Raw genomic sequence first — 57,435 nt, 5'->3', positions numbered from 1 at the left:
ATGAAGAAGCATTTAAAGCAAGATACTCCGACATTTTAAATAAGTACGACTATATTGTCGGAGACTGGGGATACAGCCAGCTGAGGCTGAAAGGCTTTTTTGACGACCAAAACCAAAAGGCCACATTTGATACAAAAATCAGCACCCTTGATGAATATATTTACGAATATTGTAATTTTGGATGTGCCTATTTTGTTTTAAAACGATTACGAAAATAAGCGATAATAATAGGGGATGTGAGCTTGTGTATTTTGTCGATCGAAACAAAATCGAAAACACGCTGAACTATCTTGAAGATGAACTCCGGCTCTTTAAAGCGCAGGAGGAATGGACTTCTGAAATAGAAAAAAAAGCGCTTGAGCGAATCGGCCATACGCTGATCGAATGTATATTGGATATAGGGAATGATATGATTGACGGCTTTATTATGAGGGACCCTGGCAGCTATGACGACATCATGGATATACTGACGGATGAAAAAGTTGTCGGCCAAACAGAAGGAGACAGCCTGAAACATCTGATCGCCTCCCGCAAGACATTGGTTCAAGACTACCTGAACGTGAACCATGAAGAATTGGAAAAGCTGCTGCAACAGCACGCGGAAACGCTTGAGCATTTTCCGGCCCGGATCCGCGATTATTTAAACAATGAGCTCGGTCCGGTATCTGCATTCAAACCGCATTAAAAAACTGGAGTGACAACATGAAAACATACAAAGGATATTTAATTGACCTAGACGGAACAATGTACAAGGGAACGGAAAAAATCGACGAAGCCTGCGAATTTGTAAAGAAGCTGAAAGAGCGGAATATTCCCTACTTATTCGTAACCAACAATTCCTCGCGTACTCCGAAACAAGTGGCGGACAAGCTTATTTCTTTTGACATCCCGGCAACGGAAGAACAGGTATTTACGACAAGCATGGCTACAGCGAACTTTATCGCTGAACAAAGACCGGGCGCATCCGTCTATGTGATTGGTGAAGAAGGAATCCGCCAAGCCATTGAAGAAAAGGGCTTGGCGTTCGGCGATGAAGACGCCGACTTTGTCGTTGTCGGTATTGACCGCGGTATTACATATGAAAAGCTCGCCGTCGGCTGTCTGGCGATACGGAACGGTGCCAAATTCATTTCGACAAACGGCGATATCGCCATTCCCACTGAAAGAGGGCTTTTGCCTGGTAATGGTTCTTTAACATCTGTATTAACCGTCTCAACGCGTACAGAGCCGATTTTTATCGGCAAGCCCGAACCGATCATCATGGAGCAGGCGATGAAAGTGCTCGGGACGGACATCAGTGAAACGCTGATGGTCGGTGACAACTATGACACAGATATTATGGCCGGGATGAATTCAGGCATGGATACACTTCTTGTGCACACTGGCGTCACCAAAAAAGAACACCTTGAGACCTATCCGGAAAAACCGACATATGTGATCGATTCACTGACAGAATGGATGGATCGCATCTAACAAAAAAACACTTGTTCCAAAAAGGACAAGTGTTTTTTTGGGCCTTTATTCCGCGTCTTTAGCCCGATGAGCCAGTCTGCTGGAGGAGGCTGCTGCGATAGCGCCGACGATATCGTCCAAAAAGGTATGGCATTCGCCGGTTGATTTATCGTTTAAACGGCCCAGCACCCCGGGTTTGATTTTATCGATGTAGCCATAGTTCGTATAACCGATCGAACCGTAGAGGTTGACGATTGAGAAAGAGAGGATTTCATCGACGCCATAAAGGCTTTCATCCGTTTCAATTAAAGTCTGGAGCGGTTCAAGAAGCTTTTTCTGCTCTCCTAATATATCCAATTGAATACCTGTGATTACGGCGTTTTGAACTTCGCGCTTCTTCATGACCCGGCTGACATTTTCTTCGCATTCTTTTTTTGTTAAGTTTGGATGATATTTCTTTTGCAGAATGTAGACAAGGTCTGCAATGTCCGATATCTTGACTCCCCGTTTCTCAAGCCACTCTTTTGCGGCTGTTTCGATTTGATGCATGCTGTTGTTTTCCGGCATCATTTTCACCCAATCTTTTTTACTTAGTGTATACAAACATCCTGAAAAATGTAACGATTTTAGAACTCTTTTTCTTGATGTTCTACTCATAATTGGATTCCTTCGTTATTACGATGTGTAGAAGGTCATTTTTTAGGAACGAAGGTGATATCCATGAAAGATTTGATTAAAGAAAAATTCGGCATTCATATACGTGATCTTTCACAGCATCTTTCTTATCAGAGCTTTCAAACGCCAAACTCCATATTTTTGATCGTTCCGGTTTCCCATTTCAATCAGACTGAACTGACGGAATTTTACGGTATGAGTCAGTATTTGCAAGAACAGCGCGACCCATACGTGTCTACGTTTTTATTTACAAAAGACGGGGACATGACTTTTGAAGAAAACGGAATATCATATGTGCTTCTTCAGGCCGCTCCCCGCTTTACGAACAGGTCTTATCCATTCGGGGCAGAGCTTGCTGAATTTCATCAAAAGGGAAGGGGCTACCCTTATGAAGTAAAAGAAACCTCAAGGATCGGGCAGTGGAAAGAATTATGGGGGAAGCGCCTTGATCAGCTGGAGCAATTCTGGATGCAAAAGTCTCAGTCACCGCAATTGCAGCCCTTTGAAAAACAGTTTATCGAATCGTTTCCATATTATCTCGGTTTAACCGAAAATGCGATTCAGTATTTGGCTGACACAGAATTGGATGATCAGCCGCAAGCGGCCGATTCCGGGACGATTTGCCAGCAGCGCCTCACCTGTGAGACATGGAAGCACGAGCCTTTGATCAAAATTCCTGTTGAATGGGTTTTTGATCATGCTGCACGGGATCTTGCGGAATATACAAGAAGTTTGTTTCGGGAAAACAAAAATGTCAATGACATTGCATCTTTTCTTCAGCAATATGAACAAGTCACACCGCTTTCCTCTTTTTCTAAGCGGCTGCTGTACAGCAGGCTGTTATTTCCGCTTCACTATTTTGATACCGTTGAAGGCTATTATATATCTTCTGAATCAGAACACCATTTTTATGAGAGCAGACTTGATTATTTACTGTCTCAATCTGCGGCGTATGAACGGTTTCTAAAGGGATTTCAGGAGCTGGCCGGCATGCGGGCCGGAGGATATGTCAGCATGCCTTCTGTCAATTGGCTGAAAAGGACACCTTAAGCCCTTAGGTGTCTTAACTTTTGCCGTTTTTTTCGATATGCTTATACTTGAAAGCGACTCACAGAAAGGAACGAGGCAGCTATGGATAAACCGATTGTATATGTGACGAGAACATTACCGGAAGAACAGCTTTCCCCATTAAAAGAAGCGGCTGATATTGAAATGTGGGAAAAGGAAGATGAACCATGTCCGCGGGATGTCCTGCTTGAAAAAGCCAAAACAGCGGATGGACTTTTGACCATGCTCTCAGACCGGATTGATGAGGAACTGCTGAAAGAAGCGCTGCATTTAAAAGTGGTGGCCAATTTGGCAGTCGGCTATGACAATATCGATGTAGAAGCTGCCAACAAACATCGTGTTATTTGCTGCAATACGCCTGATGTGTTGACCGAATCCACAGCAGATTTGACTTTTGCTTTATTAATGGCTGCGGCGCGCAGAATCATCGAAGCCAGCGACTGGATCAAACAAGGCCGATGGACAGGCTGGGGGCCTTATTTTTTAGCAGGCGCCGATATCCATCATAAAACGATCGGCATCGTCGGCATGGGAAGCATCGGACGAGCCGTTGCAAGACGGGCAAAAGGCTTTAGCATGAACGTTTTGTATCATAACCGCAGGCAGAATTCCGAGGCGGAAGAAGAGCTTGGCGCTGTGTGGGTATCGTTTGATGAACTGCTTGAACAATCGGACTTTGTTGTATGCCTGACCCCTTTAACAAAGGAAACGAAACACATGTTTAACCGCTCCGCTTTCAAAAAGATGAAGCACACCGCCTTTTTCATCAATGTCTCAAGAGGACAGGTAGTGGACGAAGGCGATTTGTATGATGCGCTTGTCGAAAAAGAGATTGCCGGCGCGGGGCTGGACGTTTTTGCCGAAGAGCCGATTTCAAAAAAGCATCCGCTAGCCAATCTTCCTCAAGTAACCGCGCTCCCGCATATCGGAAGCGCCAGCAAAGAAACGAGGGAAGCGATGATGAGACTCTGTGCTGAAAACATTGCCCTCGTCCTTGGAGAGAAACAGCCGAAGACTGAGATTTAACGGCTATCTTCCGGCTTTGATAGGGTCGGAAGATTTTCTTACAAAAATATTTCTGAATATATAGAATCTTATTATATCAACAACTAAAGCGTTTTCATTTCTTGCTTCTCAACAATTGTCATCTTGTCAAAAAAAGAATCCCCCATTATAATGTTTGTAACTTAAATGTCTGCGTTGTGTTTACAAATGTCCTTTTAGAAAGGACGATCAGAGGGAAAGGTGGAATTTCAGTGAAGGCGATACGAGTAGGACTTCTAGGTTTAGGAACAGTCGGGAGCGGTGTGGTGAAAATTATTCAGGATCACCAGGATAAATTGACACACCAGGTTGGGTGCCCCGTCACCATTCAAAAAGTACTTGTAAAAGATAAGGACAAGAAGAGGGATGTCGAGCTTCCGAAAGAAGTTTTGACAACCGAAGCTTATGATGTGATAGAAGATCCTGAAGTGGATGTCATTATCGAAGTCATTGGAGGAATTGAACAGACAAGACGTTATTTGCTTGACGCGCTTCATGCAAAAAAACATGTCGTGACCGCGAATAAAGATTTGATCGCACTGTACGGATCTGAGCTTTTAGCGGCAGCGAAAGAAAACGGCTGTGACCTTTACTTTGAAGCGAGTGTGGCCGGCGGAATTCCGATTCTGCGCAGCCTGGAAGACGGCCTTGCTTCAGACCGAATCACAAAGATGATGGGGATCGTCAATGGAACAACCAATTTCATTTTGACGAAAATGAACAAAGAAAGTGCTCCGTATGATGATGTGCTGAAAGAAGCGCAACGGCTCGGTTTTGCCGAAGCAGATCCGACTGCAGATGTGGAAGGCCTTGATGCAGCGAGAAAAATGGCGATTTTGGCACGGCTCGGCTTTTCAATGAATGTCGATCTTGACGATGTCAAAGTAAAAGGAATTTCCCAAGTGTCTGATGAAGACATCAATTTCAGCAAACGGCTCGGCTATATAATGAAGCTGATCGGCATCGCCCAGCGGGATGGACAAAAAGTTGAAGTCAGCGTTCAGCCGACATTGCTTCCGGAGCATCACCCGCTGTCATCCGTCCATAATGAATTTAATGCGGTTTATGTATACGGTGAAGCCGTCGGGGAAACGATGTTCTACGGTCCGGGAGCGGGAAGCATGCCGACTGCCACGGCGGTCGTGTCAGATTTGGTCTCTGTCATGAAGAACATGCGCCTCGGCGTGAACGGCAGCAGCTTTGTCGACCCTCAGTTTGAGAAGAAAATGAAGGCACCGGCTGAAATCTTTGCCCAGCAGTTTTTAAGAATTCATGTAAAAGACCAAGTCGGTTCGTTTTCAAAAATCACCTCGATTTTTTCAGAAAGAGGCGTCAGCTTTGAAAAAATCCTGCAGCTGCCGATTAAAGACCATGATGACTTGGCTGAAATCGTCATCGTCACGCATCACACATCTGAAGAAGATTTCACTGATATTTTGCAAAAGCTGAATGATCTCGAGGTCGTTCAACAGGTGAAAAGCACTTATCGAGTAGAAGGGAACGGTTGGAGCTAATGTGGAGAGGACTTATTCATCAATATAAAGACTATCTTCCGGTAACGGATAAAACACCAGAACTGACGCTGAACGAAGGAAATACGCCGCTGATCCATTTGCAAAACCTATCTACAAAGCTCGGCATTGAGCTTTATGTCAAAACAGAGGGTGTGAATCCGACCGGTTCCTTTAAAGACCGCGGCATGGTCATGGCTGTTGCAAAAGCGAAAGAAGAAGGCAATGACACGATCATGTGCGCCTCGACAGGCAACACATCAGCAGCCGCAGCGGCATATGCGGCGCGCGCTAATATGAAGTGCATCGTGATCATTCCGGACGGCAAAATCGCGTTCGGAAAATTGGCCCAAGCCGTCATGTACGGCGCTGAAATCATTGCGATCGACGGAAACTTTGATGATGCGCTGAAAATGGTTCGCAGCATTTGTGAAAAAGAACCGATCGCATTGGTCAACTCTGTGAATCCTTATCGGATTGAAGGACAGAAAACCGCTTCATTTGAAATTTGCGAACAGCTCGGCGAAGCACCGGATATACTAGCGATTCCTGTCGGGAATGCCGGCAACATTACGGCATACTGGAAAGGGTTTAAAGAATACGGTGAAAAAAATGGCACCGGCCTGCCGGTCATGCGCGGCTTTCAGGCAGAAGGCGCTGCTCCGATTGTGAAAAACAGAGTCATTGAAAATCCGGAAACCGTTGCGACAGCCATTCGAATCGGAAATCCGGCAAGCTGGGATAAAGCGGTCAATGCCGCCAATGAATCGAACGGAAAAATCGATGAAGTGTCAGATGAAGAGATTCTTCACGCTTACCAGCTTCTCGCCCGGGAAGAAGGGGTTTTCGCAGAGCCCGGCTCATGCGCGTCAATCGCAGGAGTGCTGAAACAGCTGAAAACGAAAGAGATTAAGCCTGGAACAAAGGTTGTCGCGGTCTTAACCGGAAACGGCCTGAAAGATCCGAATACAGCCGTTGATGTGTCAAAGATCAAACCTGTGACACTGCCGACGGACGAAGAAAAAATTCTTGAACACTTAAAAGGAGCCGCACGTGTATGACAGAGACAGACATGCTGTTTTCGATTACGGTTCCTGGAAGCACGGCCAATTTGGGACCTGGCTTTGATTCAGTCGGTATGGCGCTTTCACGGTATTTAAGGCTGTCCGTTTTTCCGCATGATGAATGGCGTTTTGAGGCTGAAACAGATGTCGTCGCCGGAATACCCGAAGGAACGGAAAACTTGATCTATCAAGTAGCCAAGCGGACTGCTGCTCATTTCGAAAAAGAGCTGCCCCCGAGCCTTGTGAAAGTGTGGAGCGACATCCCGCTGGCGCGCGGACTCGGCAGCAGCGCCGCCGCGATTGCCGCCGCCATTGAACTGGCAAACGAGCTCGCTGATTTAAAGCTGTCAGACAGTGATAAGCTGCATTTTGCGAGTCTTGAAGAAGGCCATCCTGACAATGCCGGGGCTTCGCTTGCCGGCGGCCTTGTCATCGGGCTTCACGACAAGAATAAAACAGAGATGGTTTCTGTGAAGGATATCGATTTGGATGTGGTCGTCGTGATCCCTTTTTATGAAGTCCTGACAAAAGATGCGCGGGACGTGCTGCCCGACAGCCTTCCCTATCCTAAAGCCGTTGAAGCGAGCGCTGTCAGCAATATGCTCGTGGCCGGGCTCATATCAAAGAACTGGCAGCTTGTCGGACGAATGATGAAAAAAGACCTCTTTCACCAGCCTTATCGGCGGGCGCTCGTCCCTGAACTGGCCAAGGTGGAGCATGAAGCGGGTTTAAATGGCGCTTACGGAACGGCTTTAAGCGGAGCGGGTCCTACGATCCTTTCTTTTATTGAAAAAGGAAAAGGAGAAGCGCTCAAAACCCAGCTTGCCTTAAAGTTTCCGCATTGTGAGGTAGACTGTCTGCATGTACCGAATACAGGCAGTATCATCGAGAGAAAACCAGTGAACAGTGTTTAACAAAAAAAGAGCTTGTGACGGCTCTTTTTTTGTTTGCAGTCAAAACAAGGATTTTTATTTAGGAAGTCGAAATAGAATATAGAATTGAACATGAGGAGGAGAATCGACGTTGAAGCAGCTCATAACAGAATCAGACCTCACCAAGCTTGTATCCATTACAGACCCTCAGTATTCGCCGGACGGCGGGAAAGTGGCTTATGTACAAACAAACGTAAACCAAAAGCAAGACTCCTATGATGCACATATTATGGTTTTTGACTTTGAAAAGAAGGAATCGGCACAGTGGACGTTTGGAAAAGGAAGAAATCAGCATCCGCGCTGGTCGCCAGACGGCAGCATGCTTGCATTTACGTCAAACCGGGATGAAACAACACAAGTTTACGTCATGAATACAGCCGGGGGCGAAGCGAGAAAAGTGACCGATATTCCATACGATGTGTCTCAGCCCGAATGGTCGCCGGACGGCAGGTCTTTGCTTTGTTCAGTCAAGCTGACAAAAGACGAAAGTCCAGCAGATAAAGAAAAAACGAAACTGGAAGAACATGAACCTTTAGAAGTTGATTCTTTAGTATATAAAGCAGACGGACAGGGCTTTAAAAGGGGGAAATATACTCAGCTTATTCTCGTTGACTTGGAAACGGAGGAGATAAAGCAGGTCACAGATCAGGAGCGGGACCATCTCAGCCATGCGTTTTCACCCTGCGGGAAAATGATTGCCTTTTCCGCTAATTTGACAGGAAAAGCGGATGCCCGTGTAAATGACGTCTACCTCATGACGCTTTCGACGGGCGAGACGAAGCGGCTGACAGGGAAAAACGGAATTTTTTCATCATTATCATTTTCCCCTGACGGAAAATATCTTGCTTTTTTAGGAAATGAAAAAGAATTTCAAAATGCCACTCTTGATAAAGCTTGGTTATACGATATCGAAAAAGGTAAAGTGTCATGTTTGACAGAAATGCTTGACGTCCATCTGAGTGATGCGGTCGCAGGAGACAGCCTTGTCGGAGGCGTCCTCCCGAAACCGGCCTGGACAAAGGATGGCAATGGCTTTTATGTGATTGGAACGGATCAGGGCTCAACGGGCATTTATTACATATCAACAGAAGGCCTCGCTTATCCGGTCCGCCTTGAAAAGGAGCATCTGAATGGGTTCAGCCTGCGTCCTGATGAAACGGGGTTCGCCGCTGCCATTGCGCTGCCTGTTTGGCCAAGTGAGCTGTACTATATCCCATTAGGCGAAGAAAAAGCAGACCGGCTCACACATGCCAATCAGGCTTTTACGAAAGAACGGATCATCTCAGAACCGGAAGAGATTCAGTTTGAAACAAAGGACGGTTTGATTGCGCACGGGTGGCTGATCAAGCCCGCACAATATGAAGAAGGAAAAACGTACCCGCTGATTTTAGAAGTGCACGGCGGTCCTCACGCCATGTATGCGAATGCTTATTTTCACGAATTTCAAGTGCTGGCCGCCCATGGCAATACGGTCGTTTACGTCAATCCGAGAGGAAGCCATGGCTATGGACAGGACTTCGTCAACAGAGTACGGGGCGATTACGGAGGCGGAGACTTTGATGATGTCATGGCAGCCGTTGACCACGTGCTTGGGCGATATGATTTTATCGATCAGGAAAGGCTCGGCATCACGGGGGGAAGCTACGGCGGCTTTATGACGAACTGGGCCGTCGGGCATACGAACCGATTTAAGGCCGCGGTGACACAGCGATCGATTTCCAACTGGATCAGTTTTTACGGTGTTAGCGACATCGGCTACTTTTTCACGGAGTGGCAGCTCGGCTTAGATCTCTTTGAAAATCCGGATAAACTATGGGACCGCTCTCCGCTAAAGTATGCGGACCGGGTTGAGACCCCATTGTTAATCCTCCATGGCGAACGGGACGACAGATGTCCGGTTGAACAGGCTGAACAGCTTTTTACCGCGTTGAAAAAAATGGGGAAAGAAGTGAAGCTTGTCAGGTTCCCGCACGCATCCCACGACTTGTCAAGAAACGGGCACCCGACACAGCGGATCAAGCGGCTTGAATATATTGGAGGATGGTTTGACAAATACTTATAAATAAAAAAGGCTGCCATACCGGCAGCCTTTTTGGTGATTAAAATACTTGTTCTACCTCGATCACGCCCGGCACTTCTTCTAAAAGGGCACGTTCAATTCCCGCTTTCAGGGTAATGGTTGAACTTGGGCAGCTTCCGCATGCTCCGAGAAGACGAAGCTTTACGATGCCGTCTTCCACGTCGACAAGCTCACAGTCTCCGCCGTCACGCAGTAAAAATGGACGAAGTTTGTCCAGTACTTCCTGTACTTGTTCTTTCATTTCGACTTCTGTCGTCATTCATATCGCTCCTTTCAAATCATACAACCATTATATTCAGTCGAACAATAAAAAGCTATTGTTTGGTTTCGCATATTCCCACATATTATATCATATTTGCCGTCAAAGACAAAAAACGATTTTCATTTCAGATATGGAGTGCGGAATGAAAATAGACTAAAATAAAAGTAAACAGAAAGGAGCTTACTTAGATGAAAAAAATCGCTGAGCTTTTTGTTTATGGCGCTGAGGTTCTCTGTCCAAGCTGTGTGAATCTTCCTTCAGCAAAAGAAACGTATGAATGGCTCGAAGCGGCTCTTAAACGAAAATATCCGGGTCAGCCTTTCTCGATTACGTACATTGACGTCCATCACCCTCCTGAACATGATCCTAAGAAACAGGAAATCTCGGAAAAGATCCTGAATGACGAATATTTCTATCCGCTCGTTTTGGTCGGTGATCAGGTGGTAGGCGAAGGAAATCCGAAGCTGAAAGACGTGTATAAAGAGATGGAAAAGCAAGGGTATGAGCCTGCTTTATCATAAACAGCAAGGGATCTTGAACACCTTGCTGTTTTTTCATGATTGTTCTTTTGAAAAAAGGACAGACTAACTACCAGTTGATCAAGCTTTGGAGGGATATGCATGGCAAATATTGAAGGGCAGATCATGTCCGGTGATTTTGACGACGAAATGAATGTTTTTTCATTAAAAAAAATCAAACAGTTTCAAACACAAACAAGCCTGAAGGAAAACCAATTACAGGCTTTGCAGCAGTATTTAAAACAGCATGAGCATGATGAGGACGGACAGATCATCACCCTTTATGATCAGATGCTTGTCCCATTGTCACAAGAAGACATTAAAGCTTTGCTCCATGATTTATCAAAGGTTCAGTCTTTATATCATGAATAAGAGACCGAATCGATTCTCCAGCCTCTTTCTCATTCATTCCTCTTATACTCGTTTTCCGGCCCGAATGTCATCCGTCATTCCAGGGTATGGCGCTTTGGAAATGAGTTCTTCCTGATTTATGCCGGCGTTTTCGATAAACGTGATATCGGCGAATTCAGGAACGACGTATTTTGGATATGTCTCATATGTCTCCCGTGATTCTTCCATTAAATCGATATGGTCATTTTGATAGCAAACCGTAATGTCAGGGCGTTCGTGAACCCATTTTGGGAAGAAGATGATGCCGTGCATCCGATTTTCATTCGGCATAAAGTTCAGGGAAACATCAGTGCCTGTCGGTTCAGTCCATGACACTTTATAGACGCCTTCCGTCAGTTTGACGATATTGGCTTCCTGATCGCGAACCCAGCGGCCCCCCACCATTCCGCTGTGAATACGGTAATCGATGGTATGATCATTTTTGATATATATCTCATATTCCCAGCCGTTCTCATACGTATAGATCATATGGCTCCCTACAAAATCTTTTACATCTTGATTCATATGAACTGCTCCTTTTTTTATATTATTGTAAATATGAACATGTTTATATTTACATATATAATTATAGTTTTTCTGTAAATCAAATGTCAAATTAAACACACGACGTTTTGTCAAAAATTAAGCGTAATAAAAGAATATTAGGAAATTATGCTAATATTTAGAAAAATACATTGTCAAAAAATGAGCGATTCTGTAAAATGAAAAACAACCCATAAAAAGGAAAAAGATTGGGAGGAAAGGAATGATAATCGGTTGAAGACAAAAATTGCGTATGAAGAAGTCGCCAAAATGCTGAATCAATGGTATGTCATGATTAAACGCCACAAAATATCCCAAGCGGTCTCCATAAAATATGATATTGAACATCAGCTGCCGTATATGGAAGAAAATCAAGATTTGCTGCTTTATTTTAATCTTTTAGACTACCGCCATAAATTGCTGACAGAAGAATTTGCGGCATCAAACAGGCTGTTCGAAGACATTCAGCATCAAAAAGCTGATATGCAAAGCACCGATGACATGATTGAATATTATTTTTTCTTTTTTGCCGGCATGTACGAATTTCACAAAAAGGACTACACAAATGCCATCAATTATTACAAATTGGCTGAGGACAAGCTCAGGAAAATCCCCGATCAAATTGAAAACGCCGAATTCCATTACAAACTGGCGATCGCCTACTATCAGATCAAGCAAACCTTCTTCTCCTTAAACCATGCAAAAACAGCTTTAAAAACCTTTAAAACACATGATGATTACATCCAAAAAGCGATCAGCAGCGAAATGCTGTTAGGCGCGAATAAACTCGATTTATTTCGTTTTGACGAGGCTGAACAGCATTATAAGCAAGCCCTTAAGGAAGCGGAAGTAATCAAACATCATGTCCTCATCGGCATGGCCCATCACAACTTAGGATTAAGCTATGTCAATCGCGATCTCCTCACCTTGGCTGAAAAGCATTTCAGAGAAGCGCTAGTTTTAAAAGAACATGAAGAATCAGTATACGGCATTCATTCTATGTTTGAATTGACACATGTGCTGTACAAATCGGGTCTTTTTAAAGAAGCGCGGGAATGGTATGAAAAAGGTTTTTCTCGTGCGAAAAAAGCAGGAGAAAGGGAATATTTGTCGAAATTTAAACTCATACATGCTCTGTATGATGAACAAAATCCATTTACAGTTGAACATGCTTTAGAATACCTGAAAACGATCAATCTCTGGACGGATATAGCGGAATTAACATTGGACATTGCGCTTTTCTATAAACAAAATGGTGATACAGACAATGCTGCCGGATATTTTGAAGAGTCTCATCATGCAAGAGACCAAATCCTTAAAAGAACGGAGGAGTTAAAGTGAAAAAACTGATTGCCATTGTATCAACGGCCGTTTTCGCCAGCCTTGTCGTTTTAAGTTTTTCGTCTCAGCCAAACAACAGCGCCCAGCTGGCGGGACGTGCCATTTTTCTTGATCAAGCTTCCGCAAAGCTGATGGCGGGAAGAGCGATCTTTCTCGACAGCTATCCTGTCAAATCGCTTGCAGACAAATCTTCCGCATTAAGCTGACAAGCATGATCGGACAAGTCCCCCCAGGCTCGTCTGCACACCGCCATCCATTTTATAATGGTGCCATGATCGGCGCCTTCTTTTTTTTGAGCTTGAAAAGCCAGATCCATAAGGCCGGCAATACTGATAGGAATGAAGGAGTCAGATAATGATACATATTCAGAAGAATTCAGAGCAGGCGATTATCGTATTGCACGAAATATACGGGATCAACCGGCATATGGAGGATGTTTGCCGCTCGCTTTCCCACCGCGGGTTTGATGTCATTTGCCCGAATTTATTAAATAAAGAAAGACCATTCGATTACCAGGAGGAGAAAGCCGCCTATCTTCATTATATGGAGAACGTCGGTTTTGCCGGCGCTGCCAGCAAAATAAAAACGATGATCTTCCATCTGAAAAATCGATATCAAAAGATCGTGCTGGTCGGGTTCAGCGTGGGAGCGACTATCGCCTGGCTGTGCAGTGAAGAAGAATACATTGATGGGATTGTCGGATATTATGGTTCCCGCATAAGAGACTACCTGGAAATAACACCTGCATGCCCTGTAATGCTGTTTTTTTCGGAAAAAGAACAATCCTTTGACGTTGCCAAATTCATTACAGCTTTGGACGGCAAGAAGAATGTCGAAACGGCCAAATTGAAGGGAGCGCATGGATTTAGCGACCCATATTCTAAAGAATACAACAGCCATTCCTCGCAAATAGCATACGGGAAAATGATGAGCTTTCTAAAGGGGCTGTGAATGAAATTGCGGCCCAAGCCTGATCATCATTGACATATATGAACAATACCGGCGAGCCCAAGGGTTATTCTATTTTTTATATAAGTCAACAGGGCATAAAATGCCTGAAAAGTTGACAAACGCATTGAGAAACCAATTCATATATTGAAAACTATAGCGCTCTCTTTCACTGAGAGCGTTTTTTGCTGCAAATGACAATCGTAAAAGGTCTGCCGAGAAATAGAGTTAGAACAAAACCTGTTAGTAAACTGCGAAACACTAAAAGCTCATCTGACGTGATGAGCTTTTAGTGTTAAAAGGTATGAATAAGAGTAAAAACACGATTTGTAAGGAAAAGCATATCCCTATCCATTATGATGCTTATACATCCAAAGCAGTCCCGATTTCAACAGGCGCGGCACCCTGCCGATCAGCGGACGTTCAGCGACTAATCCGAAGCCGGCTTTTTTGCCGAGGGACCCGAGTACGCCTTTCAGCTTGAATTTCGGCATCGATTCCGGAAGAGGCTCTCCTCTCCAGCGACATTCAAGAATCTGGACAATCTGCTCCGCCTGTGCTTCTGCAAGCTGTGCGCTTGGAGCGTGCGGAAGGCTTGCACAGTCTCCGACGACATAGACGTGTTCGTTTCCGGGCAAATTGTGGTGCGGTGTTAAGACGACTCGTCCTTGTGCATCTTTTTCGACATTAAGCTCGCGGACGATTTGACTCGGCTGAATCCCCGCAGTCCAGACAATGGCATCGGCTGGAATCGGGTCATCATGGTTGTAGACGATGCCTTCTTCCACTTTCGTAATATTCGCGCGGTTAATGATGCTGACGCCGTGCTCTTCAAACCAGCTTTGAACATATTTGCTCAGCCGCTCAGGGAAGCTTGATAAAATCAATTCCCCGCGGTCGAAAAGAATAATGTTCAAGTCTTTTCTGCTTTCTCTTAATTCGCTCGCAAGTTCAACGCCGCTCAGTCCTGCCCCGACTATCGCAACGGTTGCTTCCGCATTTAAGTTGTTGAGCGCCTGATAGGTATGGCGGGATTGGTCGATCGTCTGAATGCTGTACGTGTAGTCAGGCGCTCCAGGAACATTATGATATTTGTCCTCACAGCCAAGCCCGATCACAGCATCATCATAGGGAATCGGCTCTCTGTCATGAAACAGCACTTTTTTTTGCTCCAGATCAATACGAGAAATATTGCCGTATTCAGTCTTTAATTTAGGGTGATCCGGGAAGGATACTCTAATATGATGATCGGAAATCGTTCCGGCAGCAAGTGCATAATACTCCGTTTTTAAACAATGGTAAGGGTTTCTATCAATTAAAGTGATCATCACATCATCAGGCAGCTGATTTGGCAGCAAACGATGTATAACGCGCATATTTCCATAACCGCCGCCGAGCAAGACTAAATTTCTCATTGCTAATTCCCCTTTTCCCCTCAGATTAAGAAACTAGAAACTTATTTTTTTTACAATGCAAAAATAAAAAACTATGTAAATACCCTCTAGAATTATATCTAATTTGATGTAAAATCACAATATTTCTCGGAAAAATAACCTACACATACATCACAGCGAGATAATTAGTAAAACCCTTTAAGGCATTAATATGTTACAAAAGCTTTATCAGGCAATTTCATGTTTTGACTAATCAAAGGACATTAGGGTACGATAAGAAGGCGATGTGAGGTGAAAGAAAGTGTTTCCAATTGTTGAATTTTGCGTCAGCAATCTTGCCCAAGGTTCTCAGAAGGCAAAAGAAATACTAGAGAAAGACCCGAATTTAGACGTTGTCGAATACGGCTGTCTGAGTTATTGCGGGCAATGTATGCAGACATTATTTGCCCTTGTGAACGGTGAAATGGTTTCAGGGAATAATCCGGCTGAGTTAGTCGAAAATATATATGAGTTCATTGAAGAAAATGAAATGATTTAAACGGGGTCATGAAGGGTGGTCTCGTTTTTTTTATGAGCATAAGCCTTTGGTTGTAAGGGTTTCCATAAAAAGATAAAAAATTCGTAAAAATTTTTGTGGACAGGCAAATGATTAATTGTTATCTTAATAAAAGTTTAAAAAATAAGAAGAGGTGTGGTCATGAACATATTATGGGGACTTCTTGGTATTCTTGCGATTTTCGCGATTGCGTTCTTGCTTTCTGAGCATAAAAGCAAAATTAATATAAGAACGATTGTCATCGGTTTGGCGATCCAGCTCCTGTTCGGCTTTATCGTTCTCAAATGGGAGATGGGACGGGAGGCGTTTCTTTCGTTTACGCAAGCTGTTCAACATCTCGTCAATTATGCGAATGAAGGGATCAGCTTTCTCTTTGGCCCTCTTTTACAGGTAGGCGACAGCGCTGCCTTTGCTTTAAGTGTTTTACCCGTCATCATCTTCTTTTCATCATTGATTGCCGTTCTTTACCACCTAAGAATCATGCAGGTCATCATCCGTTTTATCGGCGGAGGATTGTCAAAGCTTCTCGGAACAAGCAAAACGGAATCTCTTTCTGCTGCTGCAAATATTTTTGTCGGCCAAACAGAGGCTCCTCTTGTCATTAAGCCGTTTATTGCCAACTTGACTAAATCCGAGCTGTTTACCGTTATGACCGGAGGATTGGCTTCAGTGGCCGGTTCTGTTTTATTCGGCTACGCCCTTCTCGGAGTTCCTCTTGAATATTTGCTTGCGGCAAGCTTTATGGCTGCACCGGCAGGTTTGATCATGGCAAAAATGCTTATTCCGGAAACAGAGAAATCGAAAGCGTCATCAGAAGATATTCAAATGGCTGAAGACGAAGATGCTGCAAATGTAATCGATGCGGCGGCAAAAGGGGCTTCAACAGGTCTGAACCTTGCTTTGAATGTCGGCGCGATGCTGCTTGCATTTGTTGCTTTGATTGCCGTTTTAAACGGTGTTCTCGGCGGAATCGGGGGCTGGTTTGGCTTTAAAGGCCTGTCTCTCGAATTCATACTCGGATATGTATTTGCACCGCTTGCCTTTGTCATCGGTGTGCCTTGGGATGAGGCTGTCCAGGCTGGAAGCTTTATCGGCCAAAAGCTTGTCTTAAACGAATTTGTTGCTTATTCCAACTTTGCTCCGATTTTCGAGCAGCTTTCTGCTAAAACCGCTACAATTATCAGCTTTGCGCTGTGCGGTTTCGCCAACTTGTCTTCCGTTGCCATTTTGCTTGGAGGATTGGGAGGAATGGCGCCGAGCCGCCGTTCTGATATTGCCCGTCTCGGACTGAAAGCCGTTGCTGCCGGATCATTGGCCAACCTTTTAAGTGCGGCGATTGCCGGTATGTTTATCGGGTAAGCATGATAAAAGCTCCCTGCATATATGTGCAGGGAGCTTTTATGTATGAAAAACGGGGGATAATCATATTGTGTCCATCCGTTCCAGCTTTTATACTAAAAGAAATAAAAATGTTGGAGGCCGCTATGAAGTTTTTTCGTTTTACTAAAATGCACGGTTTAGGAAACAGTTATATATATGTCAATCAATTTGAAGAGAACCTTCCGGAAGAATTGTTATCGCAATTGGCTGTCAAAGTGTCTTCAGTTTATACGGGAATCGGTTCTGACGGAATGATTCTCATCTGTCCTTCTGATCAAGCGCCGGTCAAAATGCGGATTTTCAACAGCGATGGATCTGAAGGCAAAAACTGTGGAAACGGCTTGCGCTGTGTTGCGAAATACGCTTATGAACATAAACTGGTAAAAGAAAAATCCTTTTTCATTGAAACATTGTCAGGCTTGGTGAAAGCGGAAGTTGAAGTGGAGGACGGGAAAGTCGTTTCGGCCACAGTCGACATGGGCGAGCCGCGGCTCCTTAAATCGGATATGCCAATGTTCGGGGAGCAGCACTCACAAACGATCAATGAACAAATGAATTTTGGCGGCCATGAACTGAAAGGCACTGCTGTATCTATGGGAAACCCTCATATCATCTTTTATTTAGACGATATTGAAGAAGCCCCGCTGACAACATTGGGGCCGCTCATCGAAAAAGACGAGAGGTTTCCGGAGGGCGTCAATGTCGAATTTGTTGAGGTGGAAAATGCGAAGGAACTGCATTTCCGCGTATGGGAAAGAGGTTCAGGGATTACTCAGGCGTGCGGAACAGGCGCCTGTGCTGCTGCGGTTTCCTCTATTCTGAACGGCTTTGCCGAAAGAGAGACCGACATTACCGTTCATCTTGCCGGAGGCGATTTGATCATCAACTGGAAAAACGACGGCCGCGTGATGATGACAGGCCCGGCTGAAATGGTATGTGAAGGCGTATTTTTTATTTGAAGACGGTCTGTTTGAGAAATACCGGATTCACATTTATAATAAAGGTAGACATGACAACTAGAGGAGGTGCTTTGTCATGAGCGAAAAAACAGTCACGCTTACAGAAGCGGCTGCCCTTCATATTAAAGAGATGATGAAGGAGCATGAAGAAGAAAATGCTTTCTTAAGAATCGGTGTAAAAGGCGGCGGGTGCAGCGGCCTTTCATATGGCATGGGGTTTGAGCACGAAAAAAATGAAGATGACAGCGAGTTTGTTCAGCATGGAATCACAGTGCTTGTCGATAATGAAAGCATTGCTATCATGAACGGAACGGTCATTGATTTCAAACAATCGATGATGGGCGGCGGCTTCACCATCGAAAATCCAAACGCCATCGCGTCATGCGGCTGCGGCTCTTCATTCCGCACGGCAGCAAATGCCGGCAAGCCTGAAGAGTGCTGACATACGAAACCCGGTATGAATGAACCCGTTATGATGGAAAAACGATTAATAAACGCCTTTCTTAGCGATGATTCATCGTTTGAGAAAGGCGTTTTTATTACTCGTTAAATTGGCTGGCGGGAAACTGAGACATGCGGGTCATTTCAACGAGCACATTGTGGAAAGCGGTTTTTCGAAATCCATAGGGAAGTCCGGAAATGGTTTCTATCCGCAATGACATTCTATTGGTGAAATGTTTGTCATAAAACCCGAATAGATAAGAAAAAGCAGCCGCCCCGCTCAGGGTTCGAGCAAGGCTTTTGCGATTGGATGTTTTAAAAAGAGGTGTTTCTATTTTTGGTTAAATATGCGGTGAAGATTGCTCGTATTGTTGGTGATTGAGGTTAGATAGCGGCTTCCGCTCTCCATTTCCTGATTGCAGAGAGGGCATAAAGGACGTTCACTGCTTGTAAAGTTTTTTCTCATCCATCCGTTGCAGTCCTCTGCTGTACATTCCCACGTATTGATATCTTCTTTTGGCAGGGGTTCCTGATTTCGATTGTTGTAGTAAGACATAACGTCACTTCCTAACAAGGGTTTTTTTAGCATTCATTTAAGAATATTTTGTGAATCTTAAGACATTCTATTCGTTTATTTGTTATTCTATACTGGACAAGTTCTTTTAGGAACGAAAGCCCAGAAAGGAAAAGGGATCCAAACATGGAAGAAAACATAAACTGCAGAAATTGTAATGAGCTTATTCCATACCGCTCTAAAGTATGCGAGGCATGCGGGTGTGAAAAGCCGCTGCCAAAAGCGCAAAAAATCAAAGACCGCATCGTTTTGACCGCTGCAGGTATGGTTGCCGTTTTGACGATTGTGCTGATTCTGGGAACCATTTTCTCATATATGAATATCATTTAACAAAAAGGAGCCGCTTGCAAGGCTCCTTTGTTTTATTTATTTTCAAACATGCTCGTCGAATGCAGCGGCTGAACGCGGGCTTTAGGATCCATATAAGCTTTGGCGTTGTTTACCGCGGTCGGAGCTTCTCCAAATCCGCTTGCAATCAGCTTTACTTTTCCTTCATATGTGCAGATGTCGCCAGCGGCATAGAATCCTTCAATATTTGTTTCCATCGTCGATTTGACGACGATCGAATTTTTCTCAATGTCAAGCCCCCAGTTTTTGATCGGGCCGAGAGATGAAACAAATCCGAAGTTGACAATGACATCATCGACATCAATGACTTCTTTTCTTTCTCCCTTGACTTCTTCAATGACAATCTGTTCAATTTGATTTTCTCCGATCAGCTCAGTCGGTACAAATGGCGTTAACACGTTCACTTTAGAGTTTCGCAGGTTTTCGACGCTGTGTTCATGAGCGCGGAATTTATCGCGGCGGTGAATGATCGATACCTCTTTCGCGATCGGCTCAAGCATAAGCGCCCAGTCTACGGCAGAGTCTCCGCCTCCCAATACGGCGACGCGCTTGCCGGCGAATTTATTCATATCATCGATAAAGTAATGGAGGTTCGCATTTTCATATTGAGCCGCTGATTCCAGCTCAAGCTTTCTCGGCTGGAACGCTCCGTTTCCGGCTGTAATAATGATTGTTTTTGAGTAGTGAATTTCTTTGTTTGTCACAAGCTTAAATATACCGTCCGCTTGCTTTTCAACGCTTTCGACAGCTTGCTCAAGACAAACCGTCTGATCAAATTTCGCCATTTGGTCTTTTAAATTATCGACAAGCTCCTGAGCGCGGATTTTAGGGAAGCCGGCGACATCATATATATATTTTTCCGGATATAAAGCGGACAGCTGGCCGCCGAGCTGCGGCAGGCTTTCGATTATTTTGACGCTCGCTTGCCGCATACCGCCGTAAAACGCGGTAAACAAGCCGACAGGGCCGCCTCCGATAATTGTAATGTCATATACTTTTGAGTCTTCACGCATGAAAATAATGCCCCCTAAATGAAAATTGTTCTTAACTATATCATATCACATAAAATAAATACGAGCGCGTCTGTTTTTTCAAGGGATCTTGGTGAGGAGACTCCGCTGTTCCTAAAAGCATGTCGCCAGCGGCATATTCAATCTTGAAAAACCAAATGTGAATCGCTATGATGTAGTTGTGAACAATTTGTTAATTATTTATGAATATTATGCGTCAGTCTGCTGAAAAAACGGTTCGTTTTTCAGGGCTCTAAAGTGAAGGATTTCACAAACTTTTTTTCATAAAAAGCCGGCAACAGGTTGACAATAACCAAAAAGGCTATTTTCAAACCGGCTTAGAGTAAAATACAGAAAAGGTGGATGTGATTCCGTTGAATAAGCCAAAAGTAGTAGTGTTAGGTGCAGGTTATGGTGGATTAATGACCGTGACGAGACTTGTCAAAAAAATCGGTATCAATGAAGCAGATATTACGCTTGTCAATAAGCACAACTATCATTATGAGACAACCTGGATGCATGAGGCAAGCGCAGGTACACTTCATCATGACAGATGCCGCTACCCAATTAAAGATGTCATCAACACGTCCCGCGTCCGTTTTGTTCAGGATACGGTGAAGAACATCAATAAAGAAGAAAAAAAGGTCGTCCTGGGAACCGGTGAGATTGCATACGACTACCTCGTCGTCGCATTGGGAGCTGTCCCTGAGACCTTCGGAATTTCCGGACTGAAAGAATACGCATTCTCCATTTCAAACATTGATTCCTCCCGTCAGCTTCGCGAGCATATGGAATATCAATTTGCGACATACAATACAGAAGCCGAAAAACGTCCTGAGCGTCTGACGATTGTTGTCGGAGGAGCGGGTTTTACAGGAATAGAATTTTTGGGTGAACTGGCTAACCGCATACCGGAATTGTGCAGGGAATATGATATTGACCGCCAGCAGGTCCGCTTAATTTGTGTGGAAGCTGCGCCGTCTGTACTGCCTGGCTTCGATCCGGAGCTTGTCGATTATGCTGTCAACTATCTGGAAGGAAAAGGCGTCGAATTCAAAATCGGCACTGCCGTAAAAGAATGCACACCTGACGGCATCTTCGTCGGAAAAGACGACCAGACTGAAGAAATTAAAGCAGGTACGGTTGTGTGGGCAGCCGGTGTCCGCGGAAATCCGGTGATCGAGGAATCAGGCTTTGAAAACATGCGCGGCCGTGTCAAAGTGAAACCTGATCTTCGGGTTGATAGCTTTGATGACATTTTCGTCATCGGCGACTGCTCGCTCGTCATCAACGAGGAAATCGACCGTCCATATCCGCCGACAGCGCAGATTTCAATGCAGCAGGGCGAAACTTGCGCGACAAATATCGCCGCATTGATCCACGGCAAAGAAACAGAAACATTCAAATTTGATAATAAAGGCTCTGTCGCATCGCTTGGCGAACACGATGCGATCGGTGTGGCTTTGGGCAAAAAAATGACCGGAACATCCGCGTCCATGATGAAAAAAATCATCGACAACCGTTCGCTCTACCTGATTGGCGGACCAGGCCTTGTGCTTAAAAAAGGAAAATTTAAATTTTTCTAAGATCACCAGCTAAAAAAGAGCTTGCAGCGGGTGCTGCAGGCTTTTTTATTTCATCCCTAAAACTTTAAAAACAAAAGAAAAAGGAAGAAATCCTCTTCTTTAAGCGCTTACATCAAATAATCCGTCATATTTTCTGACTTTATCATTGACAATCTTCATGGTAATATTGTCAGAAAATTAAGAAAAAGGTGTGTATCTGATGAAGACTTCTTCGATCCATCGCTCTGAATCATCCTGTACATTTTGTTCAGGAAAAGGCTATTTTCAGCTGCTGCTCGGCGGTTCGGAAACGTGCAGCAACTGTCAGGGAACCGGAAAAGACCGCTAAAGCCGGCTTTCCAATGATTGACTCAAGTTCCTTCTCCAATGTACACTAAAAGGGGTTACTTGGGGGTGGAAGGCTTTGATAAGTTTACCAGTTGTGATCATATCGGTTGTCTTGTTTTTCGTGCTGTTTTTCGGGATCGGCTTTTTGCTGAACATGCTGCTCAGGATGTCCTGGATTATGGCTGTCATTTATCCGATTGTATGCCTTTTCATTGTGAATAAAGAAAAATGGATTCGCTATGTAGAGGCTCCGGGAGAGGCCTTTTCAGGGCTTTTTGACAGAGTGGCTTCTTTAGCTGCAGCGGATATCTTTATTTTAGCAAGCGGAATGGCCGGGGCCCTTCTGTCCGGAATCACGATCAAAGCATTGCGAAAAAGAGGATACCAAATGTTTTAAACCTTCTTTTTGTTGAAGAAGGTTTTTTTGCGCTTTGAATTTTTTCACTTTTCTTGAAATTTTTCCGCTATTTGAATATTTCTTTTCCCTCTTGGAAACAATTAGATGGTGAGAGGAGTGGGAAGAATTGAGAAAAGTGATGACAATGTTCAGGCGTTTTTTGATGACCGTTTTGTTTGTCCTGGCTTTTATGACAACGTTCTTTGCCGTTTCAGGCGTAGAAGCGCGGGACATATCAAACTGGGCAAAAGAGCAGGACTTGTCCTTCAAACAGTTAAGACTGACTTTTAAATCACTTCCGAAAGAAAAAGCGGAAAAGACATCGCTGTCTGCCGCAAAGCAAATCAAAAACAAACCGAAAAAGCTTGAGGACGCATTTGATTGGAGTAAATATCCGAAACAAAAAGTCACCGCAACAGGGTATACTGCTGGGGCTGAATCGACTGGAAAACAGCCTCATCATCCGGAGTACGGGCTTACATATTCAGGAGTCAAAGTGAAAAGAGATTTATATTCGACCGTTGCAGCGGATCCGTCCGTCTTTCCGATCGGAACGATTTTGTTCATTCCCGACTACGGCTACGGCGTAGTCGCTGATACAGGATCTGCCATTAAAGGAAACCGGCTTGACTTATACTATGAAACGGTTGAAGACGTCTATAATGAATGGGGAAAGAAAACTCTTGACGTTTATGTCATTAAAAAAGGGGACGGCTCCGTTACGGAAGAAGACCTCTCAAAGCTGAATGAAAACAAATCGATGCAGGTATTCAGACAAAAGTATAAAATGGCGAAAGAATAAGCAAAAAAACGTTTAAGACCTGAAACGGCTTAAACGTTTTTTATGTTTACATGAATAGATAGTGAAGGAACAAAGTCAAGATGATTCCCGTCAGCCCTCCGAAAAAGACTTCGATCGGCTGATGGCCTAACAGCTCTTTTAACTTTTTTTGCTTTTCTTCCTGATGCACTTTTGGAAAATCCTTTGCCTCATTGACGAAGCGGTTAAAGTCCCGGACAAGCCGATTGAGCACCGTTGCCTGTTCTCCGGCGTGTCTTCTGACGCCGGTTGCATCAAACATCGTGATGACCGCAAATATCGAGGAGACCGCAAACAAAGACGAATCCATCCCATGATCAAGGGCCACACCCGTAGAAAGCGCCGTGACGGCCGCTGAATGAGAGCTCGGCATTCCTCCCGTGCTTGTCACCAGCCGCCAATCCCATTTTTTTGAGACGATAAAGTAAATGGGCACTTTGACGAACTGAGCGAAAAAAATAGCGGCAAAGCTTGCCAGTAAGGGAAAGTTTGTGAGGATTTCCATTTTCAGAACATCCTTTCTATAGAGAAAATAGAGATGAATTCAGAAAATCACACAGTTATTTGTTAGAATATATCATATGAAACCTTATACGGAAAAAATGTTTTTCCTATTATAACATTGTTGCCTCAATTTTACTCACTTTGCTGATAAGGAGCTGTGAACTTGATGTTTTATGCCTTTAAAGACTTTGATCAAAAAGAAACGCTGCTGATCGGATTATTTAAAAAAAGCCAATTGTATGGAAAAGCGGAAGAAATCGACCGCCTCTTGAACGGTCAGCTCTTACAGCTTTTAAAAGACGGGGATGTGTCTTCCAAAAAAGCGAAAGTGTCTAAAATATTTACCCCGTCACTCCCGGGTGTCAAACGGCTGTATGTCGTCGGATTGGGACGGGAGGCGGAATTCACGTTTGAGGACGCGAAGCAGTGCTTTTCTGAAGCTGTCCAAACGATTTACAAAGACAGAAAACAGGAGATGGCGGTTTTGCTTGACAGTTTCGTGTCTGATCAAGTCTCTGCAAACGATGCTGCACATGCATTGGCGGAATCCTGCATGCTGTCATGCTATGAAGTGCAGGATTACAAGCACAGACCTAATGAACCCGATCATTCCCTGAAAAATGTCTATGCTCTGACAGACCATGACCTTAAGGAAGTTCAGGCCAGCCTGCATGTCGGACAGGTGTATGGCCATGCGACGAATTCGGCGAGAACCCTCGTCAACATGCCGGGCAACATGCTCACGGCGGCCGATCTTGCCTCATATGCGGCTGAACTTGCGGCTAAATACGAATTCGAATGCGAAATCCTTGAAAAAGATGAAATGGAAGAGCTCGGCATGGGCGGACTGCTGGCGGTCAACCAAGGGTCTGAAGAACCGCCGAAAATGATCGTTTTAAAGTATCAAGGGAGAGAAACATGGGATGATGTCATCGGTTTGGTCGGCAAAGGAATCACTTTTGATACCGGGGGCTATTCTCTCAAACCGAAAGACGGGATTGTCGGCATGAAGTCGGATATGGGAGGAGCCGCAAGTGTTTTAGGGGCAATGGAAGCGATTGGGGAATTGCGCCCCGAGCAAAATGTGCTTGCTGTCATCCCGTCTACAGACAATATGATTTCAGGCAGCGCCATGAAGCCTGATGATGTGATTGTTTCGCTCAGCGGCAAAACGATTGAAATTTTGAATACGGATGCTGAAGGAAGGCTCGCATTAGCCGATGGCCTGACTTATGCGAAACACTACGGAGCTTCTGTATTGATTGATGTTGCCACATTGACCGGGGGTGTGATCGTCGCTCTTGGTACGGAAACAACGGGGGCCATGACCAATCATGATCCGCTTTATCAGCATGTCCGGCAGGCGGCCGAAGAAGCGGGCGAAGCGATTTGGCAGCTGCCGATTACAGAAAAGGATAAGAAGAGAGTAAAAAACAGCCAAATGGCTGACTTAAACAATTCCCCCGGAAGAGAAGGCCACGCTATCATGGCCGGAACTTTTCTCGGGGAATTCGCAGAGCAGACACCATGGGTGCATCTTGATATAGCCGGCACGGCCACGATAAATAAACATACGTGCTTCGGGCCAAAAGGCGGAACAGGCGTGATGGTGAGAACGCTTGTCACATTTGTTGAGCGGTTTACGGGCAATCTGTAATCTTGAATCCCCTTCATGTTTATGAAGGGGATTTTTTATAGAAAAGTTTTCAAAATTTAAAAGCTTCATTGACGCAATCACAAATCATGTGGTACTATACGTTCATTACTTTAATTATCTACTACATTAGCAAACTAAAGTGTTTTCTCGGAGGTTTAAAATATGAATGCAGTTGTGATTGCTGTTATTGTGATGCTTATATTAAGCCTGCTGCGGGTCAATGTTGTCATTGCCCTGATTGCAGGTGCTCTAGCCGGCGGTCTGACCGGCGGGCTCGGCCTTGGTCAGACGGTCAGTGTTTTTACAGAAGGGCTTGGAGGAAATGCGACGGTAGCCGTCAGCTACGCGCTTCTCGGCGCATTTGCAGTCTCCTTGACGAAAACGGGCCTTCCGGATGCCATGGTCGAAGCTGCTGTAAAGCTGATCGGCAAAGAAGGGGACACGCGGCGTAAAACACTTTCGAAAGTGTTGATCGTCCTTGTCATTTTAATCATTTCGTGTATGTCGCAAAATGTCGTACCTGTTCATATCGCATTTATACCAGTTTTAATCCCGCCATTATTGAAAATTTTAAATGAGCTGCAAGTGGATCGCCGGGTGATTGCGTGTGCGATGACATTCGGATTAACGGCTCCTTATATTTTGCTTCCGGTCGGGTTCGGCCAGATTTTTCAGGGGATTTTAAAAGATAATATGAAAGACGCGGGGCTTTCCGTTACCTTGGCAGATATTCCGCTTGCAATGATCATTCCGATCGCGGGAATGGTTGTCGGTCTTGCGGCAGCGGCTTTTGTATATCGAAAACCGCGCACATACGAAATGAAAGAAATCGCCGGACAAAAGCCGGCGGCTTATACGAAAAAAAGCCTTGCTATCGCCGTGGCGGCCATCGCTGTCTCATTAAGTGTGCAGCTTTATTTATCACAGAGCTTAGACGTTGACGGCATGATATTCGGCGCGCTCAGCGGATTGGCGGTATTATTCTTAAGCGGCGCTATGAAAAGAGGCGAAGCTGACGAACTGATCACGAGCGGAATGAACATGATGGCGTTTATCGGCTTTGTCATGCTTGCCGCTGCAGGCTTTGCCAATGTCCTTGAAAAAACGGGCGATGTGCAGTCCCTTGTTGAAGCTTCAACAGGCTTGATCAGCAACAATCAGGTTGTCGGCGCCTTGCTGATGCTGATCGTCGGGCTGCTTATTACAATGGGAATCGGTTCATCATTTGCGACAATTCCGATTATCGCAACCATATTTGTACCGCTGTGCTTGCAGCTCGGTTTCAGCCCGATGGCGACAATCGCCATTATCGGAACGGCAGCTGCTTTGGGAGATGCCGGTTCACCGGCGAGCGACAGCACACTTGGACCAACGTCAGGCTTAAATGCAGATGGACAGCATCACCATATTTGGGATACTTGTGTCCCGACCTTCATTTTTTACAATATTCCGCTGATTTTGTTCGGTTGGATCGCTGCGATTATTCTTTAAAAAAAATTCCCCGTTTGCAGGGGAATTTTTTTTTTTATTTGCTAAAATGAAAACAGAACCTGTTGGGGTTAAAAAGTGGTATGTCTTCTGAATCCGCCCGCTTTCTGAACCGCTCTATAAACCTTTGAAGCCAGTGCGGCCAGCAGGACGGAGAAGGCCAGGTCTTTGATGAAAAACCAGGTCATCATCCCCCATGCGTGAGGATAAGCTATAGGCGTGTCAAGCCAAGTTCGAAAAGCGAGATACATATAGTTGACGCCGATTACATAGATGATCAACGTACCGATAAATGAAGCTGTGAAAAAATGGCCTGTACCCGGTTCGGATTTTCTGTCAGTAATCGAGCCCGCAGCATATGCTGCGGGGATATAGGACAAAATAAAACCGCCGCTTCCCTTTAAAAAAGCGGCAGCACCGCCGGAAAAAGAAGCGAAAACAGGAGCGCCTATCAAGCCGACTAAAGCATAAACGATCATGGACAGCGCACCTAATCTGCGTCCGAGCAGAAGGCCGGCGAGCAAGCAGAAAAACGGCTGCATCGTCAGCGGAATCCCGCCGATTTGCAGAAAAGGGGCAAACGAAGTGATATTCGCGCCGATCCCCATCAGGGCGGCAAACATTCCGACAAGCGCCATATCGCTGGCGCGAAGCTTTTGTTTTTTCATTTTGTTTGTTCCTCCTCATGATTCACAACTTTATCGTAAAAGATGATGAAATAGTTTGTCAACTTGTATTTTATATCAGTTAACAAAAAGGGGTGCTTTCATGTTTTTTGGAAAAGCTAGACAGCATCAGCAGTCTGACAGAGTGCCTCCAAACCAGAATGTCACAACATCGTTTCCAGTCCTCCATACAGGCCATGTTCCCGATTATGAAGATTTATCAAAATGGAATCTGCAAATCTACGGTTTGCTCGAACAGCCGCTCCTATTGACGTTCGATGAATTGTGCGAGATGCCGCAAAGCGAAGTGTCCAATGACATCCATTGTGTGACAGGATGGTCAAAACTCGATAATGTATGGAAAGGCATCAAGACGCAGGAAATAGCCAAAAGGACAAAGCCGCTTGAGGAGGCCCGATTTGTCATTTTGCATGCAGAGGAAGGCTGGATGGCGAATGTGCCGCTGGAGGACTTTTTAATGGATTCCTCTTTGCTGGCCCACTCCCACAACGGTGTTCCGCTCACCCCTGAACACGGCTTTCCGCTCAGGGCCGTCATGCCGCACCTTTACTTTTGGAAAAGCGCCAAATGGCTGAGAGGCATCCAGTTTACAAAGGAAAACCACCCGGGCTTTTGGGAGAAAAACGGCTACCATATGCGGGGGAATCCTTGGAAGGAAGAAAGGTACAGTTTTGATTAATCCGTCATGATCGGAGGGAACGTGATGTTTTTTATACAGCTCATCATATTTTTCATGCTGGCTGCATGCTTTTTGCTTCTGTTTGCAGCATTTAAAAAAAGCGCTTTTGCCGTTTTTTTAACGGTTATGCTGGCTGCGCTTACAGCTGCACTGGTTTTGTCCGGAGACTTTTCAGACCGGGTCTTGTGGCTGCTGCTTTTGTTTGGGGTGATCCCTGTTTTGGGAACGGCCCGGAGGATTCGGAATGGGCGGGGAGCTGAATAGGATTGTTTGAATTTCGCAATAAAAAAGTGGAATCGTCAGTCTATGAAGAGAATAGTTCAAAAAAAGCTGTTTGAATTATGTTTTGGTGAAGGATTTGCAGTTGTGTATTTTCCTATTCTGTGGATTTGGAGCATTGATCTGCTTGAGTGGACAAAGCCTTATTTAATGTCAATTCCTTCTTTATTTGCATTTGCTTTGTTGGAATTTTTATTGCTGCAGGGCAGTCTGTATTGGTACCTCAAATATAAACGGGTAAAGCAAAACAGCTGCTCTGATCTAAGTCCGCAGATCATCCGCCTTTTTCTTTTATTAAAAAGGCTCAACTTGATGTTGGTGGGGGCAGGATTCCTTATTTTCACTATCAAATACAAAATAAATCACTAGATTTAATGCTTTATATTTTTCTCTATGTTTTTGCTGTAATTGAATATATCAACTGCTATCATATTAGGCTTTCTTATCTAAGCATTGAGGAGATAAAACTGCTAATGCGTCAAAGAGGGCCAAGATCTTCACTGCTGGCAAAAGAGTTAAGAAGAAGTCGTGGAATCATCCAGGATTCTTCGTGTTGATAGTAATTAGAAAATAAATGTTGAATATCCATATAAATGAATTAAAAAGCCGGAGACCGATAATGCAAGTCTCTGGCTTTTTTATGTTAAGCTTCCGTCGCAGACGACGAGTTTTCAATTGCCAGTTCCGCCGGAACGTAATCATAATTTAAATCTCTGGCCACCGCTTCATAGGTAATATGTCCGTTTGCCGCATTAACCCCGGCTTTGAGGGCCGCGTTTTCAAGAATCGCTTTAGCTGCACCCTTGTTTGCAATCTCAAGCGCATAAGGAACCGTTACATTCGTCAGTGCGATGGTAGAAGTCCGCGGAACCGCGCCAGGCATGTTGGCGACGGCGTAATGGACAATTCCGTGTTTTTCGTAGGTCGGGTTGTCATGGGTTGTGATGTGGTCGACCGTTTCAACAATTCCGCCTTGGTCAATCGCTACATCAACGATCACGGAGCCTGGTTTCATTTGCTTTACCATTTCCTCCGTCACTAAAGTCGGAGCTTTTGCCCCTGGAATCAGCACCGCGCAGATGAGAAGGTCGGCTTCAGCTACAGCGTCGGCAATGTTGACCGGGTTTGACATCAGTGTTTTGATTTGATGGCCGAATTGATCATCAAGCTGGCGCAGCCGGTCTGCGTTGAGATCAATCATGGTCACGTCCCCTCCAAGGCCGGCTGCAATTTTAGCCGCGTTTGTACCGACAACACCTCCGCCGATGATGGTAACCTTTCCGCGTGCAACGCCGGGAACGCCGGCTAATAAAATGCCTTTTCCTCCTTTTGGCTTTTCAAGAAATTGGGCGCCGATTTGAGCGGCCATTCTTCCGGCCACTTCTGACATCGGCGTCAGCAAAGGAAGAGAGCGGCCGGCGCTCACCGTTTCATATGCGATGGCCATGACGCCTTTTTGTTTTAATGCTTCTGCTAAAGAAGGCTCGGCAGCCAAATGCAGATAGGTGAACAAGATCAGCCCTTCTCTAAAATAAGAATATTCTTCAGGAAGAGGCTCTTTTACTTTCATGACCATATCGGCAGCATCCCAGACGGCCTTCGCCTGTTCGGCAATTTCCGCTCCCGCCGATACGTAATCCTCATTTTCAAAACCGCTTCCTGCACCTGCATTTGCTTCCATGATCACGCGGTGTCCGGCGTTAATCAGCTGTGCCGCAGCACCAGGAGTTAAAGCTACCCTGTTTTCATTGTTCTTTATTTCTTTCGGAACCCCGATAATCATCGCATCGATCCTCCTTTTTCTGTAAAACGGCTGTTCTTTTAGTTTATACTGATTTTTTAGAATTTTCTTTGTTTGGATGAGAAAATAAAAAAACATGCATTTGTGGAATTTCACAAATGCATGTTGCGCAGCTTGATTTCAAGGTAAATCGTAAACTTTTCATTAATGTTTTTCAAATCGATTTCAGCGATTTTGCTAATGCGCTTCAGCCTGTAGTTTAACGTATTGACGTGAATGTTCAGCTTTTTGGCGGCGGTGTTGACATTGCTGTCGCATTCGATAAATTGTTCAAGCGTCTCGACAAGATTTGAGTGATGTTCTTGATCATAAGCTTCAAGCTGCATCAGAGAATAGTTGGGATAGTTTGCTTGCTTTCTTTTTTCGGCAAGCACATCGAGATATTGATAAATGCCAAGTTCTGAAAAGCTGACGAGATGTTTGGTCTCATCCGCAAACCGCTCTTTCACTTTCAAGGCGGAGAGCGCTTCCTGATAGGACTGGTGCACACGGGTGATCAAGGCGTACATTCCGCCGATCGAAATGGTGCTGTCGTTCAGCTTATAGCGTTCTTCCAGCTGCTTTTGTATACTTCCGGCAAACTGTTTCAAATCGTTGAACGGCTGCCCGTTTTGCCCTGTTTTTGGAGAAGCGAGGATGATCAGCTCATTATAATCGATCGTGGTCAGAAGAATTTGCATCTGCTGAGTCGTTTCCAGCAAATAATTGAGCTGTTTTTCGGTTTTTTCCTCGATTTCATTTTTCAGGCGGATGATTAAGACAGAATAAGATGACGGTACACCGATTCCAAGCTGATGAAAGCCTTCAGCGATTTCCTGTTCTTCTGAAATATGGCCGGTGAGCAGCTTCCAGAAAAACTCCTGGCTGCGCTGTTCGTTTTTTCGTTTGCGGACTTGATAGGGCAAAAGCTTATTCTTAACAGAATCTGCGGCAAGCCTTAAGAGGTGCAGCTCTTCTTCCGACAGCTTTTTTTGGCTTTCAAGAGCCCAAATAAATCCGATCACTTCGCTGTTTTTCCAGATGGAGATCGCCACCCGGCTGCTCAGTCCGACTTCATCGATTTGTTCCACCCTGATCGGTTCGCCTGTTTTCATCAAGGCGGGGATTGTCCCGTCTTTCCAGAGCTTGTTGATCACCTTTTCCGGGACGCGCCGGCCGATGATCGTCGATGTCCTCGCCGGATCTGTATAATCGCTGTGCGTGCTGTAAGCGAGGAGGCGATGGTTGACATCCTCTATCGTAATCGGACAGTCCAGCACCTCGCTGATATGATCTGCCACATCTTCTAATCGGTCATATTGATATTTAAAAGGATTCATTCGATTATTCATAAAAAACCCCTACTTTTATGTTTGCATGAAAAAATTTTGACATATACCCATCTTACTTTTATTATGAATATAGTTGTTTGTTAAAATCAACAAAAAAGTTGATTATGATTTATTATTTTTCATAAATGTTCTACGGTGTTACAACAAATTTAATTATTTTGAGATAAGAGGAGTAGGGAAGATTGTTTATATTAGAGAAAATAAACGGCATTTTATGGGGAGTCCCGGGCATCGTTCTGCTTGTAGGGACCGGTATATTTTTGACGGTGATCCTGCGGGGGCTTCAATTTAAACGATTGATATATGCATTCAAGCTTGCTTTCGGGAAAGAAAAAGAATCAGCCGGGGCGGACGGCGATGTCAGCAACTTTAAAGCGCTGATGACGACGCTGGCCGGAACGATCGGAAACGGAAATATCGCCGGCGTGGCCACGGCGATTACGGTCGGTGGCCCGGGAGCTTTGTTTTGGATGTGGCTTGTCGGTCTTTTAGGGATGGCTACCAAATACAGTGAAGCTTTGCTGGCTATCAAATACCGGGTCAAAAATGAACGCGGCGAGTATTCGGGAGGACCGATGTACTACGTTGAGAAAGGCCTGGGGAAGAAGTGGAAGCCGCTCGCAGTCTTATTTGCGGTTTCAGGTGTGCTCGCTTCTTTTGGCATCGGTGACTCCGTTCAGTCCAATACGATTGCTGAAGTGGTTACACACACCTTCGGGATTCACGACTGGGTGATCGGCCTTGTGCTGGCGGTATTAACGGCGGCGATCATTTTCGGAGGCTTTCAGCGCGTCAGTACGGTTGCGAGCATCTTTGTGCCGATCATGGCGATTCTTTATATCAGCGGTTCTTTGATCATCATTTTTCTTCATTATGATCAAATTATTCCAGCGTTTCAGCTGATTTTTCATCATGCCTTCAACCCGGTATCAGCAGCAGGAGGTTTTACAGGAGTGATCGTTTCTGAGGCGATCAGAAACGGTATGTCAAAAGGGATCTTTTCAAACGAAGCCGGTTTGGGAACGGCGGCTTTAATCGCCGGAAATGCCAAAACGGATCATCCCGTCAAGGCGGCATTGGTCGCTATGACAGGGACGTTCATCGTGACTTTGATCGTTTGTACGATGACAGGGCTTGTCCTGATCATTACGGGCTTCTGGGATCCTTCAGGCGGCTTGCTTTCAGGTGTTGCCCATGACACATCCCTTGATGCAGGGGCGCTGACAAATGCCGCATTTGCTTCTTCACTAGGAATAACGGGTAAGTATATTGTGACGTTTTCAGTGATCTTTTTCGGCTTTTCAACAATTGTCGGCTGGTATGTTTATGGAGAAAAATGTCTTGAATACTTGGTTGGCTTAAAATGGGTGCCGGTTTACCGGATTGTTTATGTATTCGCCGCTTATTACGGTGCAGTCGCAAGCCTGAGTACGGTATGGGCTTTTGCCGACATGGCGAACGCTTTAATGATGATTCCGAACTTAGTGGCCCTTGTTTTATTATGGAAGGTGATCCGTGCGGAAACCGACGATTACTTTTTACATCACTACAATCGGCAAAAACCTGCTACATTAAAAGCCGGCTGATGAAAAAAAGCCTGTCTCCTTTGCTTGGAGGCAGGCTTTTTTTGGCTGCAGCTTCCTGAGTTCCTTCATTATAGTGCGATCCATCCTTTTCCCTATGGATTGTCAGGCAGGCCGTTTATTTGCTGGGTATTCCACCCGTAGTCATATATAACCATTCCTTTTGATTCAGTCCGAAAAATCAATATAAATTGAGAATTTATTACTAGATTTCTAGAATTTTAGCTGGATGGAAATAGAGGAATGATAAACCTTTAGACTCATTTTGTAAAATAACAACAGATTTGTTTGACTGTGCCTCAATCTTGTTTTTATAATTAAAACGTTCAAAAAAAATAAGTTATTTAGCCCATATCTAGGGCGAATAGCGCAGGAGGTATAAGGAATATGTCAGGAATCATTCGTGTTACGCCGGCAGAACTGCGGCAAATGGCTGACAGATATCAAAAAGAAAGCGGAGATGTAACTGAACAGGTTAACCAGCGTCTTGATCAAATGATCAATCAGCTTCAAGATATGTGGGAAGGTGAATCAAGCCGTGCATTCGCAGAGCAATATCAAGAGCTAAGACCTTCTTTTATTAAAATGGCTGAACTTCTAAGCGACGTTTCTAAACAGCTTCATCAGACTGCTAACACTCTTGAAAGCACTGACCAAGACATCGCTAGCCAAATCCGCGGCTAATTTACAGATTAGAAGAAAGAGAGAAGCGCCTAATCCAAAAGAAGATGACGGCGCTTTTTCTATTGAGAGGTGATGAACTGGTGTATGTTGACATTACCATCGATTTAAAACATTATGACGGCAGCGCTTTTGATCTGAGACTGTCAGATTACCATTCCGTTAAAAAGGTAATCGACATCGCCTGGCAGGCCAAAAGCATCCATGTCCCGCCCAGAGAGGGATACTGGATTAGGGTCGCAAACAAAGATGCCGTTTTTTCAGGCGAATACACGTTAGCACAATGCGGTATTACGACGGGAGACCGACTGGAAATATTATGAAAGGATCTGGATGAATGGCAGAGAAAAAGAAAACGTATCTGGAAAATCAATTAGAGGCCGTCATGACGAAAGAAGAAGATACCTATATATTTCGCTTTCAGAGAGAAAAAATCAATCTTGTGAACGGCTTGGAAGCAAACGTCATTAAAGAAGTCGATCCTTCCTTTACAAAAGAAACCGTCATGACCGATGATGAAGTCCAAATTTCAATTCAGCCTCCTGCTGAATATAAAGCATTTCGTTATTTGAAGTCTAAAAATAAAAAAAGCAAATGGCTTTTCGCCTACCAGCTCGTCAAGGCTGTTGAAGAGCATGCTGTCAACAGGCTGCACCTGATCGTAGCGCCTGAAAACATTGTCTTTGACAAAGGGTTAACCCCTGAATTTTTACATTATGGAGTGAAAGAAAGCATTCCGCCATATGAAAACGATGAAGAAAGACTCTTTAAAGAAGTAAAAGCAGCAGCGGCGCTCGCTGTTGACGGAGAATTTACCTTTGAAGAGTATTTAAAATACAGTGAAACAATAAAGTTCTCAGATGAAGCGAAAGACATCGTCTCAAGCAAGTCGTACGGCGATTTAAAAGCCGTCATTCAAAAAAGACTTGATGAACTGGATGCTGAAGAAAAAACGCTTGTCCATCTTCCGAAGAAGAAGTGGAAGATTCAAAGATACATAGGATTAGGTCTTATTTTATGCTTAATACCGGCTGTTCTATTTTCTTTTTATTCACTATTTTTTGCACAGCCCAAACAGGAAGCCTTTGTCGAAAGCAACCGCTACTTTTTAAATAAACAGTACAGCAAAGTCATCAGTACGCTCGATAAATATGATGCCGGCGACATGCCCGAGTCTGTTCAATATCAGCTCGCATATTCATATGTTGCCGTTGACAACGTGCTGAAGGAAGCGGACGGACAGGAAACAGCGTTGAACACGCTCACTCTCCAAGCCGATCCGAAGTACTTTAAATATTTTATTCATATCGGACGGGGCGAAAACAAGGAAGCCTTAGACACGGCCCGACTGCTGGAGGACAATACGTGGATTGGCTACGCCATCGTTAAATATATGGAAGAAATCAAAGGCAATGACCAATTATCAAGTGAAGATCGAGAGAAACAGCTTGAACCGCTGAATAAAGAATATGAAGAAATCAAAAGAATGACAGAACAACAGGAAAGTGATCAGCAGGAAAATGCTGAAGAAACCCAGCAGGCAAGCACAGACGAGCAGGATGCCGAAAAGGCTAAACAGGAAGAAAAAGCAAAACAAGAACAGGCGGCAAAGGAAAATAAAGAAAAGGAAGACAAAAAGAAAAAAGATGATAAATAAAAGCGAAAAAACCTGTTGTTGGCAGGAGGCGGAAAAATGAGTCTTTTATGGATTTTTTATCAAGAAAACTATCAAAAAGTAAAACTGGATGATCACATCAGCCGCACCCTGACAATCGGACCTGATCTGAAGGATTCCGTCACCATCAGCCATTTTCCGTTTGAAAAGGGTCCGGTGGCTTTAGAAAAACAAAAGGAGTCCGTTCTTTACAGCGTATATCGGGAGGGGGAACCTGCTTCTTCTCTGGCGCTCGGCGAAAACACGACCGTAAAAGACGGCGCAGAAGAACTGACGCTCTTTTTAACGGAGGAATCCGAAAGCTCTCCTATCTACTATTTAGGGGATAGAAAAGAGATCGCTGTTTCTTCCCTTGATCAGGAAGCAGATATTTATTTCCCTGAAATGGATTCATTTTTTGTAGACGGCGGCACCTTCTCCTTCATCCGTCTTGAAGGCAAATGGAATGTGATTCCGAGCGGCGCGCTCGTTTATATGAACGGAGAAAAAATATCCGCTCCCGCCGCTGTACAAAACGGGGATGAAATTTTATTCGGTTTGAATACTTTCCGAATCATTGAAGGCGACCTTTTAGAAGTAAATGGACAGGGAACGTTTGACACCAATTTGGAAAAAATGCTCAAACCTTCCTCTGAAACAAAAAATAAATATCCGCAATATCGCAGGCCGCCTAGGATGATCTATGACTTGCCGGATGAGAAAGTATCCTTCAGCTTTCCTGCGCAGGAAAGCGACGGCGACAACAGAGGCTTATGGCTGATGATTCTGCCTCCGCTTGTCATGCTGCTTGTCATGGGAATCGTGGCGATCATTCAGCCGCGGGGGATCTTTATCATCGTTTCTTTGGCGATGTTTGTGATGACGCTGATTACATCGACTGTGCAGTACTTCCGTGACAAAAATCAGCGTAAAAAACGGGAGGAAAAAAGAGAGCGTGTCTATACGCTGTACCTCGAAAATAAAAAGAAGGAACTTCATGAACTTGCAGAAAGGCAGAAATTCGTCCTGGAGTTCCACTTTCCGACATTTGAAAGAATGAAGTATTTGACGAAAGAAATCAGCGGCCGAATTTGGGAAAAATCAATTGAAAGCGCCGATTTCTTGCAGATTCGTCTCGGTACGGGAACGGTCGCTTCCTCCTATCAAATCAACCTGAACGGCGGAGATCTGGCAAACCGTGATACAGACCATCTGCTTGAACAGACACAAAAGATGGAAGAAGTCTACAGGGAGCTGAGAAGCGCGCCCGTTACCGTCAATCTTGCCGAAGGGCCGATGGGGGTCGTCGGGAAAGAATCCGTCGTCAAAAATGAGATACATCAGCTTGTCGGACAGCTTGCATTTTTCCACAGTTATCATGATTTACGCTTTGTCTTTATTTTTGACGAGGCCGAGTACAAAGACTGGGAATGGATGAAGTGGCTGCCGCACTTTCAGCTGCCGCATACATATGCGAAAGGGTTTATTTACAATGAACAGACGAGAGACCAGCTTCTTTCAAGCATATATGAGATTTTAAGAGAACGGGATTTAGATGAAAACAGAGACAAAACCCGGTTCAGACCGCATTTTGTCTTTATTATCACCAATCAGCAGCTGATCGCTGAACACGTCATTCTTGAATATTTGGAAGGCAAGCAGAAAAACCTCGGAGTGTCGACGATCGTTGCGGCAGAGACGAAAGAAAGCCTGTCCGAAAACATTCATACCCTTGTTCGTTATATTACTGAACAGGAAGGCGACATTCTGATCAAGCAAAAGAAAGCCGTCCAGATCCCGTTTCAATTGGACCACCATAACAGGGAAGATAATGAATTCTTTTCCCGTACATTAAGAACGCTTGACCACCAGATGGGCATGACGAACTCAATCCCTGACACGGTCTCGTTCCTTGAACTGTTCCATGCGAAAGAAGTCGAGGACATTGGAATCGCACAAAAGTGGCTGACAAGTGAATCGGCTAAATCGCTGGCAGTGCCGATCGGATACAAAGGAAAAGATGACATCGTTTATTTGAATTTGCATGAAAAAGCGCACGGTCCCCACGGATTGCTTGCAGGGACGACCGGATCGGGAAAAAGTGAATTTTTACAGACTTATATTTTGTCTTTGGCCGTTCACTTCCATCCGCACGAAGTCGCTTTTCTGCTGATTGACTATAAGGGGGGCGGAATGGCTCAGCCGTTCCGGAATATTCCTCATTTGCTCGGAACGATTACAAACATTGAAGGCAGCAAAAACTTCAGTACGCGCGCATTGGCGTCCATCAAAAGCGAGCTGAAGAAAAGGCAGCGCCTTTTTGATCAGTACAATGTCAATCACATCAACGACTATACAAAGCTTTACAAACAGAAAAAAGCGAAAACGGCGATGCCGCATCTGTTCTTAATTTCTGATGAGTTTGCCGAACTGAAAAGCGAAGAACCGGAATTTATCCGCGAGCTTGTCAGTGCGGCAAGGATCGGCCGGAGCCTCGGGGTGCATTTGATCTTGGCGACGCAAAAGCCCGGCGGCATCATCGATGACCAGATTTGGAGCAACTCCAGATTTAAAGTGGCCTTGAAGGTGCAGGACGCCAATGACAGTAAAGAAATCCTCAAAAACGGGGATGCGGCCACCATCACAGTAACAGGCCGCGGCTATTTACAGGTCGGCAACAACGAGGTGTACGAACTGTTCCAGTCTGCTTGGAGCGGGGCTCCTTATGCCGAGGACGCCTACGGAACAGAGGATGAAGTAGCGATTGTAACAGATACCGGATTAATTCCTTTATCAGATGTTGATGCAGACCATGCCGCGAAAAAAGAGGTTCAGACGGAAATTGCGGCTGTCGTGGAGCAAATTGAGCAGATTCAAACGAATTTGGAAATCGAAAAGCTCCCAAGCCCTTGGCTGCCTCCGCTTGATGAGCGCATCCCCAAAGCGCTTTATCCGTCAGAGGAAGCCGATACATTTCATTTCGCCTTTATTGATGAGCCTGAAAAGCAAAGTCAGGAACCAATCAGCTACCGCATGATGGATGACGGAAATATCGGCATTGTCGGATCATCCGGCTATGGAAAGTCGCTGACCGCCACTACCTTCCTGATGAGCTTTGCGTCCAAATACACACCTGAGGAACTGCATTGCTACATCTTTGATTTTGGCAACGGAACGCTGCTTCCGCTTTCGAGACTCCCGCATACAGCAGATTACTTCTTGATGGATCAGACGAGAAAAATCGAGAAGTTTATGGTGCGCATCAAAGAAGAAATCGAGCACCGGAAAAATTTGTTCCGTGCGAAGGAAATCAGTCATATTAAGATGTACAACGCGCTAAACGAAGAAAAGCTTCCGTTCATTTTCATCACGGTTGACAACTTTGACATTATCAAAGATGAAATGCATGAGCTTGAGGCTGAATTTATTCAGTTTGCACGTGACGGCCAGTCTCTGGGGATTTATTTGATCCTGACGGCGACAAGGGTCAACGCGATCAGGCAGTCGCTCTTGAACAATCTGAAAACAAGGGTCGTTCATTATTTAATGGATCAGTCTGAAGCCTATTCGATTATCGGAAGGCCGGAATTCAGCCTTGAGCCGATTCCGGGGCGCGTCATTATCAATAAAGAAAATCAGTACTTTGCACAAATGTTTATGCCTGTTGAAGCAAGCAGCGATATCGAGATGTTTGAAAAGATCAAAGCCGAAATCCAGGACATCGCAAACCGCTTCCAAGGTATGAGAAAACCGGCGCCGGTGCCGATGCTGCCGATCGAGCTTTCAGTGATGCAATTGAAGAGGGATTATCCGCTGCAGCCTGAAAGAGGCCTTATTCCGATGGGGCTTGATGAAGAGTCTGTCGAACCTGTTTACTTCAACCTTGAGAAAAACAAGCACTGTCTCATCATGGGTCAGACTCAGCGCGGCAAAACAAATGTCATCAAGATCATGCTCGAGCATCTGCTTGATCATGATACAAAAAAAATCGCTTTGTTTGATTCGATCGATCGCGGCCTGTCTCAATACGCGACAGAGGATCAGATCAGCTACCTTGAAACAAAGGATGACATTCTCCTTTGGCTGTCTGAAACCGAAGAAATATGCCGGACGAGGGAAGCCATGTATTTAGAGGCCGTCAAACAAGGTGAAATCGGCAACCTTGACTTTTCGCCAATGGTCTTTATCGTCGACGGAATTTCACGATTCCAGCAGGCGATTGACCCATCGATCCAAGATAAAATGGCGATGTTTATGAAGTCTTATGCTCATTTAGGTTTCCATTTTATACCTGCCGGAAATCACAGTGAGTTTACAAAGGGATATGATTCATTAACAAGCGAGGTCAAACAAGTCAGACATGCCATGCTGCTGATGAAAAAGTCCGAGCAGAACCTGATCCAGCTCCCATATGAACGGCAGGAGCCGGAAATTCAGCCGGGCTTTGGCTATATCGTTGAAAACGGTAAGGAAAGGAAAATTCAAATTCCTTTATGTTCTGTAGAAAGGAAGAAAACGAAATGACGGCACAACAAAAAAGCTCGCTGAAAATAATCAGCGCCATGGTCATCATCATTTTGCTGCCGGTCTTGTTTTTTCATTTCATCGGCGAGAACCCGACGAAAAAGGTATCGAATGCCACCAGGGAAATCGCCGTTGTAAATGAGGATATGGGGTTTGAGAAAAATGGCGAAGATGAGACCGGCGATGAAAAAGTCTTTTTCGGCCGCGATGTCGCGGCAATCTTGGCTGACCGTCCTGACTATGAATGGACGGTCGTAGGCCGCAGTGCAGCTGAAAGCGGACTTGCCGAAAGGAAGTACGATGCGATTGTGTACATTCCTTCGGATTTCTCAAAAAATATTTTAAGCTACAATGAAGACCGCCCGCAAAAAGCGGTCTTGGAATTCAGCATTCAGGACCGGCTTGACGCCGTCAACAAAGAAAAAGTCCAGCGCGAACTGCAACAAGCGCAAAAAACGATGAGCAAACAAATGTCTTCCCTGTATTGGGATTTCGTCAAACAGGAAGTCAAAAATGTCAGAACAGAATTTGACAACATCGTAGACAAAGAATCAGAGTTCCAAAACGCCATGTACAATTTCTATAAACCGAGCTCCAACAACCTAGCGGGTGAGGTCAATAGACAAAAAGAGATGATCGATACGCTCAAAGAGTCGATCAATGAAACGCAGAGCACGTCAAAAGACCGAAACGCGAGCGTTGAAGAAACAAAAAAACAGTTGGACGGCTTTGTTGAAAACGTCGATCAATATAAAAAATACCAGCAGGAACAGTCCGAACTGCTTCAGGCGGCACAAGCCGACAATGAAAAGCAAATCCAGGCAGGCCTGCAATCGATCGATGAAAAGCAGGACAGCGCCGCCAGCCGCTTCAGCGAAAGAATGAGCGGCATGACCACAGCGTTTGGCACCCTGCAGACCCAGTTCGGCTTGGCTGCGAGTTCGAATAAGGATTTGAGAACCTTCCGTGAAAATCAGGTCCCTGATCAAAAGTTTGCGATTGGTAATATTCAAAATCAGCTGATTGATGAGTATCAAGCGAAAACAAGAGTTTATAACTTAGATCAGATTCAGCCTGTAATGATTGATGCGCGTTCTAGGTTAACCCAACCGGAAGATTCTCCAGGCAGCACCGATCCTGATGAAGATGAGGATAACAGTGATGATGAAGACAAAAATGGTGATGAGGAACAGCCGAAGGATCTAGAGATCGATCTTAAAGAACAGCAGGATGAATTAAAAAGCGTCGCGGCTGAACTGAAAGAATTATCGGATGGTCTTAAAGAATCTCCGGATAACGGAAACGCCAACCCGGGAGATGATGATCCTGCATCTGGCGAACCAGATCAAAATCAGGATCAAGACTCAAATCAAGACCAAGAGCCAAACCAAGAGCCAAACCAAGAGCCAAACCAAGAACCGAATCAAGAACCGAATCAAGACCAAAACCAAGGTTCAGAGCAAACTGAAGATCAGAATCAGCCAACTGCCGAAACAACGGAAAATGGGCAGGAGGAGGACAGCCAAACTTCGGATGATCAAACAAATGATCCGGGAACAGGTGACGATGGACAAACACAAGAACCTGGTGGCGAAACACCGACCGAGCAGCCGGATGATGTGGCTAAATTAAAAGAACAGTTAAACAATGCTGCCGCCCGGGTTGAAAAGGTCGAAGAAGATCTTCGCACAAAACAGGAAACGCACAACGAAGAGCTTAAAAAACAGCTTGAGAACCTTGATGATGAAATAAAAAACTTGAATAACAACATAGACGATTTAAATAAAAACATAGATGGTCTGAACGATGATATTACAGATCTTAAAAATCAACAAACGGAAGATTTCGATACAATCCATACTCGCATTAAAAATATGGAGAAAAACATATTGAACTTTCTTCCGCAAGGTGAACGAAAAGATAAATTGAGCAAGGCTTTTGAATCTACTGTTAACACGAGAAATGTAAATGATCTGCTTAATTACCATAACTACCTATCAGTTTATGAAGCAACGCTTTTCGGCTCATTAAATCCAGGATATTCAGTCAAAGAGAGCGCCATCGCCAGTCAAAAAGACCAGGTTGATACAGTCCTCAGAATCAGCGAAGACGAAAACACGAAATGGGAAAACTTAAAAAACAACATGCTGGCGACAAGTGAAGATATCGAAGCATACACGTCTGGCATGGCTGATTTTGTTGACAGCTATGGCGCATTCATAGATGAAAAGCAAACTGAAATTCTTGATGAGCTGGGCACAATTTCCGAAAGGGCGAATGCGGTCACTGATCAGCTCAGCAATCCTGTAGGCGCCGGAACGCCGGTGTTAGAGGGAGATGCCACAGATGGAAGCATGGTCATCAGCATGCAGGATACGCTTGGAAGTGACATTCTGAACCTTTCCGATATGCTCGGTTCATTGTCAGACCATCAGTCCGGCGTCATCGAGTATACGAACAACATTCAGGAAAGTGTAAATGACGTTCAGAAAAAAGCTGATACATTGAATTCAAACTGGGGCAAAAACGTCAATTCTACAAAGCTCGTCCGCGGAGATGTGTACGGTATTCTTGGAAATGCTTTTGGAGGAAACGACAGATATGTGTACGATTATCTGGCCAATCCGGTGAAAATCAGCGGGGATGTACCTGAGTCCAAAGCACAAAACGTACCACCGGTCGTCATTCTCGTGATTGTCATGATTTCAAGCTTATTAATCGGATATTTCAGCCATTATTATCAAAATGCTCCGCTGCTTGTCAGAGGCGCACTGTTTGGAATACTGAATATCATTGTCGGTCTCATGATCAGTCTGTTCGGCTTGAACATCTACTCTCTTGCAGATGACCAGGCAGTGATGTGGTCAGCCTTTACGATTATGCTGCTTGTCGCAAGTTCAGCGATCATCAGAACGGCATTTATGCTTGGATCGATCGCCGGAGGCGCTGTAACAGCTGCCATGATTTTGTTCTATGTGGCGCCGCTGCTCGACTTGGCCATGCCGAATTTCAGTTTTGAAAATCCGGTATCTGCCGTGTATGTGTCGATTCAGTATGGAACTGGAAGCCAGTTTGCACTCGGAATCGGAGCATTAATATTAATCACGATCATCGCAGCTGCTGTTCCTTTTATTGTGGATTTTGCAAAATCAAGAACAGAAGAAAGCGAGAATGACCATGATGCGTAATGCGAAATGGGGAAAGAAGGGGATCATGGCAGTCATGCTCTCCTTCTTTCTTTTCACTCCGCTTGTGAAAGCGGAGGAGACGGATGAGGTGGATGTGAAGCCAAACGAATATCAAAAACAGGATGTAAAAGTCAACGCGGACTACTTTCAGGATGGCGCCGAAAACAAAGAAGACATTTCAATCCCTGAGGAATTAAAAAACTTTTCATTTAAAGAAAAGAAAAAAACGGATCCGAAAGAGGAACTGAAAGAAATATTGGCGCTTAAGTCGGATGAAAGAAATACGGTGGCGACAAAGCTGAAAGAGCTCAACCTGTCATTTGCAGTTGAACCTTCACAACATGGACAGGAAGAAGACGACAATCCCGGCAAGCAGTCGATCTTCCTGCCGATCTTGTATGGCGTGCTGATTCTTCTCGGCATCGCGGGCCTGTTCTTTTTGATTCCGAGAGTCAGCGGCCAGCAGAAAAAATAGGCGTTCTTAAAATTGAAAAATCCAAGATTCTACAAATTGCTGTCGGCGTGGATAGCTCTTGCATTGTCGATCATGTGGCTGCTCTTTCTGGTGATGTCAAATGGGGTGTTTCTGTTGGAAGCCATCCTCTATTTCTTTGTGATTCTCGGTACATTGGGTTTTATTTTGCTGTTTTTCCCGTCGATGGCTGAGGATTTCGATCAGGCAATAGAAGCTTTTTTTTATACCGGTTTCGGTATAATGGCGTCGTTTCTGGCACTTGTCATCATTGTCATTGCTTTGATTTGCATTTCAAAAAAACATGGCGGCTGGCGGTTAAAAGGTCTGCTTATTGTTGGGGCTGTGCTTCAGCTCATCGTGTGGGACTTGTTCAGTTTCCTGACAGCTGCTTTATATCTGCTCGCAGCCTTTCTTCCCGGGGAAAACACGGAAGCCCTTGAGAAGCGGGCCGATGAATCAGTACAATAATGGATAAGGAGGGAATCAATATGCATCTATCCATTGTCACGGGGGCGTCAAAAGGCCTTGGTGCAGCGATCGTCAAAGGGCTTTTAGAGAAAGGCCATATTGTGCACGCTTTATCGAGAAGCAAGTCTGATATATCTCATGACCGGCTGACTCAGCATGCGGCTGATCTCTCACAGCCGGCCGAAACAGAAAAGTGGTTTCAGCAATTTGCCGATTCCATCAAAATCGCCGACTTTGCCTCCATCACCTTGTTCAACAACGCGGGAATGGTAACACCGATCAAACGCGCGGGTGAAGCTGAGCGGGAAGAGCTGAGAAAACACTATGACTTGAATTTGCTGGCGCCGGTTATCCTCAGCCAGCTGTTTACAAAATGGCTGGCGCCATATAAGGACAAAAAAACGATCGTTAACATTTCGTCGGGTGCGGCTAAAAATCCTTATAAAGGATGGAGCGCCTACTGCAGCTCAAAAGCGGGGCTTGATATGTTCACGAAAACTTTCGGCTATGAGCAGGAAGATGAGGAATATCCTGTGCGGATGATTTCGTTTTCCCCTGGGGTCATGGATACCGGCATGCAGGCTGTTATTCGCTCATCCTCGAAAAAAGATTTTCACGAAATTGAACGATTCAAAAACTATCAAACAGAAGGAAAGCTGAGAAGCGCGCCTTTCGTTGCAGGTGTGCTGCTTGATCTGCTTGAGACCCAGTTTGAAAACGGCAGAGTGTACGATATCAAAGAATTTTTGTGAGACATAAAAAAACAAGCACAAGGTTTAATCGTGCTTGTTTTTTCCTTTTAAAAGCTTGTTCACCGCCCATCTTTGATGTATGTGAAATAAGGCTGCTATCGTCTGCTGCTGGCCCATCTTTCATCACATATATAAAAATAGCCTTAACTCAGATTATACTGATGTTCATTATTTTTGAGCACATCCGACAACACACCCATCTCCGTTTCAATCCTCATTTCTTCAAGAGCTTCCCGTTTGAGACACTTTTCATGTATTTTCAATTCCCCCGCCTGGAAAAAAATACTTCCCTTTGATTGATCATCACAATGTAGTGTTTCCCTCCTTTTTGATTTCAAATGTGATCATCGACCATCACCTCAGATCCACATCGTATCAAATATCTGGATTTCGATGACAGGCTGTTTTACCGCCGGTCTGGGTGAAAAGCGAAATGATGAAAAATGATGTGTCAGATCAATTGAGATTTACGCGAAAATGTGTTAGGATGCTAAAAATATATAAAGGAGGGGTTTACATGAGAAACGTAACATTAATGGATGTATTCACCCATCCAATCGCACAAAAGTATTTAACACGTTCAGGCGTAGCCCATGCCGTAGCGTGTGCTTACCACGGATACAGCTTGGCGGTAAAAGCGGGAATCAATCCCGATATTGCAACGAAAGCGGCGTTGCTTCATGATATCGGCCACTATGAATGGTACACGGATGGGGAATGGGATTATGAAAAATACAAGCAAAATGATATTCATGCCATAAAAGGGGCGGAGCGCGCCCACAAGCTTCTGATTCGTCTTGGCGAGGACCCTAAAGCCGCAAAAGAAATCGCTTTGGCCATTCTGCTTCATACCGATTCATATCTGCCGGAAGGCGATTTGGATAAAAACAAGCTGCAGCGGATTGTCAAGAAAGCCGATGAACTTGATGAAGAGCCTGGCGGAAATCACCATTACCGCAAAATTGACCACAAACTCGCACTTGAAAAAATCAAACAGCTTGATCATATGGTTGATCATGCTTCGTTACCCATGAAACGAACGGTTTAATCTGACAAAGGGTTATACTCAAACTTTTTCCCTTTGTCATTTACATAAATGGAACGAATGATCGTTCTGTTAAATGGCGCGTTATCTGCTGTTTTTCCGGTGAGGTCGATCGTCACCGAATACATGCCTGCTTTTTGGAATGAAAGGCTGTTTTGCAGCGAATGGATGGATGCCCGTTTTATTTCTTTTTTCTCAACCTGCTTCCCGTCTTGATAACGGATTGACCGAACGGCCGCTTTTACCTTTGAAAGGCCTGACGTCTGGGCGTTAACTGCTTTTTCGATTTGCTGCTCGTGAGGGGAGTCAAACGTGACCACGAATAAAAATGCTTCTTTTTGTTTGACGGAAGATGAGATATTCCACTTGCCGGAAGCCGGATTCTTTACGACAGCGGAATGAACGTAGCCCCCTTCAAAAACGTCTCCTGTCGTTGACAGAGAAAAATCCTTGACCACTTTGCCGTGAGGATCTGTCAGCTTGATATTTCCCGAGGAATGATTGCTCAGCCAGTGAATGGTGATTTCTTTTACCCCTTTTTCGACTGCAAACTCTTCTTCTTTCTGCCCCTCATTGACCCCGCCTCTTATAAAAGGATAAGACCTATTTTCTTTTTTCAGTAATGTCGCTTCTGCATTTTGATCAATTTCCAATATAGACTGAAATACGGGAAAAGTTACGTTTCCTTTGATGATGGTGAAATGATCCCATCTGCCGGGATCGAGATTTGTAGCGTATGGAAGTCTGGCATTTTTTTCAGTGACGGCTCCGTCATTTTTGCCAAACATGTTTAAATAGACGCCTCCGAAAAACAAAACGCTCCCAAATCCTCCGATTTTATTGCCGGCAAGGGTAAAATAGCGGGTTTTCTGCCTGTTCGGATGGCTGTCGGTCAGTTCGCGGAATGATTTCATGTATCCCGTCTGCAAAGAATAAACAGCATCATTTTTCTGTCCTAAAATACCCGCAAGCCATCCGGCCCAGCTGCTGTATGCGAGGTCGGCCAGCTGTGAACCGTGGTGGGGGGTTCCTAGTGTAATGACGTGTTCGACATAACGGTATGCCTGATGATGGATAAGTGCAGATTGACTGTCAATCCCGCCTTTGCTGTAGGATATGAGAATGGCCTTGCGGCCGAAATGTTCATAAATCTCGCGCAGTTTGGCTGCCAGCAGTGCTCCGTTGTCATGCATGTTTTTATCGGGATGGAGGTCGATAAAAGCTGTTTCATAACCGCTTTTCCAGGCCTGTTCTGACATATCATTTTTATCAAACCATGCATTTGAAGAGCCGTTTAAGCCATGGACGAAAACAAGCGGCGGTTTTGCCTGATCAGGATGTTCGACAGGATCACCCGTAAACCAATACCCCGGATTGCCGCCCCCGCCTTTAAAACCCCCCGCGTTTGATCCCATAGGAAACAATAACAACAGAACAAGCACAGTCAGCGCCATTTTTTTCATAAGTATTCACCCCATGTTTTTTTGTTGCAAGCGTTTTCATAATATTTCCTTGAGGTGAATTTTATACCAGACGTCTGAAAAAAATTTAGAAAATCTTCATAAACAGGAGGAATATTTTGATGGAAGATCGGTAATCCGGCCTTCCAAAGGTCGAAGCATTTTATGCGTGCTGTTCTTTAAGGTGTGTTTGAAAGAACGTTTATGCAACCTCAAGCGTATGAGCTTGTGTAAAACCGATATGGCCGGTGTCGGCTGTTTGATACATAACGGCATCATGTCCCTTATTTTGCAGGGCGCGGTATATATATGGCACGACATCGTCTTGGTCCCCATCCATGATCAATATCGGAGGTGCTTCTCCATGGACGTCATGAATCGGACTTCAGCTCTTTATGTTTTTAAATCGCTCCGCCAATCAGCTTTGATTCCGGTGAATCATCGTCAAAAAGGACGGGTGTTGGCTCATGGAAAGCAGATCTGCGGTCCAAACTAATCGGCAACGGTCTGAACGCTGCTTGATATATTCCTGTAAGTGCTGTCTCCGCCAAACGCTTCGATTGACAATTTCGGGCCTGGTCAATCATTTTTTCAGCATGTGATAAGTGAAACTCTTTTCCGATTTGTCCGTAGATGTAATGAAAACAGTTGACAGACGAGAGTGCGAATAGTACTTTTTAGAGTAATGAACATACTGGGAGGAAACAAAGCTTGTTTAAATCAAAAACCCATTTTTGGACGCTGCAGATTTTATTGGTCCTTCTCATTATTTTTGTTTCGACAAAAGTGTCTTTTCTTTTTGAGCCGATTATCATATTCGCCTCGACTTTATTTACCCCGATTTTGATCGCGGGAATTTTGTTTTTTATTTTTAATCCAATCGTCCGGTTTCTCGAAAAAAAGCTGCCGCGAACACTGTCCATTCTGCTGATTTACTTAGCGTTTTTGGCGTTGATCGGGTTTGTTTTATCTTCTGTCGGACCGGTATTTACAAAACAGGTCAGCGACTTATTCAGCAGTATCCCTGATTATGTGAAGCAGATTCAGATTTTTATTAAGCAATTGTCCAATTCGCAGTGGTTCACTTGGATGATGAATCAGGATTTTGTGTCGGTATCAAAAATCGAAAACTCGATCGGCGAGTTCCTGACAAGCCTCCCTGAGAATATTACGGGAAGCTTGTCATCAGTGTTTGGCGTCGTCACCAATATCGCGCTGACTGCCGTTACGGTTCCATTCATCCTCTTCTACATGCTGAAAGACGGACACCGTTTTCCGAATTTGGCTGTGAAAATTCTCCCTGCCAGTTACAAAAACGAAGGGCTGAAGATTTTTAAAGACCTGTATGAAACGCTTGCAGCTTATATTCAAGGACAGCTGATCGTCTGTCTGTTTGTCGGGACGGCGTGTTTTATCGGCTTTTGGATCGCCGGTGTGAAATATGCGCTGATTCTCGGGCTGATTATCGCCGTGACGAACATTATTCCTTATGTCGGTCCGTTCCTCGGCGCGACTCCGGCCGTCATCATCGCTTTTCTCGACTCGCCGACAAAAGCCTTTATTGCGCTGATCATCGTTGTCGCCGTTCAGCAGACCGATGGAAATCTGCTGTCACCGCTTATTATCGGCAAGCGTCTGAACACGCATCCGCTGACGATTATTCTTTTATTGATCGGCGCCGGCAGCTTCGGAGGCATTCTCGGCATGATTCTTGCCGTTCCGGCCTATGCTTTGTTGAAAGCTTTTACGCTGAATATTATCCGGCTCGTCCGTTTACGGCAGCGGTATAAAAAAGAAGCGGCCAAGGAAGTGTGAATTTGTTTTTCTGAACGTTTTCTCCGCTCCCACATATCATGCAAATAAAATGGTAGGCGGAGGTGTGGAGATGCCAGCAATCGTTGGTCCGGTTTTTATTAGGGAAGTCGTTGATGACAGTGCTGCCTTTTTTGGAGATGTATTTGCCATTTCCCCAAAGTGCACGGATGCTACAGGAGGAGGGGCAGGCGCTTTTCTAACAGGCGACTTCGGACTTGTTCAAAACGGCAAAAACAAAACAAACTTCACAGATGCGGATGTGTTTGACGGGAATCAACTCTTTAACCTCTGACAGCCTCTTTCTAAAGAGGCTGTTTGTTTTTTATAGTATAATGGGAAAAAAGATGGATAAGGCAGGTGATCACATATGAAAATAAGGAAAGCCAACATTATGAATGGAGATCAAATGATCACTGATGTTTACCTTCATGAAAATAAAAGGCAGTTTCATACCCTTGTGGCTGTGCCGCAACTGGAATGGAGCATGCTGATCTCCTATGAAGAAGAAAAATCAGCGCTCATCAAAAAGCTGGATGCATCATTGGCAAATATGGCGGAAAAACAGGCCGCAGCTGAGCTTTCCCAAAAGATCGTGCAATGGGTGACCGAAATGTAGTCTGGCTTATGCTTGTTCACTTCATGGGCATACTGTATAAAAAAACGCAGCTGCAGGGCTGCAGCAACAAAGATAAAACTGGAGGGTCTGAATGTGAGCGACCAATCAATGGATCAATATTTACAGCAGGGGATGTACGGACCACGCGAAACAAAACCGGATGAGCGCCGTCTGTTTTTGGGCTCGTTAAGAGAAAGGGTGATTATCGCCCTGACAAAGGGACAAGTGCTGCGACCTCTAGTCTACAGTGAAGTCATCAAGGCGGTCGAATCGCATCCAAATGCCAAGCTGCTGTTAAACGGCGAGATCGAATACTCCCGTTATTCGGCCTACATCAAGGAGGCAAACAAGCGCGGAGTGTCTTTTTCCATCGTATCAGATCAGCAGACTGATACACCGCTTGGACTGGTTCTTGTAGCGAATGATGCGCTTGAGAAGGAATCGATTTATATTCAGGATGATATTTTTAAACGATCAGCATTGAAAAAAGGATGACACTGAAGCCCTGCATCCGGCTGTCTTCATGAAGAAGGCCGGATGCAGCTTTTGTTTTTTTCTGAAAAAGAACAAAGCCGCTCGCGGCGCGGCTTGCCAAGCATTTTCGGTTGATTCGGCCATTCACTTGTCTGTTTAGATGAGTTATAATGTTATCTATCATACAAAAGGCAGGGAGGGCGGCAATGCAAAAAGCTCTTATTTGTATAGACTACACGAACGATTTTGTTGCATCCGACGGCAGGCTGACGTGCGGCGAACCCGGCAGGAAAATTGAAGATGCCGTCGTGCAGCTTGCGGAAACGTTTATTAAAAATAAAGACTATGTTGTATTTGCAGTCGATGCGCATGATATCGACGATTCGTATCATCCGGAGACGCGATTGTTTCCCCCCCATAATGTGAAAGGTACATCAGGAAAAGCTTTATACGGAAAGCTCGAAACGCTTTATCAAGAACACGAACATAACAGCCATGTCTATTACATGGAAAAAACGAGGTACTCCGCTTTTGCCGGGACAAACCTTGAGTTGAAGCTTCGTGAAAGGGGTATTAAAGAGCTGCACTTGATTGGCGTTTGTACGGATATATGTGTGCTTCATACGGCAGTAGATGCTTATAATAAAGGGTTTGATCTTGTCATTCATCAAAATGCAGTGGCTAGTTTTAACCCGGACGGACACGACTGGGCTCTGTCTCATTTTGCAAACACCCTGGGAGCCTCAGTGTCAGATTGAGGAAGGAGAAATGAAGGTTGGAACACCGGTTTACAGACGACAGTTTATCACTACACACAGACCTATATCAGATTAACATGGCGGAAACCTATTGGCGCGATGGCATTGACCAAAATAAAGCCGTATTTGAGCTGTTTTTCAGAAAGCTCCCTTTTGACAGCGGATTTGCCGTTTTTGCCGGTTTGGAAAAAGCGATTGAATATTTGCGTGATTTCAGGTTTACTGAAAGCGATTTAACTTATTTAAAAGAAGAGCTTGGATTTAAAGATGATTTCCTCGCCTTTTTAAAAGATATGACATTTACAGGTTCGCTATATTCCATGCAGGAAGGCGAAATCGTGTTCGGAAATGAACCGATCATGCGAATCGAAGCTCCATTGGCTGAAGCGCAGCTGATAGAGACGGCTCTGCTCAACATTGTGAATTACCAAACATTAATCGCTACGAAAGCCGCAAGAATCAAAAGTGTGGTTGGAGATGAAACAGCGCTTGAATTCGGAACAAGGCGGGCGCATGAAATGGATGCCGCCATGTGGGGAGCCAGAGCGGCGATCATCGGCGGTTTTGACGCGACGAGCAATGTCCGTGCAGGCAAGCGCTTTGACATCCCAGTGTCAGGCACGCACGCCCATGCGCTGGTACAGGCATACCGTGATGAATACACGGCATTTAAAAAATATGCGGAAACCCATAAAAAATGTGTCTTTTTAGTCGATACATATGATACGGTCCGTTCAGGCATTCCCAATGCGATTAAAGTAGCCAAGGAATTCGCAGATCAAATTGAATTTTCAGGAATCCGCCTTGACAGCGGCGACCTTGCTTATTTGTCCAAGAAAGCCAGAGCCATGCTGGATGACGCGGGTTTTAAGGATACAAAAGTGGTCGCATCGAGTGATCTTGATGAGTATACGATTATGAACCTGAAAGCCCAAGGTGCGAAAATTGATGTCTGGGGCGTCGGGACTAAGCTGATTACCGCTTATGACCAGCCGGCGCTCGGAGCGGTTTACAAACTCGTTTCCATTGAAGAAAACGGAAAGATGACCGATACGATTAAAATTTCTTCAAATCCGGAAAAAGTGACAACCCCTGGCCTGAAAAAGGTGTACAGAATCATCAATCAGCTGAATCACCATTCAGAAGGAGATTATATCGCCTTAGACTACGAAAAGGTGAACGAGCAGGAGCGGCTGAAAATGTTTCATCCCGTTCATACATTTATCAGCAAATTTGTGACGAATTTCGATGCCAAAGATCTTCACAAATCGATCTTTGAAAAAGGCGAGCTCGTTTATGAAAATCCGTGCATTCAGGATATTAAGCTGTATGTCCAAGAAAACCTTAGTCTGCTTTGGGAAGAGTATAAACGGATCAGCAAGCCTGAAGAATACCCGGTCGATTTAAGCGAAGCATGCTGGAATAACAAAATGCAGCAGATTCATGAAGCAAAAATGAAGGCGAAAAAAGGTCTGGATCAAGGCTGACTCTGTAAACGATAGTTTTTAACATAACTGGGGATTGAAACAGATAATTTCTTCGGGGATTATCTGTTTTTCAATATAAAGTTTAATAAATGAGTGAAATTTCACATGACCGGCGGGATTCGCTCATTTATTTGCTATACTTAAGAACAAAGGCACCTCAGTCGCTAGGGGGAAGAGGAATGAGGGTATTTGTTGCCAGACAGCCAATATTTAATAAAAATGAACAAGTTGTCGCATATGAGCTTTTATACAGAGAAAGTGAAAAGAACTTCTTCTCTGGAATCGACGGAGACCAGGCGACAACAGAATTAATGATTAACAGCTTTTTAAATATAGGAATCGATAAATTAACAGAGGGCAAAAAATATTACGTCAATTTTACAGAGGGCCTTTTGGCATCAGGTTTGCCTACTTATTTTGATTCTGACCGGCTCGTTGTCGAAATTCTTGAAGATGTGCCGATCACCGCTGAATTGATACAAAGGTGCAGGGAATTGAAAAGGCTCGGCTATACGATTGCTCTTGATGATTTTTGTTTAAAACACCGGGCCAATCAAGACTTGCTTCATCAGCTTTTGGAATCCATCGATATTTTGAAGATCGATTTTTTCCAAACGACGCAGAAGGAAAGGCAGAGTATTTTGCGTTCATGCCGGGCTCACCGTTTGAAGTTTCTGGCTGAAAAAGTGGAGACGAGGAAAGAGTATGAACAGGCGGCCGCAGACGGATTTCATCTGTTTCAAGGCTATTTCTTCAGCGAACCGATCGTGATCCACGGCCGCGATATTACATATCATTTTCATGCCTATTATGAGCTGCTTCACGAGCTGAGCGAGGATCAGCCCGATATTCAAAATGTCACGAATATTATTGAACGGGATTTGTCGCTTTCTTACCAGCTGCTGAGGCTGCTGAACTCTCCCGCCAACCGGCCGCTACAAAAAATCAAAAGCATCCGCCAGGCGATCGTGCTGCTCGGGTTTAAAGAAATCAGAAGGTGGGTCTTCATTCTTTCTTTTAAAGATTTAACAAAGAAGCAAAACTCAAGCAAAAACGAAGTGGTGAAAATATCGCTGATCCGCGCGAAGCTTTGTGAATTGCTGGCGAAAAAAACAAACCGCTCCCAGCCGTCTTCCTATATGCTGACAGGAATGTTTTCATTTATTGATACGCTGCTGCACAAAGAACTGAAAGAGGTCATCAGTGAACTGCCGCTGACAGAAGAAGTGGGCCAGGCCTTGCTCGGCAAAGAGAACGACTATCTATACATTTTAAGGCTTGCGAAATCGATCGAACGAAATGAATGGGAAGACACAGCTGAATCGGAAGGCTTGACAAAAGAGGAAGCATATCAATGCTACCTTGAAGCCATAGAATGGTGTCATAAGCTTTTATAAACAAAAATTCCGGCTTTTCTCCGAGGAGATGCCGGAATTTTCTATGTCTCAAGACCAGCGCAGCATCAGAAATATCCTGCTGTGTGGATTGATGAGGATAATGCGGATGCCGTCAGGATTAAAGGATGCATCGAGCTGGCTGCGGACACCGGTTTGTCTTAATAATGTCATCACGGTATCCTTTTGGGAGCTTTGAGCGGCCATCATGATTTTGCGCGCCAAATCCCGGGAGGAAGAGAGCCGGTTTAAGATCAGCTGGCCGTCGGCCAAGAGGCTGTTGGCTTCTTTAGCCGAACGGAGAAACGCGTTCGTTTCGATCTCAGGATAAACTTGCCGGTATTGCAAACAATGGTACGGATGAATCCAAAAGCAGCATGGAGAAAACAAATTGAACACCTCTTTTTTGATTTTACGGGTCAAATTGCGGTTTTTGCGGTGTGAGGCGAAGGAATGGTTTTTTTTAGCTGCAATCGGTTTGTCGGTGTCTTGCGTTATTTTTCGGTGCTGAACCCGTGATTGCGTTCCGGAAAATCTTAAGTTTTTCTATTCGCTGTAAGCTGTTACTTTAGTTCTATGATCATAAAACGAACTGATTCCACCTCCAATCATTTTACACAAAGGGTTTTGAAGGAACTTAAAATTTGAAAATCAATAAAACAATCAAAAATTTTATGTTTCATTAGGATTTGAGTACTACTTCACAATCATGTAAAATAGGTTTTATGGTCTATTGAATATTTGCGGTGTAACGCATGAATATAGGTGCAACTTTTCGGTGAAAAAGAGACCAATTCGCTTTAAACTTGTATTAACAGATCAAATACCTATGACTCGTTCACTATACACAAATTGATTGATCTTCCAAAAGGAGTGTGGAATCGGTGAAAAAGCAACAAATTGAAGAATTAAAACAATTGCTTTGGCGGCTTGAAAATGAAATTAGAGAAACAAAGGACTCCTTACGCAAGATTAACAAAAGTATCGATCAATACGATAAATACACATATTTAAAAACCTCTTAAAAAGACTTGTTTGAGACAAGTCTTTTTTTTGTTGTCTTAAATCCAAAAAAAGGATAAATTATTATATGATTGTTAAATAAAAAATTTGCTCTGTCATTCATGAATTTGATTTAGTAAAATATTAAGAAAGGAGGGAGCACCATCTCTAAGCTTTTTTGTCTAGATCGTCATAAAATCAAGCAAAAAATGAATCATTTTATAGACGTTGAAGTTCAAAGCGGTGACTTAAATCAAACGCTGCGCTCTTTTCTAGATGCAAAGGACCATTTGCATTTCAGCGAGCTTGCTTTTTACCATTACTATAGTTTCGGCGGCACAGACACAAAGGCGGCGGAAATCCTTGGAGCCGGGATTGAGCTGCTGATCCTTTCTTTTGACATCTTCGATGATTTAGAGGACGAAGACAGCCTTGACGAGCCTTGGATGAAAATGAACCGCTCAGTCGCTCTGAATGCGGCTACGGCTCTATATACCCTGAGCATCAAAGTGATCAGTTCTGTTTCAAATGAGCCTTTGTTTTTACATAAGCTGATGGAATATACGCTTCAATCGATGCAGGGACAGCATGATGATCTGAGCAATCGGCCTGCAACTGAAGAAGAGTGCCTTGACATGATCAAACGCAAATCAGGCTCGCTGACGGCGCTCCCATGCGTTTTGGGAACGATGCTCGCCACGGGTGAATTCAATCCGGCGGTCGAAAGCTACGCCTGCCAGCTGGGAATTGCGTCACAAATCGAAAATGATTATAAAGCCCTTTTTTATGATTCAAAAAGCGATATTGCCAAAAAGAAGCGAACACTCGCATACTTGTATTTGACAAGAAAATTTAATCAAGCATCAATTGATTTGTTAAATATATTTGAAAATGAGGATAAAATTGCCGATATAGAAATAAAATGTTATAAAGAGAAATTAAAAGAAGCAGGCGTCACCCAGTATATGTATGTCATGAACCAGCTTGCTATTCAGAAATTTAAAAAGGGAGTTGCGGAGCTGGAATTGGGGGAAATGGAGAAGAGACGTTTAGTTGCTTCAATTTTAAATGAGTTTTAAAAGGAGAATATGATGCAGGAAATCGTTAGTTTTTTGGTTCAGCATCCAGAAGTATTAGAACAGGTTATTGCTGGGAAAGCGAGTCTTATAGGGATCGATCAAGATCAAGTTCTAAGTTTGATTGATGGTTTCAAAAAATTAGAAGCGTTTGGGAAAGGGCCGACTTATTGGATATATGAACGTTAAATTAGGAAGGTTTTTATGAAATTTTCATTAAAATTAGTAACTGGTCTACTTATATTATTCAGCCTTATTTATAGTTTTTATGTCACTTATCTGTTTTTTAATAATTTGTTTGTTGGTACTGAATTAAAATATAATTCTAATCAACAATTAGAAGTTACAGAAGTAACAAAAGACTCACCTGCCGACTATTCGGGGTTAAAAAAAGGTGACATTATCTATCGAATAAATGACGAGAAAATAACCGATAAGAATAGACCTGATGAGAATGAAGCTCTTTTTCATGTATATTCTTTAACGATTTTAAGAGACAGTAAATATATAGATATCATGACAAAAGATTACTTTATAAGCTATGATATCTTATTTGTTTACTTAATCCCAATGATTTTTTATTTGCTATGCTTGTTATGTATTTATATGATTTTAAAAGCAAAAAAAGCAAACAAATCAAAAAGCCTGTCATCATCATTTTTATTGACTGTTTTTTTATTGGATATTTCAATCGCATACATGAGTGCTGGCGGAGTATTAAGAGGTGATTTGTTAAGCAGATATATCAATTTGCTAACATTTATTTCAGTTCCAATATGCTATTTGCATTTTATATATCAATATTTCGAAGAAACTGGAAAGAGATTTTTTAGTAGTAAAGTGTTTATATTATATCTCTTACCAATAATCAATATAGTAATAGAATTGTTCAAGGAGCATTTGGAACTTATAAGAGATTCATTAGCAATGATCAATCT

At 44.2% G+C, this 57,435-nt stretch carries 62 protein-coding genes and 1 pseudogene (1 of these 63 only partly in view); 50 read left to right on the top strand and 13 right to left on the bottom strand.

Annotated features, from left to right (window positions below; genetic code table 11):
* The 3 genes in view from BTA30_RS14795 to BTA30_RS14785 are tightly spaced (at most 26 nt apart) and all read left to right on the top strand, a layout consistent with a single transcriptional unit that may run on beyond the window.
* Positions 1 to 218 carry the 3' portion of a YutD family protein gene (locus tag BTA30_RS14795; protein WP_076762079.1) on the top strand. The gene continues 58 nt to the left of window position 1, outside the view, so 218 of the gene's 276 nt are visible here — the last part of the coding sequence; its start codon lies off the left edge, out of view; the stop codon is at positions 216 to 218.
* Positions 219 to 244: 26 nt separating this feature from the next.
* Positions 245 to 685, top strand: coding sequence for a DUF86 domain-containing protein (locus BTA30_RS14790; RefSeq protein WP_076762078.1), 441 nt, complete (start codon positions 245 to 247; stop codon positions 683 to 685).
* A 17-nt stretch (positions 686 to 702) separates the two neighbouring features.
* Positions 703 to 1,473: a TIGR01457 family HAD-type hydrolase gene (locus BTA30_RS14785; protein WP_076762077.1), complete on the top strand. Its 771-nt coding sequence runs from the start codon at positions 703 to 705 to the stop codon at positions 1,471 to 1,473.
* 45 nt (positions 1,474 to 1,518) lie between these two features.
* Here the strand turns inward: BTA30_RS14785 and BTA30_RS14780 are convergent, their stop codons facing one another.
* Positions 1,519 to 2,019 (bottom strand): phosphatidylglycerophosphatase A family protein, encoded by a 501-nt coding sequence (locus tag BTA30_RS14780; RefSeq protein ID WP_076762085.1) that lies wholly within the window; start codon positions 2,017 to 2,019, stop codon positions 1,519 to 1,521.
* A 153-nt stretch (positions 2,020 to 2,172) separates the two neighbouring features.
* On the opposite strand from BTA30_RS14780, the gene yutH reads away from it, so the two are divergent.
* The 6 genes from yutH to BTA30_RS14750 all read left to right on the top strand — a co-directional run bounded on the left by yutH (position 2,173) and on the right by BTA30_RS14750 (position 9,808).
* The gene (gene yutH / locus BTA30_RS14775) at positions 2,173 to 3,177 is read left to right on the top strand and encodes a spore coat putative kinase YutH (RefSeq protein WP_076762076.1); all 1,005 of its coding nucleotides are present in this window, start codon (positions 2,173 to 2,175) and stop codon (positions 3,175 to 3,177) included.
* 81 nt (positions 3,178 to 3,258) lie between these two features.
* A complete protein-coding gene (locus BTA30_RS14770) occupies positions 3,259 to 4,221 on the top strand; it encodes a 2-hydroxyacid dehydrogenase (protein WP_076762075.1) in 963 nt (320 codons plus the stop codon).
* Between the two features lie 230 nt (positions 4,222 to 4,451).
* Positions 4,452 to 5,753: a homoserine dehydrogenase gene (locus BTA30_RS14765; protein WP_076762074.1), complete on the top strand. Its 1,302-nt coding sequence runs from the start codon at positions 4,452 to 4,454 to the stop codon at positions 5,751 to 5,753.
* Positions 5,753 to 6,811: a threonine synthase gene (gene thrC / locus BTA30_RS14760; protein ID WP_076762084.1), complete on the top strand. Its 1,059-nt coding sequence runs from the start codon at positions 5,753 to 5,755 to the stop codon at positions 6,809 to 6,811. The genes BTA30_RS14765 and thrC overlap by 1 nt, the downstream gene beginning before the upstream one ends.
* Positions 6,808 to 7,728: a homoserine kinase gene (gene thrB / locus BTA30_RS14755; RefSeq protein ID WP_076762073.1), complete on the top strand. Its 921-nt coding sequence runs from the start codon at positions 6,808 to 6,810 to the stop codon at positions 7,726 to 7,728. The genes thrC and thrB overlap by 4 nt, the downstream gene beginning before the upstream one ends.
* A 109-nt stretch (positions 7,729 to 7,837) precedes the next feature.
* A complete protein-coding gene (locus BTA30_RS14750) occupies positions 7,838 to 9,808 on the top strand; it encodes a S9 family peptidase (protein WP_076762072.1) in 1,971 nt (656 codons plus the stop codon).
* A gap of 37 nt (positions 9,809 to 9,845) precedes the next feature.
* Here the strand turns inward: BTA30_RS14750 and BTA30_RS14745 are convergent.
* Positions 9,846 to 10,159, bottom strand: a pseudogene (locus BTA30_RS14745) (NifU family protein).
* Positions 10,160 to 10,276: 117 nt separating this feature from the next.
* Here BTA30_RS14745 and BTA30_RS14740 point away from each other — a divergent pair.
* The gene (locus BTA30_RS14740) at positions 10,277 to 10,609 is read left to right on the top strand and encodes a YuzD family protein (RefSeq protein ID WP_076762071.1); all 333 of its coding nucleotides are present in this window, start codon (positions 10,277 to 10,279) and stop codon (positions 10,607 to 10,609) included.
* Positions 10,610 to 10,708: 99 nt separating this feature from the next.
* Positions 10,709 to 10,978 (top strand): hypothetical protein, encoded by a 270-nt coding sequence (locus BTA30_RS14735; RefSeq protein WP_076762070.1) that lies wholly within the window; start codon positions 10,709 to 10,711, stop codon positions 10,976 to 10,978.
* A 42-nt stretch (positions 10,979 to 11,020) separates the two neighbouring features.
* Here BTA30_RS14735 and padC read toward each other — a convergent pair whose 3' ends face one another.
* Entirely contained in the window at positions 11,021 to 11,521 is a 501-nt protein-coding gene (gene padC, locus BTA30_RS14730) for a phenolic acid decarboxylase (protein WP_076762069.1), read from the bottom strand.
* A gap of 252 nt (positions 11,522 to 11,773) precedes the next feature.
* Between padC and BTA30_RS14725 the strand changes: the two genes are divergently transcribed.
* The 3 genes from BTA30_RS14725 (at position 11,774) to BTA30_RS14715 (ending at position 13,831) form a co-directional block, all read left to right on the top strand.
* Entirely contained in the window at positions 11,774 to 12,880 is a 1,107-nt protein-coding gene (locus BTA30_RS14725; protein WP_076762068.1) for a Rap family tetratricopeptide repeat protein, read from the top strand.
* Entirely contained in the window at positions 12,877 to 13,086 is a 210-nt protein-coding gene (locus BTA30_RS14720; protein ID WP_076762067.1) for a hypothetical protein, read from the top strand. The genes BTA30_RS14725 and BTA30_RS14720 overlap by 4 nt, the downstream gene beginning before the upstream one ends.
* A 148-nt stretch (positions 13,087 to 13,234) precedes the next feature.
* The gene (locus BTA30_RS14715; RefSeq protein WP_076762066.1) at positions 13,235 to 13,831 is read left to right on the top strand and encodes a dienelactone hydrolase family protein; all 597 of its coding nucleotides are present in this window, start codon (positions 13,235 to 13,237) and stop codon (positions 13,829 to 13,831) included.
* A 344-nt stretch (positions 13,832 to 14,175) separates the two neighbouring features.
* Here BTA30_RS14715 and BTA30_RS14710 read toward each other — a convergent pair whose 3' ends face one another.
* Positions 14,176 to 15,243, bottom strand: a complete 1,068-nt coding sequence (locus BTA30_RS14710) for an NAD(P)/FAD-dependent oxidoreductase (protein WP_076762065.1) — start codon at positions 15,241 to 15,243, stop codon at positions 14,176 to 14,178.
* Positions 15,244 to 15,523: 280 nt separating this feature from the next.
* On the opposite strand from BTA30_RS14710, the gene BTA30_RS14705 reads away from it, so the two are divergent.
* The 4 genes from BTA30_RS14705 (at position 15,524) to BTA30_RS14690 (ending at position 18,559) form a co-directional block, all read left to right on the top strand.
* Positions 15,524 to 15,760: a YuzB family protein gene (locus BTA30_RS14705; RefSeq protein WP_076762064.1), complete on the top strand. Its 237-nt coding sequence runs from the start codon at positions 15,524 to 15,526 to the stop codon at positions 15,758 to 15,760.
* Positions 15,761 to 15,919: 159 nt separating this feature from the next.
* Complete coding sequence (locus BTA30_RS14700; protein ID WP_076762063.1) at positions 15,920 to 17,137, top strand: NupC/NupG family nucleoside CNT transporter; 1,218 nt, start codon at positions 15,920 to 15,922, stop codon at positions 17,135 to 17,137.
* A gap of 125 nt (positions 17,138 to 17,262) precedes the next feature.
* Positions 17,263 to 18,117, top strand: a complete 855-nt coding sequence (dapF, locus tag BTA30_RS14695; RefSeq protein ID WP_076762062.1) for a diaminopimelate epimerase — start codon at positions 17,263 to 17,265, stop codon at positions 18,115 to 18,117.
* A gap of 76 nt (positions 18,118 to 18,193) precedes the next feature.
* Positions 18,194 to 18,559: a HesB/IscA family protein gene (locus BTA30_RS14690; protein ID WP_076762061.1), complete on the top strand. Its 366-nt coding sequence runs from the start codon at positions 18,194 to 18,196 to the stop codon at positions 18,557 to 18,559.
* Positions 18,560 to 18,889: 330 nt separating this feature from the next.
* Here the strand turns inward: BTA30_RS14690 and BTA30_RS14685 are convergent, their stop codons facing one another.
* On the bottom strand, positions 18,890 to 19,114 hold the full coding sequence (locus BTA30_RS14685; protein WP_076762060.1) for a cold-shock protein: 225 nt from the start codon (positions 19,112 to 19,114) through the stop codon (positions 18,890 to 18,892).
* Positions 19,115 to 19,258: 144 nt separating this feature from the next.
* On the opposite strand from BTA30_RS14685, the gene BTA30_RS14680 reads away from it, so the two are divergent.
* The gene (locus tag BTA30_RS14680; protein WP_076762059.1) at positions 19,259 to 19,462 is read left to right on the top strand and encodes a hypothetical protein; all 204 of its coding nucleotides are present in this window, start codon (positions 19,259 to 19,261) and stop codon (positions 19,460 to 19,462) included.
* Positions 19,463 to 19,494: 32 nt separating this feature from the next.
* On the opposite strand, the gene yumC is transcribed toward BTA30_RS14680, so the two are convergent.
* Positions 19,495 to 20,493 carry a ferredoxin--NADP reductase 2 gene (yumC, locus tag BTA30_RS14675; RefSeq protein ID WP_076762058.1) on the bottom strand — a complete coding sequence of 333 codons (999 nt, stop codon included), beginning with the start codon at positions 20,491 to 20,493 and terminating at the stop codon, positions 19,495 to 19,497.
* Positions 20,494 to 20,858: 365 nt separating this feature from the next.
* Here yumC and BTA30_RS14670 point away from each other — a divergent pair, with 365 nt between their 5' ends.
* From BTA30_RS14670 to spsC, 4 genes are all read left to right on the top strand, one after another.
* A complete protein-coding gene (locus BTA30_RS14670; protein ID WP_162274723.1) occupies positions 20,859 to 22,076 on the top strand; it encodes an NAD(P)/FAD-dependent oxidoreductase in 1,218 nt (405 codons plus the stop codon).
* 199 nt (positions 22,077 to 22,275) lie between these two features.
* Positions 22,276 to 22,404 carry a YuiA family protein gene (locus BTA30_RS23185; RefSeq protein WP_158027636.1) on the top strand — a complete coding sequence of 43 codons (129 nt, stop codon included), beginning with the start codon at positions 22,276 to 22,278 and terminating at the stop codon, positions 22,402 to 22,404.
* A 75-nt stretch (positions 22,405 to 22,479) separates the two neighbouring features.
* Positions 22,480 to 22,800, top strand: coding sequence for a YuiB family protein (locus tag BTA30_RS14665; RefSeq protein WP_076762056.1), 321 nt, complete (start codon positions 22,480 to 22,482; stop codon positions 22,798 to 22,800).
* Positions 22,801 to 22,936: 136 nt separating this feature from the next.
* On the top strand, positions 22,937 to 23,602 hold the full coding sequence (gene spsC, locus BTA30_RS14660; RefSeq protein ID WP_275667307.1) for a stationary phase survival protein SpsC: 666 nt from the start codon (positions 22,937 to 22,939) through the stop codon (positions 23,600 to 23,602).
* Positions 23,603 to 23,648: 46 nt separating this feature from the next.
* On the opposite strand, the gene BTA30_RS14655 is transcribed toward spsC, so the two are convergent.
* Complete coding sequence (locus BTA30_RS14655) at positions 23,649 to 24,125, bottom strand: divergent PAP2 family protein (RefSeq protein WP_076762055.1); 477 nt, start codon at positions 24,123 to 24,125, stop codon at positions 23,649 to 23,651.
* Positions 24,126 to 24,290: 165 nt separating this feature from the next.
* Here BTA30_RS14655 and BTA30_RS14650 point away from each other — a divergent pair, with 165 nt between their 5' ends.
* Positions 24,291 to 25,781, top strand: coding sequence for a leucyl aminopeptidase (locus BTA30_RS14650; RefSeq protein ID WP_076762054.1), 1,491 nt, complete (start codon positions 24,291 to 24,293; stop codon positions 25,779 to 25,781).
* 162 nt (positions 25,782 to 25,943) lie between these two features.
* Positions 25,944 to 27,272, top strand: coding sequence for a Na+/H+ antiporter family protein (locus BTA30_RS14645; protein ID WP_076762053.1), 1,329 nt, complete (start codon positions 25,944 to 25,946; stop codon positions 27,270 to 27,272).
* A 68-nt stretch (positions 27,273 to 27,340) separates the two neighbouring features.
* Here the strand turns inward: BTA30_RS14645 and BTA30_RS14640 are convergent, their stop codons facing one another.
* A complete protein-coding gene (locus tag BTA30_RS14640) occupies positions 27,341 to 27,937 on the bottom strand; it encodes a biotin transporter BioY (protein ID WP_076762052.1) in 597 nt (198 codons plus the stop codon).
* Positions 27,938 to 28,037: 100 nt separating this feature from the next.
* Here BTA30_RS14640 and BTA30_RS14635 point away from each other — a divergent pair, with 100 nt between their 5' ends.
* The 3 genes from BTA30_RS14635 to BTA30_RS23910 are packed head-to-tail and all read left to right on the top strand — an operon-like array spanning position 28,038 to position 29,282.
* Complete coding sequence (locus tag BTA30_RS14635; RefSeq protein ID WP_076762051.1) at positions 28,038 to 28,634, top strand: sulfite oxidase-like oxidoreductase; 597 nt, start codon at positions 28,038 to 28,040, stop codon at positions 28,632 to 28,634.
* A gap of 24 nt (positions 28,635 to 28,658) precedes the next feature.
* The gene (locus BTA30_RS14630; RefSeq protein ID WP_076762050.1) at positions 28,659 to 28,898 is read left to right on the top strand and encodes a hypothetical protein; all 240 of its coding nucleotides are present in this window, start codon (positions 28,659 to 28,661) and stop codon (positions 28,896 to 28,898) included.
* Between the two features lie 6 nt (positions 28,899 to 28,904).
* Positions 28,905 to 29,282, top strand: coding sequence for a hypothetical protein (locus tag BTA30_RS23910; RefSeq protein WP_239693671.1), 378 nt, complete (start codon positions 28,905 to 28,907; stop codon positions 29,280 to 29,282).
* Positions 29,283 to 29,556: 274 nt separating this feature from the next.
* Here BTA30_RS23910 and ald read toward each other — a convergent pair whose 3' ends face one another.
* Positions 29,557 to 30,696 (bottom strand): alanine dehydrogenase, encoded by a 1,140-nt coding sequence (ald, locus tag BTA30_RS14620; RefSeq protein WP_076762049.1) that lies wholly within the window; start codon positions 30,694 to 30,696, stop codon positions 29,557 to 29,559.
* A 110-nt stretch (positions 30,697 to 30,806) separates the two neighbouring features.
* Positions 30,807 to 32,045, bottom strand: coding sequence for a sporulation transcriptional activator AdeR (adeR, locus tag BTA30_RS14615; RefSeq protein ID WP_076762048.1), 1,239 nt, complete (start codon positions 32,043 to 32,045; stop codon positions 30,807 to 30,809).
* A 182-nt stretch (positions 32,046 to 32,227) separates the two neighbouring features.
* Here adeR and BTA30_RS14610 point away from each other — a divergent pair, with 182 nt between their 5' ends.
* From BTA30_RS14610 to BTA30_RS14560, 10 genes are all read left to right on the top strand, one after another.
* Complete coding sequence (locus tag BTA30_RS14610) at positions 32,228 to 33,631, top strand: alanine/glycine:cation symporter family protein (RefSeq protein ID WP_076762047.1); 1,404 nt, start codon at positions 32,228 to 32,230, stop codon at positions 33,629 to 33,631.
* Between the two features lie 384 nt (positions 33,632 to 34,015).
* Complete coding sequence (locus tag BTA30_RS14605) at positions 34,016 to 34,312, top strand: WXG100 family type VII secretion target (protein ID WP_076762046.1); 297 nt, start codon at positions 34,016 to 34,018, stop codon at positions 34,310 to 34,312.
* Between the two features lie 80 nt (positions 34,313 to 34,392).
* On the top strand, positions 34,393 to 34,632 hold the full coding sequence (gene yukD / locus BTA30_RS14600) for an ESX secretion system protein YukD (protein WP_076762082.1): 240 nt from the start codon (positions 34,393 to 34,395) through the stop codon (positions 34,630 to 34,632).
* Between the two features lie 14 nt (positions 34,633 to 34,646).
* The gene (gene essB, locus BTA30_RS14595; RefSeq protein WP_076762045.1) at positions 34,647 to 35,966 is read left to right on the top strand and encodes a type VII secretion protein EssB; all 1,320 of its coding nucleotides are present in this window, start codon (positions 34,647 to 34,649) and stop codon (positions 35,964 to 35,966) included.
* Between the two features lie 36 nt (positions 35,967 to 36,002).
* Positions 36,003 to 40,487 carry a type VII secretion protein EssC gene (gene essC, locus BTA30_RS14590; protein WP_076762044.1) on the top strand — a complete coding sequence of 1,495 codons (4,485 nt, stop codon included), beginning with the start codon at positions 36,003 to 36,005 and terminating at the stop codon, positions 40,485 to 40,487.
* Positions 40,484 to 43,675: a type VII secretion protein EsaA gene (esaA, locus tag BTA30_RS14585; protein ID WP_076762043.1), complete on the top strand. Its 3,192-nt coding sequence runs from the start codon at positions 40,484 to 40,486 to the stop codon at positions 43,673 to 43,675. The genes essC and esaA overlap by 4 nt, the downstream gene beginning before the upstream one ends.
* Positions 43,659 to 44,150 carry a type VII secretion protein EssA gene (gene essA / locus BTA30_RS14580; RefSeq protein ID WP_239693668.1) on the top strand — a complete coding sequence of 164 codons (492 nt, stop codon included), beginning with the start codon at positions 43,659 to 43,661 and terminating at the stop codon, positions 44,148 to 44,150. Before esaA ends, essA begins: the two co-directional genes overlap by 17 nt.
* A gap of 12 nt (positions 44,151 to 44,162) precedes the next feature.
* Positions 44,163 to 44,618: a hypothetical protein gene (locus BTA30_RS14575; RefSeq protein WP_076762042.1), complete on the top strand. Its 456-nt coding sequence runs from the start codon at positions 44,163 to 44,165 to the stop codon at positions 44,616 to 44,618.
* A gap of 20 nt (positions 44,619 to 44,638) precedes the next feature.
* Positions 44,639 to 45,370, top strand: a complete 732-nt coding sequence (locus tag BTA30_RS14570; RefSeq protein WP_076762041.1) for a (S)-benzoin forming benzil reductase — start codon at positions 44,639 to 44,641, stop codon at positions 45,368 to 45,370.
* A gap of 517 nt (positions 45,371 to 45,887) precedes the next feature.
* Positions 45,888 to 46,418, top strand: a complete 531-nt coding sequence (locus BTA30_RS14560) for an HD domain-containing protein (protein WP_076762039.1) — start codon at positions 45,888 to 45,890, stop codon at positions 46,416 to 46,418.
* Here the strand turns inward: BTA30_RS14560 and BTA30_RS14555 are convergent.
* Complete coding sequence (locus tag BTA30_RS14555) at positions 46,415 to 47,878, bottom strand: esterase/lipase family protein (RefSeq protein WP_076762038.1); 1,464 nt, start codon at positions 47,876 to 47,878, stop codon at positions 46,415 to 46,417. The two genes, BTA30_RS14560 and BTA30_RS14555, sit on opposite strands and share 4 nt — an antisense overlap.
* Positions 47,879 to 48,077: 199 nt before the next feature.
* Positions 48,078 to 48,221: a hypothetical protein gene (locus tag BTA30_RS23180; RefSeq protein WP_158027634.1), complete on the bottom strand. Its 144-nt coding sequence runs from the start codon at positions 48,219 to 48,221 to the stop codon at positions 48,078 to 48,080.
* Positions 48,222 to 48,239: 18 nt separating this feature from the next.
* Here BTA30_RS23180 and BTA30_RS24140 point away from each other — a divergent pair, with 18 nt between their 5' ends.
* From BTA30_RS24140 to BTA30_RS14515, 8 genes are all read left to right on the top strand, one after another.
* Positions 48,240 to 48,371 (top strand): hypothetical protein, encoded by a 132-nt coding sequence (locus BTA30_RS24140; protein ID WP_275667305.1) that lies wholly within the window; start codon positions 48,240 to 48,242, stop codon positions 48,369 to 48,371.
* 215 nt (positions 48,372 to 48,586) lie between these two features.
* Positions 48,587 to 49,690 (top strand): AI-2E family transporter, encoded by a 1,104-nt coding sequence (locus BTA30_RS14550; protein WP_076762037.1) that lies wholly within the window; start codon positions 48,587 to 48,589, stop codon positions 49,688 to 49,690.
* A gap of 70 nt (positions 49,691 to 49,760) precedes the next feature.
* Positions 49,761 to 49,982: a spore germination protein gene (locus BTA30_RS14545; protein ID WP_076762036.1), complete on the top strand. Its 222-nt coding sequence runs from the start codon at positions 49,761 to 49,763 to the stop codon at positions 49,980 to 49,982.
* A gap of 75 nt (positions 49,983 to 50,057) precedes the next feature.
* Complete coding sequence (locus BTA30_RS14540; RefSeq protein ID WP_076762035.1) at positions 50,058 to 50,306, top strand: YueH family protein; 249 nt, start codon at positions 50,058 to 50,060, stop codon at positions 50,304 to 50,306.
* Between the two features lie 93 nt (positions 50,307 to 50,399).
* Positions 50,400 to 50,801 carry a YueI family protein gene (locus BTA30_RS14535; protein ID WP_076762034.1) on the top strand — a complete coding sequence of 134 codons (402 nt, stop codon included), beginning with the start codon at positions 50,400 to 50,402 and terminating at the stop codon, positions 50,799 to 50,801.
* 185 nt (positions 50,802 to 50,986) lie between these two features.
* The gene (locus BTA30_RS14525; RefSeq protein ID WP_076762032.1) at positions 50,987 to 51,538 is read left to right on the top strand and encodes a cysteine hydrolase family protein; all 552 of its coding nucleotides are present in this window, start codon (positions 50,987 to 50,989) and stop codon (positions 51,536 to 51,538) included.
* 17 nt (positions 51,539 to 51,555) lie between these two features.
* Entirely contained in the window at positions 51,556 to 53,025 is a 1,470-nt protein-coding gene (locus tag BTA30_RS14520; RefSeq protein ID WP_076762031.1) for a nicotinate phosphoribosyltransferase, read from the top strand.
* A gap of 179 nt (positions 53,026 to 53,204) precedes the next feature.
* Positions 53,205 to 54,422, top strand: coding sequence for an EAL and HDOD domain-containing protein (locus tag BTA30_RS14515; protein WP_076762030.1), 1,218 nt, complete (start codon positions 53,205 to 53,207; stop codon positions 54,420 to 54,422).
* A 48-nt stretch (positions 54,423 to 54,470) separates the two neighbouring features.
* Here BTA30_RS14515 and BTA30_RS14510 read toward each other — a convergent pair whose 3' ends face one another.
* The gene (locus BTA30_RS14510) at positions 54,471 to 54,818 is read right to left on the bottom strand and encodes a YuzC family spore coat inner layer protein (RefSeq protein ID WP_239693669.1); all 348 of its coding nucleotides are present in this window, start codon (positions 54,816 to 54,818) and stop codon (positions 54,471 to 54,473) included.
* A 485-nt stretch (positions 54,819 to 55,303) separates the two neighbouring features.
* Here BTA30_RS14510 and degQ point away from each other — a divergent pair, with 485 nt between their 5' ends.
* The 4 genes from degQ to BTA30_RS14490 form a co-directional block, all read left to right on the top strand.
* On the top strand, positions 55,304 to 55,444 hold the full coding sequence (gene degQ, locus BTA30_RS14505) for a degradation enzyme regulation protein DegQ (RefSeq protein WP_076762028.1): 141 nt from the start codon (positions 55,304 to 55,306) through the stop codon (positions 55,442 to 55,444).
* Positions 55,445 to 55,630: 186 nt separating this feature from the next.
* Positions 55,631 to 56,500: a polyprenyl synthetase family protein gene (locus BTA30_RS14500; protein ID WP_076762027.1), complete on the top strand. Its 870-nt coding sequence runs from the start codon at positions 55,631 to 55,633 to the stop codon at positions 56,498 to 56,500.
* 12 nt (positions 56,501 to 56,512) lie between these two features.
* On the top strand, positions 56,513 to 56,686 hold the full coding sequence (gene comX / locus BTA30_RS14495; protein ID WP_076762026.1) for a competence pheromone ComX: 174 nt from the start codon (positions 56,513 to 56,515) through the stop codon (positions 56,684 to 56,686).
* 15 nt (positions 56,687 to 56,701) lie between these two features.
* Positions 56,702 to 57,435 (top strand): PDZ domain-containing protein (locus BTA30_RS14490; protein WP_142243713.1); only part of this gene is annotated, 734 nt, incomplete at its 3' end.

Origin of the sequence: Bacillus swezeyi, from assembly GCF_001969815.1 — a bacterium.
Classification (GTDB): Bacteria; Bacillota; Bacilli; order Bacillales; family Bacillaceae; genus Bacillus; species Bacillus swezeyi.
Note: the sequence above shows the minus strand (reverse complement) of the source record. Positions and strands in the feature narration are given on the sequence as shown.

Excerpts from the sequence above, each read along its gene's own strand:
- essA (WP_239693668.1), top strand. The coding sequence starts at position 43,659 with ATGACCATGATGCGTAATGCGAAATGGGGAAAGAAGGGGATCATGGCA.
- BTA30_RS14645 (WP_076762053.1), top strand. The coding sequence starts at position 25,944 with ATGAATGCAGTTGTGATTGCTGTTATTGTGATGCTTATATTAAGCCTG.
- BTA30_RS14685 (WP_076762060.1), bottom strand. The coding sequence starts at position 19,114 with ATGTCTTACTACAACAATCGAAATCAGGAACCCCTGCCAAAAGAAGAT.
- BTA30_RS14545 (WP_076762036.1), top strand. The coding sequence starts at position 49,761 with ATGCCAGCAATCGTTGGTCCGGTTTTTATTAGGGAAGTCGTTGATGAC.
- BTA30_RS14515 (WP_076762030.1), top strand. The coding sequence starts at position 53,205 with ATGAGGGTATTTGTTGCCAGACAGCCAATATTTAATAAAAATGAACAA.
- thrB (WP_076762073.1), top strand. The coding sequence starts at position 6,808 with ATGACAGAGACAGACATGCTGTTTTCGATTACGGTTCCTGGAAGCACG.
- BTA30_RS14770 (WP_076762075.1), top strand. The coding sequence starts at position 3,259 with ATGGATAAACCGATTGTATATGTGACGAGAACATTACCGGAAGAACAG.
- BTA30_RS14715 (WP_076762066.1), top strand. The coding sequence starts at position 13,235 with ATGATACATATTCAGAAGAATTCAGAGCAGGCGATTATCGTATTGCAC.
- BTA30_RS14780 (WP_076762085.1), bottom strand. The coding sequence starts at position 2,019 with ATGCCGGAAAACAACAGCATGCATCAAATCGAAACAGCCGCAAAAGAG.
- BTA30_RS14540 (WP_076762035.1), top strand. The coding sequence starts at position 50,058 with ATGAAAATAAGGAAAGCCAACATTATGAATGGAGATCAAATGATCACT.
- BTA30_RS14700 (WP_076762063.1), top strand. The coding sequence starts at position 15,920 with ATGAACATATTATGGGGACTTCTTGGTATTCTTGCGATTTTCGCGATT.
- adeR (WP_076762048.1), bottom strand. The coding sequence starts at position 32,045 with ATGAATAATCGAATGAATCCTTTTAAATATCAATATGACCGATTAGAA.
- BTA30_RS14605 (WP_076762046.1), top strand. The coding sequence starts at position 34,016 with ATGTCAGGAATCATTCGTGTTACGCCGGCAGAACTGCGGCAAATGGCT.
- yutH (WP_076762076.1), top strand. The coding sequence starts at position 2,173 with ATGAAAGATTTGATTAAAGAAAAATTCGGCATTCATATACGTGATCTT.
- thrC (WP_076762084.1), top strand. The coding sequence starts at position 5,753 with ATGTGGAGAGGACTTATTCATCAATATAAAGACTATCTTCCGGTAACG.
- BTA30_RS14640 (WP_076762052.1), bottom strand. The coding sequence starts at position 27,937 with ATGAAAAAACAAAAGCTTCGCGCCAGCGATATGGCGCTTGTCGGAATG.
- comX (WP_076762026.1), top strand. The coding sequence starts at position 56,513 with ATGCAGGAAATCGTTAGTTTTTTGGTTCAGCATCCAGAAGTATTAGAA.
- BTA30_RS14650 (WP_076762054.1), top strand. The coding sequence starts at position 24,291 with ATGTTTTATGCCTTTAAAGACTTTGATCAAAAAGAAACGCTGCTGATC.
- BTA30_RS14630 (WP_076762050.1), top strand. The coding sequence starts at position 28,659 with ATGTTTTTTATACAGCTCATCATATTTTTCATGCTGGCTGCATGCTTT.
- BTA30_RS14635 (WP_076762051.1), top strand. The coding sequence starts at position 28,038 with ATGTTTTTTGGAAAAGCTAGACAGCATCAGCAGTCTGACAGAGTGCCT.
- BTA30_RS14500 (WP_076762027.1), top strand. The coding sequence starts at position 55,631 with ATGAATCATTTTATAGACGTTGAAGTTCAAAGCGGTGACTTAAATCAA.
- essB (WP_076762045.1), top strand. The coding sequence starts at position 34,647 with ATGGCAGAGAAAAAGAAAACGTATCTGGAAAATCAATTAGAGGCCGTC.
- ald (WP_076762049.1), bottom strand. The coding sequence starts at position 30,696 with ATGATTATCGGGGTTCCGAAAGAAATAAAGAACAATGAAAACAGGGTA.
- BTA30_RS14525 (WP_076762032.1), top strand. The coding sequence starts at position 50,987 with ATGCAAAAAGCTCTTATTTGTATAGACTACACGAACGATTTTGTTGCA.
- yumC (WP_076762058.1), bottom strand. The coding sequence starts at position 20,493 with ATGCGTGAAGACTCAAAAGTATATGACATTACAATTATCGGAGGCGGC.
- BTA30_RS24140 (WP_275667305.1), top strand. The coding sequence starts at position 48,240 with ATGGACGTCATGAATCGGACTTCAGCTCTTTATGTTTTTAAATCGCTC.
- BTA30_RS14655 (WP_076762055.1), bottom strand. The coding sequence starts at position 24,125 with ATGGAAATCCTCACAAACTTTCCCTTACTGGCAAGCTTTGCCGCTATT.
- padC (WP_076762069.1), bottom strand. The coding sequence starts at position 11,521 with ATGAATCAAGATGTAAAAGATTTTGTAGGGAGCCATATGATCTATACG.
- BTA30_RS14710 (WP_076762065.1), bottom strand. The coding sequence starts at position 15,243 with ATGAGAAATTTAGTCTTGCTCGGCGGCGGTTATGGAAATATGCGCGTT.
- BTA30_RS14570 (WP_076762041.1), top strand. The coding sequence starts at position 44,639 with ATGCATCTATCCATTGTCACGGGGGCGTCAAAAGGCCTTGGTGCAGCG.
- BTA30_RS14680 (WP_076762059.1), top strand. The coding sequence starts at position 19,259 with ATGGAAGAAAACATAAACTGCAGAAATTGTAATGAGCTTATTCCATAC.
- BTA30_RS14740 (WP_076762071.1), top strand. The coding sequence starts at position 10,277 with ATGAAAAAAATCGCTGAGCTTTTTGTTTATGGCGCTGAGGTTCTCTGT.
- BTA30_RS14555 (WP_076762038.1), bottom strand. The coding sequence starts at position 47,878 with ATGAAAAAAATGGCGCTGACTGTGCTTGTTCTGTTGTTATTGTTTCCT.
- BTA30_RS14560 (WP_076762039.1), top strand. The coding sequence starts at position 45,888 with ATGAGAAACGTAACATTAATGGATGTATTCACCCATCCAATCGCACAA.
- BTA30_RS14735 (WP_076762070.1), top strand. The coding sequence starts at position 10,709 with ATGGCAAATATTGAAGGGCAGATCATGTCCGGTGATTTTGACGACGAA.
- esaA (WP_076762043.1), top strand. The coding sequence starts at position 40,484 with ATGACGGCACAACAAAAAAGCTCGCTGAAAATAATCAGCGCCATGGTC.
- BTA30_RS14690 (WP_076762061.1), top strand. The coding sequence starts at position 18,194 with ATGAGCGAAAAAACAGTCACGCTTACAGAAGCGGCTGCCCTTCATATT.
- dapF (WP_076762062.1), top strand. The coding sequence starts at position 17,263 with ATGAAGTTTTTTCGTTTTACTAAAATGCACGGTTTAGGAAACAGTTAT.
- BTA30_RS23185 (WP_158027636.1), top strand. The coding sequence starts at position 22,276 with ATGAAGACTTCTTCGATCCATCGCTCTGAATCATCCTGTACATTTTGT.
- BTA30_RS14785 (WP_076762077.1), top strand. The coding sequence starts at position 703 with ATGAAAACATACAAAGGATATTTAATTGACCTAGACGGAACAATGTAC.
- essC (WP_076762044.1), top strand. The coding sequence starts at position 36,003 with ATGAGTCTTTTATGGATTTTTTATCAAGAAAACTATCAAAAAGTAAAA.